Source organism: Sinorhizobium sp. 7-81, from assembly GCF_030124405.1.
Classification (GTDB): domain Bacteria; phylum Pseudomonadota; class Alphaproteobacteria; order Rhizobiales; family Rhizobiaceae; genus Sinorhizobium; species Sinorhizobium psoraleae.
This window is the reverse complement of sequence record NZ_JASKLT010000002.1, coordinates 913,850-971,520: the sequence shown is the minus strand read 5'-3', so window position 1 is coordinate 971,520 and position 57,671 is coordinate 913,850. Positions and strand designations below refer to the sequence as shown.

General features: G+C 61.5%; 48 protein-coding genes (2 of these 48 running past the window's edge). 21 read left to right on the top strand and 27 right to left on the bottom strand.

Annotation, left to right across the window (positions count from 1 at the left end; genetic code table 11):
* The 6 genes from QN224_RS11660 to pbpC all read left to right on the top strand — a co-directional run.
* Positions 1 to 394, top strand: partial view of a PotD/PotF family extracellular solute-binding protein gene (locus QN224_RS11660; protein WP_283976768.1) — the 3' end only. The gene continues 905 nt to the left of window position 1, outside the view; 394 of the gene's 1,299 nt are visible here — the last part of the coding sequence; its start codon lies beyond the left edge, outside the window; its stop codon occupies positions 392 to 394.
* Between the two features lie 192 nt (positions 395 to 586).
* Positions 587 to 1,495, top strand: a complete 909-nt coding sequence (locus QN224_RS11655) for an ABC transporter permease (RefSeq protein WP_283976767.1) — start codon at positions 587 to 589, stop codon at positions 1,493 to 1,495.
* Position 1,496: 1 nt separating this feature from the next.
* Complete coding sequence (locus QN224_RS11650; RefSeq protein ID WP_283976766.1) at positions 1,497 to 2,318, top strand: ABC transporter permease; 822 nt, start codon at positions 1,497 to 1,499, stop codon at positions 2,316 to 2,318.
* Positions 2,319 to 2,323: 5 nt separating this feature from the next.
* A complete protein-coding gene (locus QN224_RS11645) occupies positions 2,324 to 3,067 on the top strand; it encodes an aspartate/glutamate racemase family protein (protein WP_283976765.1) in 744 nt (247 codons plus the stop codon).
* A gap of 148 nt (positions 3,068 to 3,215) precedes the next feature.
* Positions 3,216 to 8,672: an alpha-2-macroglobulin family protein gene (locus QN224_RS11640; RefSeq protein ID WP_283976935.1), complete on the top strand. Its 5,457-nt coding sequence runs from the start codon at positions 3,216 to 3,218 to the stop codon at positions 8,670 to 8,672.
* A gap of 8 nt (positions 8,673 to 8,680) precedes the next feature.
* Entirely contained in the window at positions 8,681 to 10,765 is a 2,085-nt protein-coding gene (gene pbpC / locus QN224_RS11635; RefSeq protein WP_173512321.1) for a penicillin-binding protein 1C, read from the top strand.
* Between the two features lie 151 nt (positions 10,766 to 10,916).
* On the opposite strand, the gene QN224_RS11630 is transcribed toward pbpC, so the two are convergent.
* Positions 10,917 to 11,222, bottom strand: a complete 306-nt coding sequence (locus QN224_RS11630; RefSeq protein WP_269285756.1) for a DUF982 domain-containing protein — start codon at positions 11,220 to 11,222, stop codon at positions 10,917 to 10,919.
* Positions 11,223 to 11,521: 299 nt separating this feature from the next.
* On the opposite strand from QN224_RS11630, the gene QN224_RS11625 reads away from it, so the two are divergent.
* Together QN224_RS11625 and QN224_RS11620 are read left to right on the top strand one after the other, a co-directional pair.
* Positions 11,522 to 12,001 (top strand): Hsp20 family protein, encoded by a 480-nt coding sequence (locus QN224_RS11625; RefSeq protein WP_173512319.1) that lies wholly within the window; start codon positions 11,522 to 11,524, stop codon positions 11,999 to 12,001.
* Positions 12,002 to 12,095: 94 nt separating this feature from the next.
* Positions 12,096 to 12,608 (top strand): Hsp20/alpha crystallin family protein, encoded by a 513-nt coding sequence (locus tag QN224_RS11620; protein ID WP_173512318.1) that lies wholly within the window; start codon positions 12,096 to 12,098, stop codon positions 12,606 to 12,608.
* Positions 12,609 to 12,681: 73 nt separating this feature from the next.
* On the opposite strand, the gene QN224_RS11615 is transcribed toward QN224_RS11620, so the two are convergent.
* The 4 genes from QN224_RS11615 to gcl form a co-directional block, all read right to left on the bottom strand.
* A complete protein-coding gene (locus tag QN224_RS11615; protein WP_283976764.1) occupies positions 12,682 to 13,950 on the bottom strand; it encodes a glycerate kinase in 1,269 nt (422 codons plus the stop codon).
* A gap of 54 nt (positions 13,951 to 14,004) precedes the next feature.
* Positions 14,005 to 14,889: a 2-hydroxy-3-oxopropionate reductase gene (locus QN224_RS11610; protein ID WP_173512316.1), complete on the bottom strand. Its 885-nt coding sequence runs from the start codon at positions 14,887 to 14,889 to the stop codon at positions 14,005 to 14,007.
* Positions 14,890 to 14,894: 5 nt separating this feature from the next.
* The gene (gene hyi / locus QN224_RS11605) at positions 14,895 to 15,704 is read right to left on the bottom strand and encodes a hydroxypyruvate isomerase (RefSeq protein ID WP_173512315.1); all 810 of its coding nucleotides are present in this window, start codon (positions 15,702 to 15,704) and stop codon (positions 14,895 to 14,897) included.
* Positions 15,705 to 15,784: 80 nt separating this feature from the next.
* Complete coding sequence (gene gcl / locus QN224_RS11600) at positions 15,785 to 17,569, bottom strand: glyoxylate carboligase (protein ID WP_283976763.1); 1,785 nt, start codon at positions 17,567 to 17,569, stop codon at positions 15,785 to 15,787.
* 173 nt (positions 17,570 to 17,742) lie between these two features.
* Between gcl and QN224_RS11595 the strand changes: the two genes are divergently transcribed.
* On the top strand, positions 17,743 to 18,564 hold the full coding sequence (locus tag QN224_RS11595) for an IclR family transcriptional regulator (RefSeq protein WP_173512313.1): 822 nt from the start codon (positions 17,743 to 17,745) through the stop codon (positions 18,562 to 18,564).
* Between the two features lie 92 nt (positions 18,565 to 18,656).
* Here QN224_RS11595 and QN224_RS11590 read toward each other — a convergent pair whose 3' ends face one another.
* From QN224_RS11590 to QN224_RS11560, 7 genes are all read right to left on the bottom strand, one after another.
* Positions 18,657 to 19,598 (bottom strand): LysR family transcriptional regulator, encoded by a 942-nt coding sequence (locus tag QN224_RS11590; protein WP_283976762.1) that lies wholly within the window; start codon positions 19,596 to 19,598, stop codon positions 18,657 to 18,659.
* A gap of 108 nt (positions 19,599 to 19,706) precedes the next feature.
* Entirely contained in the window at positions 19,707 to 21,506 is a 1,800-nt protein-coding gene (locus QN224_RS11585; protein ID WP_283976761.1) for a thiamine pyrophosphate-binding protein, read from the bottom strand.
* A 64-nt stretch (positions 21,507 to 21,570) separates the two neighbouring features.
* Positions 21,571 to 22,572 carry a tripartite tricarboxylate transporter substrate binding protein gene (locus tag QN224_RS11580; RefSeq protein WP_283976760.1) on the bottom strand — a complete coding sequence of 334 codons (1,002 nt, stop codon included), beginning with the start codon at positions 22,570 to 22,572 and terminating at the stop codon, positions 21,571 to 21,573.
* A gap of 187 nt (positions 22,573 to 22,759) precedes the next feature.
* Complete coding sequence (locus tag QN224_RS11575) at positions 22,760 to 24,238, bottom strand: aldehyde dehydrogenase family protein (RefSeq protein WP_283976759.1); 1,479 nt, start codon at positions 24,236 to 24,238, stop codon at positions 22,760 to 22,762.
* A gap of 46 nt (positions 24,239 to 24,284) precedes the next feature.
* Positions 24,285 to 25,580 carry an amidohydrolase family protein gene (locus tag QN224_RS11570; protein ID WP_283976758.1) on the bottom strand — a complete coding sequence of 432 codons (1,296 nt, stop codon included), beginning with the start codon at positions 25,578 to 25,580 and terminating at the stop codon, positions 24,285 to 24,287.
* A gap of 47 nt (positions 25,581 to 25,627) precedes the next feature.
* Entirely contained in the window at positions 25,628 to 26,056 is a 429-nt protein-coding gene (locus QN224_RS11565) for a hypothetical protein (RefSeq protein WP_283976757.1), read from the bottom strand.
* Positions 26,057 to 26,105: 49 nt separating this feature from the next.
* Entirely contained in the window at positions 26,106 to 26,471 is a 366-nt protein-coding gene (locus tag QN224_RS11560; RefSeq protein ID WP_283976756.1) for a Rieske 2Fe-2S domain-containing protein, read from the bottom strand.
* A gap of 258 nt (positions 26,472 to 26,729) precedes the next feature.
* Here QN224_RS11560 and QN224_RS11555 point away from each other — a divergent pair, with 258 nt between their 5' ends.
* Positions 26,730 to 26,885 carry an IclR family transcriptional regulator C-terminal domain-containing protein gene (locus tag QN224_RS11555; protein ID WP_283976755.1) on the top strand — a complete coding sequence of 52 codons (156 nt, stop codon included), beginning with the start codon at positions 26,730 to 26,732 and terminating at the stop codon, positions 26,883 to 26,885.
* A 51-nt stretch (positions 26,886 to 26,936) separates the two neighbouring features.
* Here QN224_RS11555 and guaD read toward each other — a convergent pair whose 3' ends face one another.
* Both guaD and QN224_RS11545 read right to left on the bottom strand, forming a co-directional pair.
* Positions 26,937 to 28,286 carry a guanine deaminase gene (gene guaD, locus QN224_RS11550; RefSeq protein ID WP_283976754.1) on the bottom strand — a complete coding sequence of 450 codons (1,350 nt, stop codon included), beginning with the start codon at positions 28,284 to 28,286 and terminating at the stop codon, positions 26,937 to 26,939.
* Complete coding sequence (locus QN224_RS11545) at positions 28,283 to 29,521, bottom strand: urate hydroxylase PuuD (RefSeq protein WP_283976753.1); 1,239 nt, start codon at positions 29,519 to 29,521, stop codon at positions 28,283 to 28,285. The genes guaD and QN224_RS11545 overlap by 4 nt, the downstream gene beginning before the upstream one ends.
* Before the next feature lie 241 nt (positions 29,522 to 29,762).
* Here QN224_RS11545 and QN224_RS11540 point away from each other — a divergent pair, with 241 nt between their 5' ends.
* Positions 29,763 to 30,677, top strand: a complete 915-nt coding sequence (locus QN224_RS11540; protein ID WP_173512310.1) for a LysR family transcriptional regulator — start codon at positions 29,763 to 29,765, stop codon at positions 30,675 to 30,677.
* Between the two features lie 163 nt (positions 30,678 to 30,840).
* On the opposite strand, the gene QN224_RS11535 is transcribed toward QN224_RS11540, so the two are convergent.
* Positions 30,841 to 31,203 carry a hypothetical protein gene (locus QN224_RS11535; RefSeq protein WP_283976752.1) on the bottom strand — a complete coding sequence of 121 codons (363 nt, stop codon included), beginning with the start codon at positions 31,201 to 31,203 and terminating at the stop codon, positions 30,841 to 30,843.
* A 545-nt stretch (positions 31,204 to 31,748) separates the two neighbouring features.
* Here QN224_RS11535 and treY point away from each other — a divergent pair.
* The gene (gene treY, locus QN224_RS11530) at positions 31,749 to 34,373 is read left to right on the top strand and encodes a malto-oligosyltrehalose synthase (protein ID WP_283976751.1); all 2,625 of its coding nucleotides are present in this window, start codon (positions 31,749 to 31,751) and stop codon (positions 34,371 to 34,373) included.
* Positions 34,374 to 34,474: 101 nt separating this feature from the next.
* Here treY and xdhC read toward each other — a convergent pair whose 3' ends face one another.
* From xdhC to uraH, 4 genes are all read right to left on the bottom strand, one after another.
* Positions 34,475 to 35,335: a xanthine dehydrogenase accessory protein XdhC gene (gene xdhC, locus QN224_RS11525; RefSeq protein WP_283976934.1), complete on the bottom strand. Its 861-nt coding sequence runs from the start codon at positions 35,333 to 35,335 to the stop codon at positions 34,475 to 34,477.
* Positions 35,336 to 35,399: 64 nt separating this feature from the next.
* Complete coding sequence (gene xdhB, locus QN224_RS11520; RefSeq protein WP_283976750.1) at positions 35,400 to 37,745, bottom strand: xanthine dehydrogenase molybdopterin binding subunit; 2,346 nt, start codon at positions 37,743 to 37,745, stop codon at positions 35,400 to 35,402.
* A 14-nt stretch (positions 37,746 to 37,759) separates the two neighbouring features.
* Positions 37,760 to 39,241, bottom strand: coding sequence for a xanthine dehydrogenase small subunit (gene xdhA / locus QN224_RS11515; RefSeq protein WP_283976749.1), 1,482 nt, complete (start codon positions 39,239 to 39,241; stop codon positions 37,760 to 37,762).
* A gap of 6 nt (positions 39,242 to 39,247) precedes the next feature.
* Positions 39,248 to 39,619 (bottom strand): hydroxyisourate hydrolase, encoded by a 372-nt coding sequence (gene uraH, locus QN224_RS11510; protein ID WP_283976748.1) that lies wholly within the window; start codon positions 39,617 to 39,619, stop codon positions 39,248 to 39,250.
* 168 nt (positions 39,620 to 39,787) lie between these two features.
* Here uraH and puuE point away from each other — a divergent pair, with 168 nt between their 5' ends.
* On the top strand, positions 39,788 to 41,203 hold the full coding sequence (gene puuE / locus QN224_RS11505) for an allantoinase PuuE (RefSeq protein ID WP_283976747.1): 1,416 nt from the start codon (positions 39,788 to 39,790) through the stop codon (positions 41,201 to 41,203).
* Positions 41,204 to 41,273: 70 nt separating this feature from the next.
* Entirely contained in the window at positions 41,274 to 41,759 is a 486-nt protein-coding gene (locus tag QN224_RS11500; RefSeq protein WP_283976746.1) for an ureidoglycolate lyase, read from the top strand.
* A gap of 72 nt (positions 41,760 to 41,831) precedes the next feature.
* Here the strand turns inward: QN224_RS11500 and QN224_RS11495 are convergent, their stop codons facing one another.
* From QN224_RS11495 to QN224_RS11475, 5 genes are all read right to left on the bottom strand, one after another.
* Positions 41,832 to 43,460 (bottom strand): ABC transporter ATP-binding protein, encoded by a 1,629-nt coding sequence (locus QN224_RS11495; RefSeq protein ID WP_283976745.1) that lies wholly within the window; start codon positions 43,458 to 43,460, stop codon positions 41,832 to 41,834.
* On the bottom strand, positions 43,453 to 44,385 hold the full coding sequence (locus QN224_RS11490) for an ABC transporter permease (RefSeq protein WP_283976744.1): 933 nt from the start codon (positions 44,383 to 44,385) through the stop codon (positions 43,453 to 43,455). Before QN224_RS11490 ends, QN224_RS11495 begins: the two co-directional genes overlap by 8 nt.
* A 5-nt stretch (positions 44,386 to 44,390) precedes the next feature.
* Complete coding sequence (locus QN224_RS11485) at positions 44,391 to 45,305, bottom strand: ABC transporter permease (RefSeq protein WP_283976743.1); 915 nt, start codon at positions 45,303 to 45,305, stop codon at positions 44,391 to 44,393.
* Positions 45,306 to 45,465: 160 nt separating this feature from the next.
* Positions 45,466 to 46,971 (bottom strand): ABC transporter substrate-binding protein, encoded by a 1,506-nt coding sequence (locus QN224_RS11480; RefSeq protein WP_283976742.1) that lies wholly within the window; start codon positions 46,969 to 46,971, stop codon positions 45,466 to 45,468.
* 96 nt (positions 46,972 to 47,067) lie between these two features.
* Positions 47,068 to 47,961, bottom strand: coding sequence for a DMT family transporter (locus QN224_RS11475; protein WP_283976741.1), 894 nt, complete (start codon positions 47,959 to 47,961; stop codon positions 47,068 to 47,070).
* 268 nt (positions 47,962 to 48,229) lie between these two features.
* Here QN224_RS11475 and QN224_RS11470 point away from each other — a divergent pair, with 268 nt between their 5' ends.
* The 4 genes from QN224_RS11470 to QN224_RS11455 are packed head-to-tail and all read left to right on the top strand — an operon-like array spanning position 48,230 to position 52,367.
* Positions 48,230 to 49,375, top strand: a complete 1,146-nt coding sequence (locus tag QN224_RS11470; RefSeq protein ID WP_283976740.1) for an exo-alpha-sialidase — start codon at positions 48,230 to 48,232, stop codon at positions 49,373 to 49,375.
* The gene (gene pdxA, locus QN224_RS11465) at positions 49,372 to 50,328 is read left to right on the top strand and encodes a 4-hydroxythreonine-4-phosphate dehydrogenase PdxA (RefSeq protein WP_283976739.1); all 957 of its coding nucleotides are present in this window, start codon (positions 49,372 to 49,374) and stop codon (positions 50,326 to 50,328) included. The genes QN224_RS11470 and pdxA overlap by 4 nt, the downstream gene beginning before the upstream one ends.
* Entirely contained in the window at positions 50,321 to 51,232 is a 912-nt protein-coding gene (locus QN224_RS11460; RefSeq protein WP_283976738.1) for a dihydrodipicolinate synthase family protein, read from the top strand. Before pdxA ends, QN224_RS11460 begins: the two co-directional genes overlap by 8 nt.
* A 10-nt stretch (positions 51,233 to 51,242) precedes the next feature.
* Entirely contained in the window at positions 51,243 to 52,367 is a 1,125-nt protein-coding gene (locus QN224_RS11455; RefSeq protein ID WP_173512293.1) for an iron-containing alcohol dehydrogenase, read from the top strand.
* Between the two features lie 194 nt (positions 52,368 to 52,561).
* On the opposite strand, the gene QN224_RS11450 is transcribed toward QN224_RS11455, so the two are convergent.
* From QN224_RS11450 to QN224_RS11440, 3 genes are all read right to left on the bottom strand, one after another.
* Positions 52,562 to 53,287, bottom strand: coding sequence for a FadR/GntR family transcriptional regulator (locus tag QN224_RS11450; RefSeq protein WP_173512292.1), 726 nt, complete (start codon positions 53,285 to 53,287; stop codon positions 52,562 to 52,564).
* Complete coding sequence (locus QN224_RS11445; RefSeq protein ID WP_283976737.1) at positions 53,287 to 54,339, bottom strand: four-carbon acid sugar kinase family protein; 1,053 nt, start codon at positions 54,337 to 54,339, stop codon at positions 53,287 to 53,289. Before QN224_RS11445 ends, QN224_RS11450 begins: the two co-directional genes overlap by 1 nt.
* Before the next feature lie 341 nt (positions 54,340 to 54,680).
* Positions 54,681 to 55,973 (bottom strand): NCS2 family permease, encoded by a 1,293-nt coding sequence (locus QN224_RS11440; protein WP_173512291.1) that lies wholly within the window; start codon positions 55,971 to 55,973, stop codon positions 54,681 to 54,683.
* A gap of 432 nt (positions 55,974 to 56,405) precedes the next feature.
* Between QN224_RS11440 and QN224_RS11435 the strand changes: the two genes are divergently transcribed.
* The 3 genes from QN224_RS11435 to QN224_RS11425 form a co-directional block, all read left to right on the top strand.
* Complete coding sequence (locus QN224_RS11435) at positions 56,406 to 56,603, top strand: heavy-metal-associated domain-containing protein (RefSeq protein WP_173512290.1); 198 nt, start codon at positions 56,406 to 56,408, stop codon at positions 56,601 to 56,603.
* Between the two features lie 82 nt (positions 56,604 to 56,685).
* A complete protein-coding gene (locus QN224_RS11430; RefSeq protein ID WP_283976736.1) occupies positions 56,686 to 57,195 on the top strand; it encodes a DUF4396 domain-containing protein in 510 nt (169 codons plus the stop codon).
* A gap of 130 nt (positions 57,196 to 57,325) precedes the next feature.
* Positions 57,326 to 57,671, top strand: partial view of a heavy metal translocating P-type ATPase gene (locus QN224_RS11425; protein WP_283976933.1) — the 5' portion only. 2,162 nt of this gene lie beyond the right edge of the window; the window shows 346 of its 2,508 coding nt (coding positions 1–346); its start codon is at positions 57,326 to 57,328; its stop codon lies beyond the right edge, outside the window.

Below are 57,671 nucleotides of genomic sequence, written 5' to 3'. Positions count from 1 at the left end.
ATACCAGCCGCTGAAAGAGGGCTATCGCGCCTGGGGCGGCGGTCTCGGTCTCGCCGCGCACCTGCAGGGCGCCCAACTTGACGCCGCTTACGAATATATCAACTGGTATCTCTCCGGCTGGGTCGGCGCCTATCTCAATCGCCAGGGCTATTACTCCGCCGCGATGGAAACGGCGAAGGCTCACATGTCAGAGGACGAATGGGGCTTCTGGGTGGAAGGCAAGCCGGCAAAAGGCGACATCCTCTCTCCGGAAGGCAAGATCATGGAGAAGGCCGGCGCCGTCCGTGACGGCGGCTCGTTCGAGGAGCGCATGGGCAAGGTCGCCTGCTGGAACTCCGTGATGGACGAGGATCGTTACATGGTCCGCCGCTGGAACGAGTTCATCGCGGCGTAGGGCGGCTCGCGTTTATCCGCAAGCAAGTTGCCCCTCACCCTAGCCCTCTCCCCGCACGCGGGGAGAGGGGACGAGATCGCCGCTCCCGCGCCTTACTTAGCGACGGCGGAGGTCGCCTCAAGTCTTCCCCGCACGCGGGGCGAGAAGGTGCCGGCAGGCGGATGAGGGCAATGGCAAACAAGAGGACAGACAATGACGGCGATCGCGACTTCAGGAGGGGCCAAAGCGGGCAAGACATCCCGCGGCTTTGCCGTGCCGCAGTGGCTAATCGCCTACCTGCAAGCCACGCCCCTCCTCCTGATCCTCGGCTTCTTCTTCATCCTGCCGATCCTGACCATCTTCGTCGTCAGTTTCTGGGACTACGACTTCGCCGGGCTCTATCCCGATTTCCTGTCGATGAACTATACCGACACGATCGGTTCGTGGGTGACGTGGAAGACCTATCTCAACACGCTGAAATTCACGGCGATGACGTGGGCTCTTACGCTCTTTATCGGCTTTTGGGTCGCCTATTTCCTGGCCTTCCACATCCGCACGATGACGATGCAGATGGTGCTTTTCCTCGTCTGCACCGTGCCGTTCCTCACCTCTAACATCATCCGCATGATCTCCTGGATTCCGGTTCTCGGACGCAACGGCCTCGTCAACTCGACATTGATCGAACTCGGCATCATCCCTGAGCCGATCGAATGGCTGCTCTATTCCGATTTCGCCGTCGTGCTCGCCATGGTGCATCTCAACACGCTGTTCATGGTGACGCCGATCTTCAACACGCTAATGCGCATCGACCGCTCCCTGATCGAGGCCGCGCGCGATTGCGGCGCGACTGGCTGGCAGATCCTCTGGAACGTCATTCTGCCCTTGGCCAAGCCCGGTATGGCGATCGGATCAATTTTTGTCGTGACGCTGGTCATGGCTGATTTTTCGACAGTTCAGGTGATGTCGGGCGGGCAAAGCGCCTCGGTTGCGCTGATGATGAAGAACCAGATGTCCTTGCTTCAGTACCCGGCGGCAGCCGCCAACGCGGTCGTGCTGCTGATCGTCGTGCTTTTGATGGTCGCCGCGATCCTGCGGGTCGTCGATATCCGGAAGGAGCTCTGACATGACCCACGAAAGACGGACTTTGGAATTCTACGTGCTGGCTGCCTTCTTCGCGCTGTTCGTGCTGTTCCTTTACGGACCGCTGTCAGCGGTCCTGATCCTCTCCTTCCAGGGGCCTGACGGCGGCCTCACCTTTCCGTTGAACGGGCTTTCGACGCACTGGTTCTACAACCTCTTCGAAAAGCAGGCTGTCGGCGATTTCGGCGCCTCATTCCGCCGATCCTTCACGCTCGGGCTCATGGTTATGGTCGTCAACGTCGTCGTGGCGCTCCTCGCCGGCCTCGCCTTCCGCCACCGCTTCCGCGGTTCGACGACGCTCTTCTACGTGACGGTCGCGAGCCTCGTCGTGCCCTCGATCATCATTTCGCTGGGCATCGGCGTCGTCTTCCAGCAGTTCGGGCTGAAGCCCGCCTGGTACTCTTCCGGCTTCGGCGCGCATCTAACCTGGACGCTGCCCTTCGGCGTGCTCATCATGTTCGCGGTCTTCAACCGCTTCTCGCCGGCCTATGAGGAGGCTGCCCGCGACCTCGGCGCAACACCGTGGCAGACCTTCCGCCATGTCGTGCTGCCGATGATCGCGCCGAGCCTGATCGGCGTCGGTCTCTTCGGCTTCACCCTCTCCTATGACGAGTTCGCCCGCACGCTGATGACGTCCGGCACCTACAATACGCTGCCGCTCGAAATCTACGGCATGACAACCAACGTGACGACGCCGGTGCTTTACGCCCTCGGCACGGTCACGACACTCTTCTCCTTCACCATCATCCTCGTCGCGCTCGCCATCATCCTCGTGCTCAGGCGCCGGCAGGCAAAGATAAGCTGACATCCATGCGCATCCTGATCGCCAATCCGAACACCACCGTCTCGATGACGGAAAAGGCTGCAGATGCAGCGCGCGCCGTCGCCGGGCACGGGACGGAAATCATCGCGGCAACCTCCAGGAACGGCCCTGCCTCGATCGAGGGGCACTATGATGGCGCCATCGCTGTGCCCGGCCTGCTGATGGAGATCCGTGCGGGGCAAGCCGCCGGTGCCGACGCCGCCGTCATCGCATGTTTCGATGATACCGGCCTTGAGGCCGCGCGCACCCTCGCCGACATTCCGGTGCTGGGACTTTGCGAATCCGCCGTGATGACGGCAGCACTTCTTGCCCAGCGCTTCACCGTCGTCACCACGCTGGAGCGCTCGCGTATTCTCATCGAAAATCTTATCGAGCGCTACGGCATGGGCAGCCGCGCAAAGGTTCGCGCCGCCGATATTCCGGTGCTCGACCTCGAGGACAAAGCGTCCGGAGCCCTCGTCAAGCTTAGGCGCCAGATCGAACTGGCGCTCACGGAGGACGGAGCCGAAGCGATCGTCCTCGGCTGCGCCGGCATGGCCGATCTGGCGCAGGCGCTGCAGCGTGAATACGGGGTTCCGGTTGTCGATGGGGTCTCGGCTGCAGTCAAGCAGGCGGAGGCGCTCGTCTCGCAGGGACTTACGACGAGCAAGCGCGGCTCCTATGCCGCTCCGCTCGCAAAACCCTATACGGGGTCGACGCAGGCCCTCGCGCCAGGACCCGCTTCGCCCTGAGTGCCCCCTCCCTTCAATCGTTCCGGTTGTAGTTCCGTACAAGCGGCGTTTGCAGCTCTCTTGGTCGCATCGCGATTGACAAGCCCCCGGGAAGGTTGACAGAGTGACGCTCAATCGAGACGGGCAGCATTGGGAGGACTTGATGTCTATGCGCGCGTTTGTCGGCCTTTTCACGCTTCTTCTCACGCTCGTTTCCCTCGGCTCGCCCGCCGCGGCGGCTGAAACGGACCGCACAGTCGAGATCACGCAAGACGGCGACTATTTCGGCTTTGATCTTCGCACCGAACAGAACGTCTCGCTTCAGCAGTGCCAGAGCGCCTGTATCGCCGACCGGGCCTGCCGCGCCTTCACCTACAATCCAAAGGTGAAGTGGTGTTTCCTGAAATCCGACTTCAATCAGTTGAACACCTTCAAGGGAGCTATCGCCGGCAAGGTCGTCGAGACAGGCAGCGACGAGCCCGATATCGGCGCGCCGCCGCGTCTCTCCTTCCTCTCGGACCAGCTCATACAGGACGCCCGCGACGTGAAAGCGAATCTCGCGCTGACAGAGGACCAGCAGGGATTTGGCGTCAACGGCCTGATCGAAGCCGCCCGCAGCGAGTTGACGGCTGGCAACATAGAGAACGCGCTGAAGGGCTTTCGTGGCGCGCTGGCGATAACGCCGGATGACGGCGAATTGTGGCTGGAGACGGCGCGCGCCGCCAACCGCATCACAGGCAATACCGAAATCGCCGGCCAGGCAGCGCTTGCCGCCCTTAACGGCTACCAGCTGACCCGCAATGCCCAGAGCCGGGCAGACGCGCTTGCCGTTCTCGCCAAGGCACTCGAAAACACGGAAAACTATCGCGCCGCCCTCAACGCCTATAAGGCGAGCCTCGAACTTGTCGAGGCGAAGACGGTCGAAACCGCTTATCTCGACCTCAAGGCGCGGCAGGGCTTCCGCGTCACCGGCCACACGATCGATGCCGACAGCGCAAGCCCGCGCGCCTGCGTTCAATTCTCCGAGCAGCTCGTCAAGAACGGACCGGATTACGCCTCCTTCGTCACCCTCGACGGCACAGCTCCGAAAGCGGTCGAGGCAAAGGGAAGCGAGATCTGCGTCGAGGGGTTATCGCATGGGCAACGCTATAAGCTGGCGCTGAGGCAGGGCCTGCCCTCCACCGTCGATGAAGTCATCGAAACGCCCGTCAGCCTCGACATCTATGTGAAGGACCGTTCGCCGATGGTGCGCTTCACCGGCGACAGCTTCGTGCTGCCGTCGACCGCACGCCGCGGCATTCCGATCGTCTCGGTCAATACCGAGAGCGCCAACCTCAAGCTCTATCGCATCGGTGATCGCGGCATCTCCTCGCTGCTCACCAGCTCGCAGTTCCTGACGCAGATCGACGGCTATAGCGAAGAGCGCATCAAGGACGAGAGCGGCGAACTCGTCTGGCAGGGCAGCATCGACATCGACACCGAACTCAACAAGGAAGTGGTGACCAGCTTCCCGGTGGACGAGGCGCTGCCGCAACGCAAGCCAGGCGTCTACGTGCTGACGGCGGTCTCCGGAACCGGGCTCAGCCAGGATTGGGACGCGCGCGCCACGCAATGGTTCGTGGTCTCCGACATCGGCATTTCGACCTATGCCGGCACGGACGGGCTTACCGTCTTCGCCCGCTCGCTCGCAAGTGCCAAGCCGCTCGACGGCGTCGAACTGCAACTGATCGCGAAGAACAACGAAGTTCTCGGCACCGCGACGAGTGATGCGGAGGGGAGAGCGACCTTCGCCGCCGGCCTGATGCGCGGCGCGGCGAGCATGACACCCGCAGTCATCACGGCGAAGGAGGCGGATGCGGATTACGTCTTCCTCGACATGACGCGCGCTGGCTTCGATCTTTCCGATCGCGGCGTCACAGGCCGCGCCGCGCCCGGCGCGATCGACCTTTTCGCCTGGACCGAACGCGGTATCTACCGCGTCGGCGAGACGGTGCATGCGGCAGCCCTTGCCCGCGATGTCAACGGCGCGGCGATCGAGAACCTGCCGCTCACCTTCGTCTTCCTGCGCCCGGATGGCGTCGAGGATCGGCGTATGGTGAGCAACGGCGGCAAGCTCGGCGGCCACACGCTCGACCTGCCGATCCCGGAAAACGCCATGCGCGGCACCTGGACGATGCAGATCTTCGCCGATCCGAAAGGGTCCGCGATCGGCGAGAAGCAATTCCTCGTGGACGACTTCGTACCGGACCGCACCGAGTTCGATCTGACGAGCGAGGCGAACGAAATCACGGTCGGCACGCCTGTGCAGGTCGCGGTCGATGGCCGCTTTCTCTACGGCGCACCCGCCGCCGGGCTGACGCTCGAGGGTGAAGTCTCGGTCAAGCCCACGCGCGAGAACGCCGCCTTCAAGGGCTACTTCTTCGGCCTTGCAGACGAGGAGGCGAGCGAAGACACGCGAATGCCGCTCGAGGCGCTGGAGCCGCTGGACGAGAACGGCAAAGCTGTTTTCGACGTCGATCTGACCGAGGTTCCCTCGACGACGCAGTTGCTGAACGCCAATGTCACGGTGCGCATGCGCGAGGCCGGCGGCCGCGCCGTGGAGCGCTCGCTGACGCTGCCGGTCAAGCCCGAAGGACCGATGGTCGGTATCAAGCCGGAGTTTTCCGGAGATCTTGCCGAAAACTCGGTCGGGCGCTTCCACGTGATTGCGGTCGGAGAGGACGGCACGAAAATACCGATGTCCGGCTTGCTCTGGAAGCTGATCAGCGTCGAACGCAATTACCAATGGTATCGGGACGGGAGCGCCTGGAAATACGAGCCGGTCATCTCCACGAAACAGGTGGCGAATGGCACCGTCGACGTGACCGCAGGCGGTGCAGCAATCGCCGTGCCGGTCGGCTGGGGTCGCTACCGCCTCGAGATCGAGACGGCTGCGGTCGACGGACCTGCCTCCAGCGTCGAATTCGATGCCGGCTGGTATGTCGCGGCAACCTCGACTGAAACACCGGACGGGCTGGAAATTGCTCTCGACAAGGAAAAATACGCGATCGGCGAGACCGCGAAACTGAAGGTCTCGCCACGCTTCGCGGGTGAGCTTCTGGTAACCGTCGGAACCGAAGATCTGATCGCGACGAAAACCGCGACCATTGCCGAAACCGGTGGCGAGGTGGAATTGCCGGTCACCGCCGACTGGGGTGCCGGCGCCTATGTCACTGCGACGCTTTATCGTCCCGGTGATGCCCGGGAGAGCCGCATGCCGATGCGAGCGATCGGCATCAAGTGGCTCGCCGTCGATCCGGCGGACCGCAAGCTCGCAGTCACGCTCGACGCGCCCGAGACGACGCAACCGCGCCGGCCTCTTGATATCAATCTCAAGGTGCGAGGGGCAGGCGCGAACGAGGACGCTTACGTCACAATCGCCGCCGTCGATGTCGGCATTCTGAACCTCACGCGCTACGAGGCACCCGATCCCGATGGGTGGTACTTCGGCCAAAGGCAGCTCGGCGTCGAAATCCGCGACCTCTACGGACGCTTGATCGACGGCTCGCTCGGTGCCACCGGTCGGTTGCGTACTGGCGGCGACGGCGGGCAAATGCCGCTGCAGGGCAGCCCGCCGACGGAAAAGCTGGTTGCCTTCTTTTCCGGGCCAGTGAAGCTCGATGCGGACGGTGAGGCGAAGGTCAGCTTCGATATCCCGCAGTTCAACGGAACGGCACGTATCATGGCCGTCACGTGGACAAAATCCGGTGTTGGCCATGCGATCAAGGACGTCGTGATCCGTGACCCGGTCGTGGTGACCGCAAGCCTGCCGAAGTTCCTGGCTCCGGGAGATCGGGCGCAACTGAGGCTCGACATTGCCAACACGGATGCGCCAGCCGGCGACTATCGCTTGCGGGTGACGACCAACGGTCCGGTGACCGTGGAGCAGACAGGCGCGGCCGATACCGTGCGGCTCGATGCCGGCGGCAAGTCCGCGGTGACGCTGCCGCTGAGCGGCCAATATCCCGGCAACGGGGTCGTCACTGTCGAACTTTCGAACGCCTCCGGCCTGTCGATCGAGCAGGCGCTGAACATTCCGATCCGTCCGGCCGCGTTGCCGGTCATCCAGCGGCAGGTCGTCAACATCGCTGCGGGCAGCAGCCTTACCGTGGACGACCAGCTGCTCGCCGACAGCCTATTGCAAGGCGCTTCGGTCAGCCTGAACGTCACACGCTCGGCCGCCTTCGACATCCCGGCGCTGCTGATGACGCTCGACCGCTATCCCTATGGCTGCGCCGAACAGACGACGAGCCGCGCGCTGCCGCTGCTCTATCTCAGCGAACTTGCAAAACAGTCCGGCCTTGCCGACGACGAAGCGGTGAACAAGCGCGTGCAGGATGCGATCTACAGCGTGCTCGCCTACCAATCTTCCTCCGGCAGCTTCGGCCTCTGGAGCCCCGGTTCAGGCGATCTCTGGCTCGACGCCTATGTGAGCGATTTCCTGACACGTGCCCGCGAGCAGAAATATGACGTGCCCGAACAGGCGATGGTGCAGGCACTCGAAAATCTGCAGAACGCGCTGAGCTATGAGACCAACGTCAAGGACCGCGGCAACGAGATCGCCTATGCGCTCTACGTGCTCGCCCGCAATCGCAAGGCGGCGATCAGCGACCTTCGCTATTACGCCGACACGATGCTCGACGATTTCCCGACGCCGCTTGCCAAGGCGCATATCGCCGCAGCGCTGGCGCTCTACGGCGATGCGGCGCGCTCGCAAGACATCTTCGCGGCGTCGCTGAACATGTCGACGGGCTCCGGCCTGGTCAAGGTCAGCCTCGCCCGGGCCGACTACGGGTCGTCGCTGCGCGACGACGCGGCGGTGCTGGCACTCGCCGCGGAAAGCCGGCCCGTGCCCGCGATCATTCCGGAACTCTCGAAGGTTGTCGCGAGAGAATGGCAGGAGGCGAAATATACGAGCACGCAGGAGCAGACCTGGATGCTGCTCGCCGCGCGCGCCATCCAGGGCGGCGACGAGGACATAAGGCTCGACGTCAACGGCGCTGAGCGATCCGGCAGCTATGCCGCACGCATGAGCGGTGACGCCCTCATGCAGCAGCCGGTCGTGATCCGCAACAACGGCACCGACGCGGTCTCCGCCGTGGTCACCACGGTGGCCGCCCCGGCTCAGCCGTTGTCCGCGGGCGGCGAAGGCTTCACGATCGAGCGCACCTACTACACGCTCGACGGCGCCGAGGCCAATGTCAGCGAAGCGCGGCAGAACGAGCGCTATGTCGTCGTGCTCAAGGTCACCGAAAGCAATGACTGGCCATCCCGCGTCCTGATCAACGATCTCTTGCCGGCCGGCTTCGAGATCGACAATCCGAACCTTGTCGACAGCGCCCAGCTTTCGAACTTCGAATGGATCGGCGAGGTGGAGGCTGCCCACACCGAGTTCCGCAGCGATCGCTTCATTGCGGCCTTCGATCGATCCACCGGCGACAACCGGGAAATCACGCTCGCCTATGTCGTACGTGCGGTAACCCCCGGCACCTATGATCATCCGGCGGCAAGCGTGGAGGACATGTACCGGCCGCAATTCTCGGCGCGAACGGCAACCGGGCGCATGGAGGTGCTGGCAGCACAGTAGGACGCGCGATGTCCATCCGGAGAAAACGTCTCGTCGGTGTGCCAGTCGGGCTGTTCATGCTCGCGGGAGCACTCTTGGGACTCGCGTGGGCCGACAAGGCATTTCCCCCGCCGATCGAAGGAGCGATGGATGTCTCGGCCGAGGTTCTCGACAAGGATGGACAATTGCTGCGCGCCTTCGCCACGAAGCATGGCTTATGGCGCCTGAAGACAACCGTGGCAGATGTTGACCCGCGCTTCCTGGAGATGATGATTGCCTATGAGGATCAGCGCTTTCGCGATCATCACGGCGTCGATCCCCTGGCGCTCGGCCGCGCGGCGCTGCAGTTCGTCACCAACGGCCGCATCGTTTCCGGCGCGTCGACACTTTCCATGCAGGTTGCAAGGCTGATCGAGCCGCGTCGGGAGCGCACGGTGACGGCGAAACTCCTGCAGCTCGCTCGCGCCATCCAGATCGAGCGCCGCCTCAACAAGGATCAGATCCTCGACGTCTATCTGACGCGCGCGCCCTATGGCGGCAATCTCGAAGGCGTGCGTGCGGCAAGCCTTGCCTGGTTCGGCAAGGAACCGCGCCGCCTCTCCGTTGCCGAGGCCGCTCTGCTCGTGGCGCTGCCGCAACTGCCGGAGAAGCGCCGTCCGGACCGCAACCTCTCCGCCGCGGAAGCCGCGCGTAAAAGGGTGCTGACCCGCATGGCGGTTGCCAAGGTAATCGGCGAAGGTGAGATAGAACGCGCAGACATGACGGCTGTGCCGAACCGACGCCGTCAGCTTCCGGCTCACGCCGCGCATTTGGCGGAGGCCGCGCTCCGTCAGAAGCCGAAGGTCCTCCGCCACCACACGACGCTGCGTCGCGACATTCAGGACGGTCTCGAGGCTGTCGCCCGCGAGGGGGCGGCAAAGCTCGGGCCCAAGGTCTCCGTCGCCATGGTGATGGCCGATGTCCGCAGCGGAGAGATCGTCGGCGAGGTCGGTTCGGCCGCCTATTTTGATGCGAGCCGCGCCGGCTGGATCGACATGACGCGGGTCACGCGATCGCCGGGCTCGACGCTGAAGCCATTCATCTATGGATTGGCCTTCGAAGAGGGGCTGGTCAGCCAGGAGACGATCATCGAGGACCGGCCGGCGGATTTCTTCGGCTATCGGCCACGCAACTTCGATATGAGCTACCAGGGTGACGTCAGCATTCGGCAAGCGCTGCAACTCTCGCTCAACGTGCCGGCAATCCGTCTGCTTGATGCCGTTGGCCCCACCCGGCTGATGGTGCGCTTTCGCCGGGCCGATGTGCGGCCTGCGCTGCCGCCGAACGAGGCGCCAGGGCTTGCGATCGGCCTCGGCGGTGTCGGCATCACCTTGCGCGACCTCGTTCAGCTTTATGCGGGACTGGCAAATCGCGGCTGGCCGGTGCGCCTCGGCGACGGCGTCGAGGGGAAGGCCGGCCTGATCGATGGGGAACCGCTGCTCTCGACCGTTGCCGCCTGGCATGTCGCCGATATCCTCTCCGACGTGCTGCCGCCCGCCGGCAGCCGCCAGCGCGGCATCGCCTACAAGACCGGCACCAGCTACGGCTATCGCGATGCCTGGTCCGTCGGCTTCGACGGCCGCCACGTGCTTGGCGTCTGGGTCGGCCGGCCCGACAACGGCGCCGTGCCGGGATTGACCGGCTACGGCGCCGCCGCACCGATCCTGTTCGAAGCCTTCGCCAAATCGGGGATTGCCATCACGCCGCTGCCGGATGCCCCGGCCGGCGCCGTGCGACTTGCACAGGCCGACCTGTCGATCAGCCAAAGGCGCTTTTCGATGACCGCAAGCGGCCTGCTTTCGGCATCGGCACGCGAGCCGGCGCCGCAGATCGTCTTTCCGCCGGAAGGCGCGCGGGTGGAACTTGGCGCGATGAGCGGCGAGGCCATGATGCCATTGACGCTCAAGCTGCAGGGGGGCCGCGCCCCCTTCCGCTGGCTTGCCAACGGCCGGCCGTTGCCCGATGTCACCCGACGCCGCACCAGCCAATGGCTTCCGGACGGCGGCGGCTATTCCACCTTGACGGTCATCGATGCGATAGGGCGCGCTGCGAGCGTTCGTGTTTTCGTCGAATAATGCCTGCCAGATCAGTGACCGGCATCAAGCGCGGCACTTTTCGCAAGGCTTCGTACCCGTCCACCGATCATCCGTTCCGATCGGTGGACGGGTGCGTCGGCCCTTGTCATGCAAAGGCGTCATGCAAAGGCCGCCCTCATCATGCACAGGCTCATGCACTCCGGGTCGTTTTGGGTTCAGCCGCTTGCTGACGCGCTGGATGGCCGGTCATCACAATCGGCATTCCCGCTTCAAGGCAGGCAGCCACGAAGGCCTCTCGGGCAACCGCGGCAGGCGTCATCCGGTTAAGCGCGCCGCGGCAGGTGCGCACCGCCCGCTCGTAACGCTGGCCCTTGCGTAGCGGCCACTCGTTTTCGAGGAAGTCCAGAGCTTCATATACGGAGTTGAAGGTATGCGTGATGCCACTTGAAAGACGTACTGTGAGGGGAATTGTCCAGGGAATCTCATTGAGAAGCATTTTTTCCTCCTTTCACACGCCACCAATGGATCGCTTACAAAGATCCCACACAGATATTGGCGCCGATTTCAGAAAATCAAGTCGAATCGACATTGAAATTTCACAAGGTTTTACAATGGCTTGCCTCTAACTTTCCATTCGGCCGTCGATAACGCGGCTGCAGCTCGCGCAGCCCCTTGAAACCGCTGCGGAAGTACCTAAATCGGAGGTGCGAGCCGCCTTTTCCGGGGCTCGCAGTCGAGGAGCACCGCTCTCTTCGGCGCTCCTCATCGTCCATGTTGCTCAAGGAGGATATGGCTATGAGAACAACACTCGACTTTTCTCCCCTCTCCCGGTCCAGCGTGGGGTTTGACCACGTTTTCGACCTGCTCGACGCAGCAAGTCGATTGGCGCCAGCTGACAATTGGCCGCCCTACGACATCATGCGCGTCGGCGATAACCACTATCGCGTCATGATGTCGGTCGCCGGTTTCACGCCCGAAGAAATCTCCATCATGCACGAGCCGCAGTTGCTTGTCGTGCGCGGCGAAAAAGCCGGAGAGGACAAGGCGGAATACCTCTATCGCGGCATAGCCGGCCGCAACTTCGATCGCCGATTCCAATTGGCTGACTATGTGACGGTCACGGGTGCCAATCTCGCCAACGGCCTGTTGGCAATCGATCTCGTCCGTGAGCTGCCCGAGCAGATGAAGCCGCGCCGGATCGAGATTCAGCAGGCCAAGGCCCTGCCCCCGATCGAGGACCACGAGCGGGCCGAAGGTGGCAAGCAGGCCGCATAGCGCGCCGAACGACCGCCCTATGAGGAAGATCGCCGAAACGCCGGCCGACCCCGGTGTTTCGGCTGACGGCGACAAACGAAAAAGGAGCTGACAAATGAACGTACGTGATCTCATTCCATGGGGCCGCGCCCAGGAGCGCGTCCCGACGTCCTATCGCGATGGCGACCGCGATCCGTTCCTGATGCTTCACCGGGAAATGAATCGACTGTTCGATGATGTCTTCCGCAATTTCGATCAGCGCATGCCGCTTTCGTTCTCGAACCACCCGGCCTTCGGCGCGGGTTGGCCCAATGTCGAAGTCACCGACCGCGACAAGGAGATCAGGGTAACGGCGGAATTGCCCGGGCTCGAAGAGAAGGATGTCGATCTGTCCCTCGCCGAGGGCGTCCTGACGCTGCGAGGCGAAAAACGCGCCGAGAGCGAAGACAAGGAAAATCAGTTCTCCGAGCGCTACTACGGCCGCTTTGAACGGCGCATTCCGCTGGGATACGACATCGACGAGGGCCAGGTCAAAGCGACCTTCAAGAACGGCGTACTGAGCGTCACGCTTCCGAAAACGGAGCAGAGCCAGAACAAGTCCAAGCGCATCGCGATCAACGCCGAATAAACCCCGGCAACGACGTGCCGGCGCCTGCGCGTCCTATCGGACGCGCAAAGGCCGGCGGGGTTCGCCCCGTCAGTCACTGCACGAGGATGGCCCGAAAGTCGTTGACATTGGTGCCTGTCGGTCCCGGTTTAAAGATATCGCCGAGCGCATCGAACGCCGTCCAGCTATCGTTGCGTTGAAGCAGAGCCGCCGGGTCCAGCCGTTGTCCGCGAAGCCGGGCAATCGTCGTACTGTCGGCAAAGGCACCGGCATTGTCTTCCGAGCCGTCGATCCCGTCGGTATCGGCGGCAAGCGCCGAAACGCCTTGAACCCCGTCGATGGCGAGTGCCAGCGACAGGAGAAATTCGCTGTTGCGGCCGCCCCTTCCTTGCCCCTTGATCGTTACGGTCGTTTCACCGCCTGAAAGGACCACGACAGGTTTGGAGAACGGCCGGCCGCGCTGAGCCACCTCACGCGCGATCGCCGCATGGACGCGCCCGACCTCACGCGCCTCACCTTCGATCGCGTCGGACAGAATGATTGCCTCGATCCCGGCTTCGCGGGCGCGGGCGGCGGCGGCTTCGAGCGAGACTGTGGCCGAGGCGATCAGGCGCACTTCGTTTCGGGCAAACTTCGGATCGGACGGTTTGGGCGCGTCCGCGGCATCCGTCGCCAGCCACTGCATGACCTTCTCCGGCAATGACAGCCCGTAGCGCTCGATGACGTTCAACGCGTCGTCGCGCGTGCCCTCGTCGGCGATCGTCGGACCGGAGGCAACGAGCGCCGGGTCGTCGCCCGGAATATCCGAGACCACAAGCGAAACGACTTTCGCGGGATAGGCTGCCGCCGCGAGCCTGCCACCCTTGATCGTCGACACATGCTTGCGCACGCAGTTCATCGCGCTGATCGGCGCGCCGGACGCAAGCAAGGCGCGGTTGACGGCGATTTCATCCTGCAGCGAGAGGCCGGACGGTGGCGAAGGCAAAAGCGCGGAGCCGCCGCCGCAGACAAGCGCCACCACCAGGTCTTCCTTCGTCAGACCTTCAACGTCGGCGAGAAGGCGTTTCGAGGCGTGCAGCCCGCTTTCGTCCGGCACGGGATGAGCAGCCTCCAACACCTCGATGCGCTCGCAATGAACGCCGAAGCCATAACGGGTGACGACGGCGCCACCCAGCGGACCATCCCAAAGCTTTTCGAAGGCCCGCGCCATTTGCGCCGCACCCTTCCCTGCCCCGACGACAACGGTTCGTCCCTTCGGCTTTCCCGGCAGATTGGAGGCGATGACGCGGGCGGGATCGGCGGCGGCAACGGCCGACGTGAACAGCATTTCGAGAAAGGTTCGCGGATCGGCGATCGGTGCCACGTTATGTCTCCCTGGAAGTGACGGGCGGCGGCCTCCTCACCGCCGCCCTGCGGATTAGGCAACCTGATGGTTGGCCATCCGCTCGAGCGCCCGGACGAGACCGGAATGGTCGAGCCCGCTGTCGCCGTTGGCGGCGCAATTGTTGAAGAGCTCCTGCGTGGCCGCCGTGTTTGGCAGCGAGATGCCGAGGCTCTTTGCGCCCTGCAGCGCCAGATTGAGATCCTTCTGATGCAGCGAAATGCGGAAGCCCGGATCGAATGTGCGCTTGATCATCCGGTCGCCATGGACCTCGAGAATGCGCGACGAAGCAAAACCGCCCATCAACGCCTCACGCACCCGCGCCGGATCGGCACCGGCCTTGGACGCGAAAACCAGCGCCTCGGAGACCGCCTCGATCGTCAGTGCTACGATGATCTGGTTGGCAACCTTGGTGACTTGGCCGTCGCCGCAATCGCCGACAAGCGTGATGTTCTTGCCCATCAGCTTGAAGAGCGGCAGGGCGCGGTCGAAGGATTCCTGCGTGCCGCCGGCCATGATGCTGAGCGAAGCGTTCTTCGCGCCGACCTCGCCGCCGGAAACCGGCGCGTCGATATATTCGGCGCCTGTTTCACGGACCTTCCTTGCGAATTCCTTCGTTTCGATCGGCGAGATCGAGCTCATGTCGACGACGAGCTTGCCCTTGCCAAGGCCGTAAAAAACGCCGTTCTCACCGAAGAGAACATCCTTCACTTCCGGCGTGTCCGGCAGCATCAGGATGATCGTGTCGACCGTCTCTGCGAGCGCCTTCGGCGTCTCGACGATTTCAAGGCCGTTGTCGACGAGTTCCTTGCGCGGCGGGATGACGAATTTCGACGTGACGATCGTATACCCGGCATCCTGCAGGTGGCGCGCCATCGGCGTGCCCATGATACCCAGTCCAATGAAACCGATAGATGCCATCGTGCTTAGCTCCTGATTTTGATGATGTCTGCGGATTGCTTGCGCTCGGCGCCAAGCCAGCCCAGCCCCTCGGCCGTCGTTGTCAACGGCTTGTATTCGCAACCGATCCAGCCGTCGTAACCCGCCGCTTCCAGCGCATCGAAGACATGGGGGTAGTTGATCTCGCCCGTGCCCGGTTCGTTGCGGCCTGGATTGTCGGCAAGCTGGACGTGAGCGATCCGGTCGGCGAAGCGCCTGTAGGTGCCGATCAGCTCCCCTTGCGTGCGCTGCTGGTGGTAAAGGTCGTACTGGACGAAGAGATTATCGCTGCCGACCTCGTCGATGATCGAGGCCGCCTGCTCGACCGTATTGAGATAGAAGCCCGGAATGTCGAAGCGGTTGATCGGTTCGATCAAGAGGCGGATGCCGTGCTTGCCGAGCTCGGTTGCCGCCAGTCGCAGGTTCGCGACAAGCGTCGTGCGCAGGATCGTATCGGAAACGCCGTCCGGCGCGATCCCCACGAGGCAATTGACCTGTTTGCAATCGAGCGCGGTCGCGTAGTCGATAGCACTTGCAACACCCTTGCGGAATTCGTCGATGCGATCCGGAAGGATAGCGATGCCGCGCTCGCCGCAGGCCCAGTCGCCGGCAGGCAGGTTGTGCAGAACCTGGGTCAGGCCGTTGCGGTCGAGCGCGGCGCGCAGCGCCATTTTCTCGAATTCATAGGGGAAGAGATATTCAACCCCTTCGAAGCCCGCCTTGGCGGCAAGCGAAAAGCGGTCGAGGAACGGCGCCTCGTTGAACAGCATGGTCAGGTTCGCAGCGAATCTCGGCATGCGATTACTCCTCCTGGAAGTTGGAGCGGGACGCGGGCGAAAACCCGCACACACTTCTCCTTGTCCCGCCCTGATGATTTTCAGTCGAGAAGGGCGACGATCGCCGTCGGCACATCCTCACCGCGCGCGGCGAGTTCCTCGAACTCGACGACAGCGTTGATGTCGGCGCCCATGGCGATGTTCGTCACGCGCTCGAGGATGAACTCGATGACAACAGGGACCCGGTGCTCGTCCATCAGCGCGCGCGCCCGATCGAAAGCTTCGGCGAATTCATTGGGGCTGCGGACCCGGATCGCCTTGCAGCCGAGGCCTTCGGCGACCGCGACATGGTCGACGCCGTAGCCTTTCTCCGCATCGCCGTCGGCATTGATGTTGTCGAAGGCGAGGCTCACCTCGAAATCCATGTTGAAGCCGCGCTGCGCCTGGCGGATGAGGCCGAGATAGGAATTGTTCACGACCACATGAAGATAGGGCAGCTTGTGTTGCGCCCCGACGGCCAGCTCCTCGATCAGGAACTGGAAATCATAGTCGCCGGAAAGAGCGACGATCGGCCGGTCGGGATCGGCGGCCCTGACGCCGAGCGCCGCGGGCAGCGTCCAGCCGAGCGGGCCGGCCTGGCCGCAATTGATCCAGTTGCGCGGCTTGTAGACATGCAGGAACTGCGCGCCGGCGATCTGGCTCAAACCGATCGTCGAGACGTAGCAGGTGTCGCGGCCGAAGGCCCTGTTCATTTCCTCGTAGACCCTCTGAGGTTTCAGCGGCGTCTGGTCAAAGTGGGTCTTTCGCAGCATCGTGCGCTTGCGCTCGCGGCACTCTTCCGCCCAATCCGACCAATCGCGCAATTTGCCGGCGGTCTTCCATTCCGTCGCAACGTCGAGGAAAAGCTTGAGCGCGGCACCCGCATCCGAAACGATGCCGAAATCCGGGGCAAAGACGCGGCCGATCTGGGTCGGTTCGATATCGACATGGATGAACTTGCGTCCTTCCGTATAGGTCGGAATGTTGCCGGTGTGGCGGTTGGCCCAGCGATTGCCGACGCCGAGCACGAAATCGGAGGCGAGCAACGTCGCGTTGCCGTAGCGGTGCGAGGTCTGCAGTCCGCACATGCCGGCCATCAGCGGGTGGTCGTCCGGAATGGTTCCCCAGCCCATCAATGTCGGAATGACCGGAATGCCGGTGATCTCGGCGAACTCGACGAGAAGATCCGAGGCGTCGGCATTGATGATGCCGCCACCCGCGACGATCAGCGGCCGCTCCGCCTCGTTCAGCATCGCGATCGCCTTCTCGGCCTGCGCGCGGGTGGCCGATGGCTTATAGGGCTCCAGCGGCGAATAGGTTTCCGGGTCGAACTCGATCTCGGCGAGTTGAACGTCGACCGGCAGGTCGATGAGAACCGGACCCGGTCGGCCGGAGCGCATCAGGTGGAACGCCTTCTGGAACACGAATGGAACCAGGGCCGGTTCCATGACCGTAACCGCCCATTTCGTGACGGGCCCGGCGATCGAAGCGATGTCGACGGCTTGGAAATCCTCCTTGTCGAGGCGGGCGCGCGGCGCCTGACCGGTGATGCAGAGGATCGGGATCGAGTCGGCAGAGGCCGAATAGAGGCCGGTGATCATGTCCGTGCCCGCCGGCCCCGAGGTTCCGATGCAGACGCCGATGTTGCCGTGTCTGGCGCGCGTATAGCCTTCCGCCATATGCGAGGCGCCTTCCACGTGACGGGCGAGAATGTGACGGATCGACCCGCGGGCCTTCAAGGCCGAATAGAACGGGTTGATGGCGGCACCCGGAACACCGAAGGCGCAATCGATCCCTTCTTTCTCCAGAACATAAACCGCCGCGTCGACAGCACGCATCTTGGCCATGGGAACTCCTCCTGTGTGAGATAGGACGATAATCCATTTGCCGATTTCATCAACATAAAAATGGAAATTACTTCCATGATATGGAAATAAACATTTTCAACAAAAAGGAGAAAATCGAAAGCAATCGCGGTAGAGGAAGATGGACCGAAAGCAACTGATTTGGAGAATGGTTCATGGAGGCGACAGGCAAGGGAAAGCGCGGTCGCAAGGCCGGAGAGAATGCCGCGCCTTCCTCCGTGCAAGTGCTGGATCGCAGCCTGGCGCTCCTGGCGATCGTTGCCGAAAACGACGACTCGACGCTGACCTCGCTTTCGGAGCGCACCGGCATGGCGCCCTCGACCGTGCACCGGCTGCTTACCTCGCTTGCCTCCCACGGCATGGTCATGAGCGACAGCGATACGGGTGTCTGGACCATCGGCCTCAAGGCCTTCGAAATCGGCAATGCCTTTCTGCGCTTCCGCAAGCTCGGGACGATCAGCCGCCCGTTCCTGAAGCAGTTGATGGAGGCCAGCGGCGAGACAGCCAATATCGGTATCGAGGAAGGCGGCGATGTCGTTTTCATCTCCCAGGTCGAAAGCCATGCACCGATGCGGGCTTTCTTCCGGCCGGGACGGCGTGGTCCGGTCCACGCTTCGGGCATCGGCAAGGCAATCCTGTCGACGTGGTCCGACAAGGATATCGGCCAGTTGATGTCAGGCCGAACGCTCACGCATTTTACGGAAAAGACACGCGATACGCTGCCCGGCCTGTTGCGGGACATTCAGGAAATACGGCTGCGCGGCTGGTCGATTGACGATGAGGAACATACGCTTGGCATGCGCTGCGTCGCGGCACCGATCTTCAACGAATATGGCGAGACGATCGCCGGCATATCGATCTCCGGCCCCTCGGTCCGGGTAACCGACGAAAAGCTCGCCACCCTTGGACCGATGGTCAGAGAAACGGCCGACGCGTTGACCCGCGCGATGGGTGGAAGGCGGCCGGAAGAACTATAGCGGCCATAAGGCAAAATCCGACGGCTGCGTTTGTTGGCGAGCACCGACCCCCCGGCGGCGCGATTCACATCGCCATCAACTATGCGGGTGCACTATTGGAGCAATCGTGCCCATGGTTTGACCAAGCTCAGATAGACATTCATCAGCTTCTGGAGATGATGAACCACACGCGGATCATCCAAAACCGGTACTTCGCAATGCGGACGAACCATATAGAGCGTACGGGTGAGGGCAGGCTTTATTATGCGGCGGGCGACGAGCGTTCCTTCGCGCACTTCCTTAGCGATCAGCCCATAAGGCATGATCATCGCCGCGTTACCAAATGCGACTGAATCGTCCGAATGAACTTCACGGGCGATGCGAACATCGAGCGACAATCTTCTGGCTTCGCTTTCGACAATATGGCGCAGAACACCGCGTTCGCCACCAATTGCAAGGTCGTATTGCAGAGCCTCTGTAAATTCGATGCTTTCCTCCTGTGCGGCTTGGCTCGAAGCGGTAACGAACAGAAGATCCTCTTCCAGAACGGCCGTTCGTTTCAAGCCAGACCACTCACCTACATTGTTGAGGAATGCGACATCGACTTCTCCCGCTTCCAAAGCATGCAATAGAGCTGGTGGTCGCTCTTCAACAACGCGGATCGTGACATCCGGCATTGTTTGATGCGCATCGGCCAAGAGATCTTGGCCGAGTAGCGTTGACATTGTTCGACCGACGCCGAGCCGCAATTCAATCCGCTTGGCGGCCTTGAGCGCGCGGACTTCGTTGGCTGCCGTTGCGACATCGTCGAGAATATGCTGCGCATGCGTATAGAGAAGTCTGCCCGCCGGCGTTGGAGTAATGCCGCGCGAATGCCGCACAAGCAATTCGATGCCGAGCTCACCTTCAAGCTGCTTGATCTGTGAGCCGAGCGCAGGTTGTGCGACGTTCAACATGTCGGCCGCAGCCGTCATGTTGCCAAGCTCGACAACCTTGCGGAAGTAGGTCAATTGCCGAAAATTTATGCCGTGTTCCTCCCCAAAGTGTGACGACATTGTTTCGTCCGCACTTGAGGGATCAGTTCGCCCCTTTTTTCAAGACTACGGCGCATGCGTATTTTTCACGTATGCGCCTTTCTTGACAAGCGTCAAATGAGCGCGTGCTCAACCGGTGAATTGCGTAATCGTGTCGATCAGCGCGGGAACGCCGCTTTTCACTTTGGCAATGGCACGTTCCAGCGCCGGGCCGATGTCTGCCGGATCCTCGATTGGGCCTTCTGCATACCAGCCGCACCCTCGGGCCAGCGTTGCGAAATCAGGGGCGGGATCAAACAAGTCCATGCCGATATGAGCGCGGCTGACTGGCGTCCCGCGCTGTTCGGCGACGGTCACCTGGTGTTCCCAATCGTTGTAATAGGCGCGGTTGTTGTGCATGACGCAGAGGAACGGCACTTTGTGCTTGGCGGCGAACCAAAGTGCACCGACATCGAAGAGCAGATCGCCGTCCGTCTGGCAATTGACGACGAGGCGCCCAGTGCCGCGATGTGCGAGAGCGATGCCGAGAGAAATTCCGATTTGTGTTCCGGGCCCGAGACCTCTGCCTGCCCAGCGATAATGCTTGTCGAAATCCCAGAGTTTGGGCGCCCAGTCTTCGAACGGGTTCGTTGTCAGGACCCAGTCCTCATGCCTGATCTTCTCCCACACCTCACTGGCAAGGCGCGGCAGTGTAATCGGCCTGGCATTCCAGTTCTCAAGCGCTTCCTCGCGCCATTTCGCGCGCTGGCTATCATGCATCCTGGCCACCGCTCGCGACCGCTTCTCGATACGCCTTGCAAGCCTTCCATCGTCCCTGGAACGTTGTGAAATCAGTGAGGTGAGCGCCGGCATTGCCAGAGCCGGATCGGCAAGCAGCCGCTGCGAACAATCAGGATAACGCTGATAATCGGCTGCCCATTTGGAAATTTCGATATCGGCAAAGCCGATATCGAGCCACTCGCACCCCTTCGGGAATAGTGGTTGCAGCGTACGGTTGATCCGGTCGTTGACATGGGTCGGTCGTTCCCAGTCCCGGCAATCGAGCAAGGTGATAAGATCGGCCTCCTTGAAGACCTCCTTGTTCATACGCATGTCGAGTGGATGCTCGGTCGGGAAGTTCAAACGCCATTGCGTGTCGACGACGGGCGCACCGAGCGCCTCGGCAAGCGCGACGGTATTGGAAAAGCCATTCGGATCGCAGCCTACATATTGCGGCAGCAACACCGGCCACTCGGCTGAAACGAGGCGGTCGGCGGCTTCTTCCAGCGCTTTCGGATCGGGCGCTATGCGGCTCGATACCGTTGCCGAAGCTGGTGACGGCAAGGTAACCGGTGCGGCAAGGGGCGCTTCCTGCAGCGCGGCATCATAGACCATATAGATCGGACCGCGCGGCTCCGTCATCATGATCGAATAGGCGCGGGCAAAACTGTCGACGACACCGTCGATGCCACCTGGCTGGTAATCCCATTTGACGTAATCGCGCACCTGGGTGGCCTGGACATTGGCCGTATGCGCCCAATCGACACGCGGACGGCGCTTTCCTTCGTCCATCGGGCCGGTCGCGCCGATCAAAAAAACCGGCGCACGGTCAGTATAGGCGGTATAGACACCGAGCGTCGCATGAAGCAGACCAACAACGTTGTGGACAATCACAGCAAGCGGCTTACCTGTTGCCTTGGCATAGCCATGCGCGATCTCAACGGCGATTTTCTCATGCTGGCAGACCAGCATTTCCGGCTCATTGCCATTGTGATTGACAAGCGAGTCGTGCAGGCCGCGATAACTGGCGCCTGGATTGAGCGTGATGAAGGGAAAGCCGTATTGCTTGATCAAATCGGCGATCACATCGGACTGCCATCCGAATGGTGCCGAACCTTCGCTCTCCTTCAAGGCGTTGGCCTTTGGGTCGACCTTCTCCTGCATCGTCATGCCTTTCGCTCCTTTGGCAAGAAACGAGCGGCGGAGGACCGCCGCCCAACAGAGGCGTTGCCGTTCAGTCTTTCTTTAGGGCGTGTTTCAAAAATTCGACCATTTCCGGCGATTGAGCGAGTGCCTTCTTGACCAGATTGGCGACCTCATCACCAACGGCCGGGTCGAGCGGCAGGCCGAGTTTGTTGGCTTTGGCGATGAAGTCCGGATCGGATGTTGCTGCGGAATAAGCGTCCCGTAGCGTCTTCACAATGTCGTCAGGAATTCCCTCCGGACCGACGGTAAGGCGCGAGATGTCGCTCTGCGATTCAACGAGTGCAATGGCCTTTTGCGCTTCGCCGTTGTCGACCAACGTTGCCAACTGAGGAACATCGGTATCCGAGCCACCAATCTGCGCCAGGAACTTGCCATGGCCTTCCTTGACAAAGGGTTCGAAGCTTGACCGCGAACTGATCACACCCTGTACTTCGCCTCGCATAATGGCGAGCTGGTCATCATTGCCGCTGTAGCCGCTGATAACATCAATCGGCAGCTTCAATGCGCTAACCAGGATCGTTGTGTTGACCTCCGACGCACTGCCTGTTCCCGAGGTGGAGAACTTCAGCTTCTTGTCAAGATTCTGCAGTTCTTTGAAATCCTTGATATTGGCATCAGCCGCTACGACAACCACACGCGGGTCCGAGGCTGCCTTGCCGATCCACGACATCTTCGTAAGATCGAACCTGACGCCTTCGTTCCCGGAAAGCTGGCTGTAGACGAGCCCCGTGTTGAAGCTACCGATCGTCAATCCGTCCGGGTTCGACGCGGCGATGTAATTTGCGCCAAGCAGATTGCCGGCCCCCGGCATGTTGCGCACGACAAAGGTCGAGCCCGGCAGGTGTTTCTGCATGAATTCGCAGATCAGTCGACCATAGGTGTCGTAACCACCGCCGGGGTCAGTCGCGATGATGTAATTCACCGTTTTACCGTTGAAGTATTCTGGCCCTGATTGCGCCGTGGCAATCGTTGCCCATCCACATGCGAGAAGAGCAGCACCAACTGCGATGCCTCTCGAAAAAATGCTCATTGAACTCCTCCCTTTCGCTCTGCATTGTTGGCGCAAACTTCACCAACGTGGCTGCCCAATCAGCCAATTCCTTAAAACGACAAGCCTCCCCGGCCACGCAAATCCAATCCAACCGCGCGGCACACTCCCGTTTCAGATGATGATGGACACGTCAGCGACTCCGCCGCTCATCACTGGGCGCAACTCCTCATGAAGCCATTTGCGCCCGCGCCCCGGAGAAGTGAATGTTGATATTCTTCTCCTGTGTCGCGGCAAGGAGTTCCTCGAGACACTCCTCGCGGCCTAGACCAGACTGCTTGTAACCGCCGAAGGGCGCCCCGAGCACGTGCCGGCTGGTGCTGTTTACCCAGATATAGCCGGCCTGAACGGCCGCCGCCGTCCGATGCGCCTTTTCAAGATCATTGGTGTAGATCGACGATGTCAGCCCGTATTCGACGCAATTTACGTCTTTCAACATAGCTTGTTCGTCAGACCACCGGATAACCGACTGAACGGGACCGAAGATCTCTTCCATAGCGATGCGCATCGATTGCTTTACGTCGACGAAGACCGTCGGCTCGATAAAACAGCCCTCTGCAAGCTCCGGATCATCGGGTCGTTTACCGCCATAGACTACGCGCGCTCCCTCCGCCTTGCCGGTTTCGATATAGCCAAGAACCTTTTCGTAATGCGCACGGCTAACCAGCGAACCCATGGTCGTCGCAGGGTCGGTTGGCAGGCCGGGCTTGTAACGGCTGATATATTTGCCAATTCGCTCAACAACTTCGTCATGAATGGCATCGTGCAGGAAGAGGCGGCTCATCGAGCCGCAGGATTGGCCGCACCAGGCGTAGTTCATGCCGCTGACGGCTGCTGCCGCAACACGATCTGGATCGGCGTCCGGAAAAGCGATGAGCGCATTCTTGCCTCCAAGCTCCAGCGCCACCTTTTTGAGAGTATCGGCCGCCGAACGCATCACGGCTCGGCCAGTCGGTACGCTGCCGCCGAGAGAGACCGCCGCAATCGATGGATGCGATGACAAAACCTGGCCGAGCTCGCGACCGCCTGTCAGCACATTGAGCGTGCCGGCAGGGAAAAGCGGGCCGATCAATTCAGCTAGGCGGAGCCCTGATAGTGGCGCCTGCTCGGACGGCTTCAGGATGACGGCGTTGCCGGCTGCCAGGGCGGAGGCGATCTTGCTCGCGCAGAACTGGAATGGATGATTGAATGCCGTAATTCTGGCCACGATACCGAGCGGTTCCCGTACTGAGAAATTGACGGCATCCGGCCCAACCGGAATTGAATTCCCCTTCATCTCGGTCACGAGACCTGCGAAGTACTCAAATCTTTGGACAGCCGACGCCGCATCCTTGACCATCGGTGTCATCGGATTGCCGCCATCGACCGCATCGAGCAAAGTCAGTTCCGCCCCGTGGCGGCGAATGACGGCCGCCGCCTCCTTCATGATCTTGCCCCGCTCAAGCGGCAGGACTTTGCGCCATTCTTCAAAACCCGTCTGTGCCGCAGCTATCGCCAGTTCCGCGTCTTCCAAAGTCGCTTCCGGAACCGGGCCGAGGTCCTCGCCGGTTGCCGGGCTGATGCTGTGCTTCACTCCGCCCTTGACGGGAGCGTGCCAGTTACCGCCGTAGAAGAGCGCGCGCTCCGCCGGGAAAACGATATCTCCCATTACTTCCATTCCTCCCACATCAGCCCGACCGATGATCGTTGGTTCCTCAAAGAGCCGGTTGGATCGATGCTGGCGCCCGCGCCGGCGGCGTGGCGGCCGAACCCGTGTAATTTCCATATTTGATCAAGTTCTGCCGTTGCGCCTCATTCCGTGGCTCCAGCTTGAAGAGGCGGGCCGCCGTTCCACCGATGATGTTGTGCTTCGCCTTGTCGCTTAGGAAAGGGAGATCCCAGATGGTCGACGGCAAGTCGAAATCCCAGTGAGGATAATCCGAGGCATACATCAGCTGCGTTTCGGCATTCATCATCCGAAACGTCGTTTCCAGGGCCTGCATATCCTGGATTTCCATCGGCTGCGTGGAATAGAACATATCCCGCATGTAGTCCGATGGTTTCTTCTTCAGAAGCGGACATTCCGAGGGGCGGAGCATGAACTCATGGTCGAGCTTCTGCATGAGGAAGGGAACCCATGCCAGTCCGGATTCAATCCAGATAACCGGCAGCTTGGGGAACCGCTCGCCCATGCCGTTCACAACCCAATTGGTGCAATGCAGAATGCTGAACCAGCTGAAGCCCAGAGCGTGCGCAGAAATAAAACGGTTGCAGCTTTGGAAGGTCGACGAGTTCCAATTCGGCCCCGAATGGAAAGCAAGCGCAAGCCCACGCTCTTCCAGAGCCCGATAGAGCTTCATGTAGGCGTTGTCATAGACGGCCATCTTCTCTCGGACGGAAGTGACCATGAAGCCGCCCACGCCTTTGCGGTCACCAAAGGTCTCCACCATGCGCAGACAGCCTTCCGGATCGCTGAAGGGCAAGCCCAACATCGTGTACATGCGGCCCTGCGATTCCGGCAGGACCTTCTCGGTCACCCAGCGGGCATAGGCCCAGGACAGTTCGAACTCCATCTCCTTCTGGGGATGCAGGCCGATATTCAGCATGCCTGTCGGAAAGAGGCATGAATAGTCGACCCCCATTGCGTCCATCCAGCGGAAGCCGAGCTCGACATCCCGCTTCGGTCCTTTCTCGACAGGCGTCTTCTCTGACGACCGCATGGGATAACGGGTTACTCGCCCACCCATGTCCTGCCAACCGTAGCCGACCGGCGAAATATGGCCGCGTCCTTTCGTGCGGCTGGAAAGCGAGAGCTGTTTGAAGACCTCGTTTTCCATAAAGGGGATGATCTCGGAGAGATTCTCGTTCTCGTAATGATGCGCATCACAATCTACGATCAGCACATCTTCATATCTGCGGTCACGCGCTTGCTTGGCGGCATGATCGAGAAGCCTGGTCGTGTTGAGGTCTTCGATTGGGACGCGGCGGCCGCGATCGGATATAAGGTCCATGGTAGCTTTGCTTTCACTGAGAGTGTCTGGCTGGGGCAAGCTGCGGGTTATCGCGAACTCCAGCTCTGCCAAAGAGCCAGCTCGAAAACCTGCAGATCGACGGCTTTGAGCAGCGCACCGCACAGAACCATTGCATCGGTTGCCGTCACCGTTGTCTGCTCGCTCAGCACATCGAAATGGTTGCCTCGTTCGTCATTTGCCGCATAGAGCCGACAAAGCGCGCTCATAAGCGCCTGCTGTGCGCGAACATCGATCCGGCCTGGATCATCGTCGGAAACTGCCTGCTCGATCTCGCCCGCAACTGCCAGCATGGAAGCAGACAACTGATGGAGTGGCTGAGATTCAGGCGATGGTTGCGCCGGAATCCGGCGTAGAATCTCGACCTGTGGCGCTGTTCCAGCCTCACCCTGCTTTTTGCGCTCCACGATCCGCGCCGCTTCGGTTCCAGATTCGATGCCTTTGAAAACAGCCTTCACGAAGGCTACCTTTTCCGTCGCATCAGGCTCACGGGCCGAGACCATGCGTTCAGACGACGACATAGATATCCTCCCCCTTCTGCAGGACTTCATATTTGCGCAAGCGGACTCTGCGATCGGCAATGTGCTGGCCGGTGCGCATGTCGTATTCATAGCCATGCCAGGGGCAGGCGAAGCTCATGTCCTTCTCGGAAAAGAAGAGACCCATTGATGTCTTGTCAGGTCGTAGGCGCTCCTCGACCCGCGCGATGACCAGCCCTTCGCAAGCCGGTCCACCCTGGTGAACGCAGTAATTGCTATAGGCGAAGAATTCGCCCTCGTGCCTGAACACGCCGATTTCATCATCGCCGATCCGGATGATCCGCCGTTCACCGTCCTTGAATTCGAACGACTTACAGACGTATTGCTCGCCCAAAATTGACCTCCCTTGACCTCGTGCCTGAGAGCATCGTTCAAAGGCCGACATCCTTGGCTCTGCTGCGATGCTCTGTTGTTCGTAGCATTCGATGGCGCCGCCGTTGCGTCCAGAACATTCGCCTTAGCACAGCGATAGCTTTTTCTTTGGTCTGGCTACGATTTTGAATTTATAGAGCAATTCCTGCTAACCGGGGTGGGCGCACGTCTTTCGATGCCATAGGGAGCTTAAAGCGACGACAAACGGCACCCGATTGCAATGGTGACAATCAGGGGCGTCGCGGCACCGGTCTTCAAAAAATATGGAGTTACGATCGTCGGCATATCGATCTCGGGCCGCTCGGTCCGAGTAACCGACGAAAGGCTCGCCGTCCTCGGGCCGATGGTCAGAGAAAGGCGGCCGGAAGAACTGTAGCCGGCCGGAACATGGGGTCCCGGCCGGCACGGTCGTTTTGACCGTTCGGGATTAGGCCGTTTCAACTGTCCTTGCCGAAAGCGCGGTCACGGGCGTGCTTCGCGCGGTGCGCTTCATCGGTCTGCCCGCGACATAGACTTCCGCCACCGAGCGGTCGTCGCCCATCGTCTGCAGGATGAAAAGCTCCTCGAGCAATGACGATGCCACCTGCATACGCAGTTCCATCGCCGGCTTCGCGCGGCTGTCGAGAACGACTATATCGGCGTCCGCGCCGACATGAAGCGAACCGATCGAATGTTCGAGTTCGAGCGCGCGGGCGTTACCCAGGGTCATCATGTAGAACGAGTTGAGCGGAGAAAGCCGCTGGCCCTGGAGGTGCAGCACTTTGTAGGCCTCGTCCATGGTCTCCAGCATCGAGAAGCTCGTTCCGGCGCCGACATCGGTCGCGACCGAATGGCGGGCGCCGAGTCGGTCGAAGCGATCGCGGTCAAACAGTCCGCTGCCGAGGAAGAGATTGGACGTCGGGCAGAACACGCCGACCGCTCCGGTCTCTGCCAGCACCGATATTTCGCGATCGCTCAAATAGATGCAATGACCGAGCAGCGTCCGGCGACCGAGAAGATCATAGCGCGCATAGATATCCGTGTAGTCCTTCGCCTCTGGATAGAGCGAAGTCGCGAAGGCGATCTCGTCCTTGTTTTCTGAAAGGTGGGTCTGGACGTAGCAGTCTGGATGTTCCGCCACGAGCGCCCGGCTCATTTCCATCTGTTCGGGCGTCGAGGTGATGGCGAAACGCGGGCTGATCGCGTAATGCGCGCGACCGCGGCGGTGCCATTTGCCGATCAGATGCTTCGTCTCGTCATAGCCCTTTTGCGGTGTGTCGCGCAGTGCGTCCGGTGCGTTGCGGTCCATCATCACCTTGCCGCCGACCATCAGCATGTTACGCGCCTCGGCTGCCGCGAAGAAGGCGTCGACGCTCTCCGGATGCACGGAGCAATAGGCGACCGCCGTCGTGGTGCCGTTGGCGAGCAATTCGTCCATGAAACGGCCAGCGACGAACGCGGCGTGCTCAGGCGCTTTGAACTTCTGCTCTTCGACGAAGATATAGGTGTTCAGCCACTCCAGAAGCTGCGCGCCATAGGAGGCGATCGCCTGCGTCTGCGGAAAGTGCAGATGCGTATCGATGAGACCGGGCAGCACGAGATTGGGACGATGATCGGCGACCTTCACCCCCTCGAGGGCCTGCTTCGCGACATCAGCATGAGCACCGACACCTGCTACCTTGCCGTTCCGGACCAGCACGGCGCCGTCCTCGAAAAAACGATAGGAGGCGTTGTCGTCGATACCCTCGGGTTCCTTGACGAAGGTCAACACCCGGCCGCGGATCAGCAACTCATTCATTGAATCTTTCCTTCCTTCACTGCCGTCTCGTACCAGGAGACCAGCAGGCGGCGTTCCTCATCGGTAACGCCGGTGACATTGGCAGGCGGCATGGCGTGCGAACGCCCGGCTTGAAGATAGATCTCGCGGGCATGCGCGACGATGTCGCCGTCGTTCTCGAGGACGACGCCCTTCGGCGGCACGATCAGCCCCTCCCAGCCAGGCTCCTTGGCATGGCACATTGAACAGCGGCCGAGCACGGTATCGCGCACCTTTTCGAAGTCAGCCGACGCGACCACGGTCTCTTCGGCTGTCGAGGCCCTGGCCTCACCACCCTCCGAAAGAACCTTGGGCACCGTTGAAAGCCACATGATGACGATAAAGAGCAGCGCGGTGACAAGCCATGTCCAGCTCGGGCTGCCCTTGCGGGCGTGCCGGGTGTTGAACCAGTGGCGGATCGTGACCCCCATGAGGAAGACGAGCGAGGCGATGATCCAGTTGTACTGAGTGCCGAAGGCCAGCGGATAGTGGTTCGACAGCATCAGGAACAGGACGGGCAGCGTTAGATAGTTGTTGTGGGTCGAGCGCTGCTTTGCCTGCTTGCCGAGCTTCGGGTCAGGCGTCCGCCCGGCGATCAGGTCGGCAACGACCTTCTTCTGGTTAGGAATGATGATGAAGAACACGTTTGCCGACATGATAGTCGCCGTGAAGGCGCCGAGATGCAGGTAGGCGGCGCGGCCGGTGAAGAGCTGGGTGTAGCCCCAGGCGACGGCAACGAGCACGAAATAGAGCAGTACCATCAGCCGAGTGTTGTCGTTGCCGAGCGGCGAGCGGCAGACCGTGTCATAGGCGAGCCAGCCGAAGGCAAGCGAGGCGAGCGAAATGGCGATCGCTGCCGGCTTTGAAACGTCGAGCACGTTCGGATCGATCAGGTAGAGGTCGGCGCCGGCGTAATAGAGGAGCGCCAGCATGCCGAAGCCGGAAAGCCAGGTGACGTAGGACTCCCATTTGAACCAGATCAGATGCTCGGGCATGTTTTCCGGCGCAACCAGGTATTTCTGGATGTGATAGAAGCCGCCGCCGTGAACCTGCCATTCCTCGCCATAGGCGCCGACCGGCAGATCCTCCCGCTGCCTCAGGCCCAGATCAAGCGCAACGAAATAAAAGGACGAACCGATCCAGGCGATGCCGGTGATGACATGCAGCCATCTCACGGCAAATGTCAGCCAGTCCCAGGCAATGGCAAATTCATACATGCAGCTCTCCCATTTTTCTGGGCGGCATTATGTGTCATTGCTTGGGCAGGGGAGAACGCCGCGCGACCACCAACTCTTTCAAAAAAAACTATAAAATCGAAGGAGCGCGGATGCTTTACTGCATGGCTCGTCAATTCGGAGTCGATTTGGGAATAAAACTATGCAGAAATTCAAAGTGTTAAAACGACCTTTAGTGCGCTGAAACGCACCGGTCGGCATTGGAGGAGCATAGGCGGGAGGCATGTCTTATCTCGATAATGTGCGCGTTTTCGTGCGTGTCGTAGAACTCGGAACGCTGTCGGCGGCAGGACGCGACCAGCGCGTGACGCCTGCGGTTGCCAGCAACCGCATCAAGGAGTTGGAGCGGCATATGGGCGTTCGCCTTTTCAACCGCACGACCCGCAAGCTGACACCCACCGAGCACGGCCGTGTCTTCTACGACGGCGCCGTCAAAATTCTCGAAGCGGTGAACGAAGCCGAAAGCGCGATCGCCGATCTTTCGCGCAATCCCAAGGGTGCGCTTCGGATTACGGCGCCGCTCGGGATCGGCCGCCGGCTGATTGCCTCCGGCATTCCGGAGTTCCACGACAAGTACCCGGATATCGAGGTGCGCCTTCGCCTCTCGGACCACAACGTCGACATCTTAAGCGAAGGAGTGGACGTGGCGTTCAAGCTCGGCATCCTCGAGGATTCGAACCTGCGCATGCGCGGGATCATGAATTGCGACCGGGTGATCTGCGGTGCGCCTGCCTATTTTGCGCAGCGCGGCATACCTGCAACGCCCGATGACCTCATCACCGAGCATCACGATTGTCTGCTGCTACGCTATCCCGGTTCAAAGGAATATTATTGGACGTTGCAGACCGCCGACGGTGTGCGCAAGCTCGAGGTAACCGGCCCCTATGATTCAGACGACGGCGACGTGCTGACCCAATGGGCGCTCGATGGCCACGGCATCATCAACAAACCGCTGTTCGAGGTGAAGCAGTTCATCAACGAGGGCTCGCTCATCCCCGTCCTGCAGGATACGCCGCCCCTGGGGGCGCAGCTTGCCGCGATCTATCCCCACAAACGCTTCCAGGACCCGAAGGTCCGGCTGATGATCGACTTCATGGCCGAGCGCTGTCAGAGACTGATCGGCAAGATGCTCGCCTGAGGTGCCTAACCGCATCTCGCCCGCTTCAGCCACGGTCAAAGCATGTCAGGAAGGCCGGAGCGGGTATAATTCGCTTCGTACTCGTCCGCTTCCCGTTCGCTTCCAAAACGCAAGGAGGGCGGCTCTCCTGCAAGGCGGCGGCCGCCCTCACATATTCTACATGTTAACGATTAGCATCGGTCTTGCCGGAATTGCCGGGAACGCCGTCACCGCCGCCGTTACCGTATCCGTTGTTGCCATGCGGGCCGTGGCCGCCGCCGCCGCCACCATCACCGTCGCCGTCGCCGTCCCCATCGCCGTCGCCGTCGCCGTCCCCATCGCCGTCACCATCCCCGTCGCCGCCGCCATCGCCATCGCCATCGCCGCCGCCATCGCCATCGCCATCGCCGCCGCCGTCACCGTCACCGTAGCCACCACCGTCATCCGCGTAATCGGCGATCGCGATTCCCGTAGCAAATGGGATCGATAATGTTGCCACCAATGCCAGAGCCGTCGAAAGAGTAAGAATGCGTCTCAGCCTGTTCATTGCACCCTCCTTGTTTTCACGATCTTCTCCAACCGTCAGATTAGCGGGCTCCCATCCACCGCAGGCGCGACAGAATAAAAGCAAGCGTTTGCCCAGAAAGTGCCTGCATTGCGAGCCGATCGAGCTTGACTTGCACCTAGTCTCAAAGCTTCCGTTATGTCTTTGACGTGCCTCGCCCTAGATACAAGCACACTGGCAAAGCTATCACAAAGTATTGAACGAAACGGCAATATGGAAAAATCCGCAGCGAACAATTTAACACCAAGTGAAACAAAGAAATACTTCCCCGAATGGGCTAGTTTATCCTCATGCGAACCGCCGTGAATCTAACAATTTCGGCTTAGCCAAGCGCCTCCGCGTGGGGAGTCCGGCAGCGGATCGTCGGCGCCGGAGCAGTTCCAAGAAAAGCAGACTTCCAGACCAAGCTTCGCATCCGGGCGAGGGGTGGCTGTCACAGGTCGTGGAAATGCTGTTCCTGTCGCATGGCCGCGGAACAAAGGGCGATGAGTAGTGTTGGATCTTTCCAGGATTAAATCAGCCCCGCCATGCAACCGCTCAAAGCAACCTATCGCCTGCAATTTCGAAACGGGATGGATTTCGCGAAGGCCGTGGAACTGGTCCCACATCTCGTCCGGCTCGGCATATCCCATCTTTACGCCTCGCCGATATTTTCGGCGGTGCGTGGCTCGACGCATGGCTACGATGTTGTCGATTTTAACGAGATCGACACCGCTCTCGGCGGTCGAGAGGGATTTTTGCGGCTGGTCAGCCAACTCAGAGCCGAAGGACTCGGGATCATTCTCGACATCGTTCCGAACCATATGGCCGCCAGTCTCGAGAATACGTGGTGGCACAGTGTCATCGAATCGGGCCGCTCCAGCGCATATGCCGGTTATTTCGACATCGACTGGCGGGAGCCTCTCACCTTGCCTTTCCTGGGACAGTCTTTTGAGGAAGAGCTGGCCGCCGGCAATGTCCGGCTCGCACTCGATCGCAACCGCAATTGTCTGGCGCTGAAATATTATGATGCGCTCTATCCCCTCAACCCCGCTACCTATCCGCTAATTCTCAAGGATGCGAACCCGGCTCTCGAAGGGATTGCCGCAGTTGCCGGAGCGGCGGAGCCCAAGGGCACCGCGGATCTTCATTCCGAAGTCTCGTCGATGTTGGAGACGCCACAGGTTGCCGCGGAGCTGGACGAACTTCTCGAACGGCTCTCCGCCGACAAGCCGTATTTGCTGCAGCTGCATCAGATACAGCACTGGCGGCTCACAAGCTGGAAATCCGCGCGACACCAGCTGAGCTATCGCCGGTTCTTTGAGATAGCCGGCCTAATCGGCATGCGAGTCGAACATCCGTCGGTTTTTGCGGACACTCATCGGCTGGCGCTGGATCTGGTCAGGCATGGCCTCGTTGACGGATTACGGGTCGATCACATCGACGGTCTTGCTGATCCCGAAGCCTACCTTCATCGCTTGCGCCAACACGTCGGCAACAGCACCTACCTCGTCGTCGAGAAAATATTGGAGGAGAATGAAACGCTGCCGCAGGAATGGCCGGTTGAGGGGAGCACGGGCTACGAGTTCATCTCAGGACTGGCGGAACTCCTGACCAACGAGCACCCCTCTTCCGGGCTTTTGAGCTGGACGCGAAGGTCGGCGGTGAAAAAGGCGGTCCTTGAATGCAAGCTGCAAGTGTTGGGCCATAATTTCAGCGCCGAGGTCATGCGGCTCGCGAGACTTGCCGCCCGCCTCGGGAACAATGACGATTCACCGCACGACACCGACGGCTGCGCCGAAGCCATTCGCCAGTTGATGGCAGCGCTGCACGTCTACCGGACCTATGTCAGCGACCGCGGAGCAACCGAGCGCGACAATCGAATCCTCGACGAAATTGAATTGAAAGCGGTGGCCGCCGCCCCAACGGCCGAGACCGAAATCGCCATTGCCATGGCCGCACTGAAGGGCGGCCTGGCGAACCGAGAATTGCAATCCGAGTTTCGTACGCGTTTTCAGCAACTAAGTGGCGCCGTCATGGCCAAGGCGGTCGAGGATACCTTCTTCTACAGAAGGACAGATTATCTCGCTGCGAATGAAGTGGGAGCCGCTCCGTCTTGGAGGCCGGGCGGCGTCGACCGCTTTCATGAGATGATGCGAGATCGCGCACGCGAAATGCCGAACGGCCTCTCGGCAACGTCCACACACGACACCAAACTTGGCGAGGACGCACGCGCCCGTCTCTATACGATCAGCGAGGCACCGGATGCCTGGGCCATCTCGGTTGCACACTGGCACGATATGAATGCGGAACGGATCCGCCATCTCCAAAGCGGCGACGCGCCGGAAACCTCCGTAGAGCAGTTCCTCTACCAGAGCTTGCTTGGTATCTGGCCAATCGAGCCTCTTCTCAACGAGCAGGAACTTTCGGCTCTGCGTGGCCGCATCGGCGGCTTTGCCGTAAAGGCGCTCCGGGAAGCAAAACTGAGGACGACCTGGGAGTGCCCCGACGAGGACTACGAGAGGGCGGTGACGGCGTTTCTCTCTGACCTCCTCGATTTGCGGAACCGAACATTTCTCGAGAGCTTCGGGAATACGGCCACGCCTTTCATTCGGGCCGGCTTGATAAACAGCCTCTCGCAAACCCTGGTGAAGCTGACCGCACCGGGAATTCCGGATATTTATCAAGGCAGCGAGCGTCTCAACCTCAGCCTCGTCGACCCCGATAATCGCCGGCCATTTTCACCGCGGCCCTCACCCTCGACTCTCCCGCGGACGCCGACTACGAGCGATTTTGAAGACTGCAAGCAATTGCTGATCGGAACATGCCTGAACTATCGCCGAAACAGAGGCGCGGACCTGTTGACGAAAGGCGGGTATCTGCCCTTGCATCTGCGAGGCCCCGGCTCCCGCCATGCTACTGCGTTCATGCGGCACACCGAGAACGACTTTGCGATCACGGTGGTCCCGCGACTTGTCTTCCGCCATACCGATGGGCACAGGCTGTCCATCCTTCCCGGCCTATGGCAGGACACCTATCTGGCATGGCCCGATGGCCGCGAGCCCACGCTATTGCGGAACCTTTTCACCGGGGACATCGTCGAGCCTCAGCGCCACGTTCCGATCGCAGACGTCCTCCGCGACTTCGCCGTCACGTTCCTCGTTCCGGAGTGATTGGAGCGGACGAGAGCAATCAAGGTTAAGTGTGTAACGGTTTTTTGCCCGGAATTCGTAGGAGCAGACGGCCACGGGTCGCGGGTTCCAACGGAAGCGCCTCACGCGCCGATCGGTCTTCCCTGTCTGCTTGACGGGATCTCTTCCTGCCTCTGATTGCCCTTCAACGCCGCAGTGATGATTTCGGCGGCCGCGAGCGCTGCAATCACCGCCGGTCGTTTGTCCTTCACCGAGGCGCCACCGATCGGGCAGACAAGCTTCTCCACGAGTTCGGGACGTTCTATTTCCCGCGAAAGCCAGCTCTTGAACGTGGCGCGCTTGGTTTTCGAGCCGATCATGCCGACGTAGCAGGCGTCCTTCCGACCGAGCGCTTCGGCGGCGATCAGGAAATCCAGCGCGTGGTCATGGGTAAGGATGACGAAGGCGCTTCCCGGCGGGGCATCGCGCACGACCGCCTCCGGCATCGCCGTGAGGCAGGTCTCGATGCTGGGAACATCGACGGCTGAAAGCTCATGCTCGCGGGTATCGACGAGGATGGTTCGCAGCGGCACCAGTGAAAGCGCAATGGCGAGGGCGTCGCCGACATGCCCGGCGCCGAAGACATAGACATGCGGCCGGCGGGCGATTTCGCGGTCGCTGCGCTCTATCAGTACCGCGCGGGTTTGCCTGTCGACCGGTTTGAACGCGAGCGCGACGCGACCGCCACAACATTGGCCGATCTCGGGGCCGAGCGGGATCGTCAACTCGCAATCCGCGCTCGCTCCCTGGAGAAGCTTCCGCGCGTGTTCGATCGCCATATATTCCAGCTGGCCGCCGCCGATCGTGCCGAAGATGTGATTCTTCGAGACGAGCATCCAGGCATCCGTGTCGCGAGGGGTCGAGCCGGCCGCGACGGCTACCTCGACGAGAATTGAGGCCGCTTCTCGATTTAGGAAAGCCCGGATATCCTCTCTGCTTGGCAGCATGTTCGTGATTCCTGTTTCCGCGCATGGTCCGACACCGGTCGGCCATGCGCCGCATCAAATGCTAGCGCGTCGTCTCCGTGGCAATGCTCCCGCGCAGCCGCTCAATTGCCATCAGCACGCGCTCGGGCGTCGCCGGAGCGTCGATACGCGGCGGAATACGATATCCCGCAACGCTTGCCGCTGCCATGGATATAGCTTCGAGAACGGAAATGCCCAACATGAAGGGCGGTTCCCCGACCGCCTTGGAGCGGCGGATCGTCTCCTCCCGGTTGACCGACCATTCCGCCAGACGCACATTGAAGACACGCGGCCGGTCGGAGGCGAGCGGGATCTTGTAGGTCGATGGCGCATGGGTGCGCAGCCGGCCCTTTGCATCCCACCAGAGTTCTTCCGTCGTCAGCCAGCCCATGCCCTGCACGAAAGCGCCTTCGACCTGACCGAGATCGAGCGCCGGATTGAGCGACTTGCCGACGTCGTGAATGATGTCCGTGCGGTCGACTTGGTATTCCCCGGTCAGCGTGTCGACGCTGACTTCCGAACAGGAGGCACCGTAGGCGTAGTAATAGAACGGACGGCCGCGGCCTTCGGAGCGGTTCCAGTGGATCTTCGGCGTCTTGTAGAAGCCGGCGGCGGAAAGCTGAACGCGCGCCGTGTACGCCGTCTTAATGAATTCCGGGAAGGAGATGCGTTCGTTGCCGATCCTGACCACATTCGGCTCGAGGGCGACATCCGCTTCGCTGACCCCGAAACGTTCCGCCGCAAAGCTGACAAGTCTCGCCTTGATCTGCTGGGCCGCATTGGCGGCCGCCATGCCGTTCAGATCCGAACCGGACGAGGCAGCCGTCGCCGACGTGTTCGGCACTTTGCCGGTGGAGGTCGCGGTTACCTTGATCCGGTCAAGATCGACCTGAAACTCGTCGGCCACGACCTGGGCGACCTTGGTGTAAAGTCCCTGCCCCATCTCGGTGCCGCCATGGTTCAGGTGGATCGAGCCGTCGGTATAGACATGGACCAGAGCGCCGGCCTGATTGTATTCCGTCTTCGTAAAGGAGATGCCGAACTTCACCGGCGTCAGCGCGATGCCGCGCTTGATCACGCGGTTCTCGCGGTTGAAGGCGAGGACCGCCTCGCGCCGGGCGGCGTAGTCCGCCGAGGTCTCGAGTTCCTCGATGATCCGCCCGATGATGTTATCTTCGACGGTCTGGTGATAGGGCGTCACATTGCGCCCCTCGCCACCGTAGAAATTGAGCTTGCGGATCTCAAGCGGATCCTTGCCGAGCGTGTAGGCGATATCCTCGATCATCCGCTCGCCGCCGACCATGCCCTGCGGCCCGCCGAAGCCGCGAAAGGCGGTATTCGACACCGTATTGGTCTTCATCGGCCGCGAACGCAGCCGAACGTTCGGATAGAAATAGCAGTTATCGGCATGGAAGAGCGCGCGGTCGGTCACCGGACCGGAGAGATCGGCCGAAAAACCGCAGCGTGCCGCAAAGACCGCGTCCACCGCCTCGATCCGGCCGTCATTGTCGAAACCGATCCTGTAGTCGACATGAAAATCGTGGCGCTTGCCGGTTGCCGTCATGTCGTCGTCGCGGTCGGGGCGGATCTTGACGGCACGGCGGTACTTGCGCGCCGCCATGGCTGCAACCGCCGCGAAGAGGTTCGCCTGCGTCTCCTTGCCGCCGAAGCCGCCGCCCATGCGCCGGACATTGACGGTCACCGCGTTGGAGGGAACGTCCAATACCTGAGCGACCATATGCTGCGTCTCGCTCGGATGCTGGGTCGAGGCGTAGACGGTCACCTCGTCATCTTCACCGGGGATGGCGAAGGAAATGTGGCCCTCCAGGTAGAAGTGATCCTGGCCGCCGATCCGCATCTCGCCTTGGACGATATTCTTCGCCTTGGCAAATCCGGCATCGATGTCGCCACGCTCAAGCTTGAGCGGATCAATCACCAGCGGATAGTTCGCCGCCGCGGCCTCCTTCACGTCGGTGACATGCGGCAGGTCTCGATAGTCGACCTTGACCTTCGCAGCCGCCCGCCGCGCGGCCTCGCGTGACGTCGCGATCACGGCGAAGATCGGCTGCCCATGAAACTCGACCTTGCCGGTCGCAAAAACCGGATCGTCATGCTTATGCGCGGGGCTGATGTCGTTTTCGCCGGGAATATCGTCCGCCGTCAGAATGCCGATGACGCCGGCGCTGGCGCTGACATCCGCGAAGTCGATCGACAGGATCTCAGCATGCGCCCGGGCGGACAGGCCGAGATAGGCGTGCAATGTCCCGGCGGGTTCGGGAATGTCGTCGATATATTCCGCCGTGCCCGAGACATGCTTGTGCCCGGACTCGTGCTTTTCCTTCTCGTGAACGCCTCCGCGGATGCGGTCGATGGGCTGCATCACATTCATGGCTCAAACCTCCCCTAGACCGCGACGGCGACAGCGCGATCGAGCCGGACGCGTCCGGCTTCCTGCGTTTCCAGGTAAAAGCGGCGGAGCAGGTTCTTCGCCACAAGCATGCGGTATTCCGCAGAGGCGCGCCAATCGGTCAGAGGCGTGAAGTCCTCGACAAAGGCGGCCACCGCGGCCTCAATCGTCGCTTCGCTCCAGTCCGCGCCTTTCAATCTCGCCTCCACGTTAAAGGCGCGCTTCGGCGTACCCGCCATGCCCCCGAAGGCGACCGTCACGTCGGCGACCTTTCCCCGCCCATCGAGCGCCACACGAAAGGCACCGCAGACGGCGGAAATGTCTTCGTCGAGCCGCTTGGTGACCTTGTAGACCGCGAAGCGCGCCGCCTCGTCGAGGAGCGGGATGCGTATCAACTCCACGAATTCGCCGGGTTCGCGATCCTGCCTTCCGTATTCGATGAAGAGAGCCTCGAGCGGCAGGGTCCGACGCCGTGCCCCCTTGCGCAGCGTCACCGATGCGCCAAGCGCGATCAGCGCCGGCGGCGTGTCGCCGATCGGCGAACCATTGGCGACGTTGCCGCCGATCGTGCCCATGTTGCGCACCTGACGGCCGCCGATCCGATCCCATAGCTCCCGCAATTGCGGGAAGTGCTCCACGATCACCGGATAGGCTTCGGTGTAGCTGACTCCGGCCCCGAGCGTGATGCCGTCGCCGTCGACGGAGATCCGGCGCAGGTCATCGAGGTGGGAGATGTGCACGACCGGCGCGATGTCGCGCATGAACTTCGTCACCCAGAGACCGACATCGGTCGAGCCGGCAACGATCGTTGCCTTCGGATTGGATTCGAATACCGCGGCAAAATCGTCCACCGAAGCGGGCAACACGAAACGTTCGGCCTCCTCGCCGATCACGACACGACGGCCATCCTGAAGAGCGGCAAGCTGCCTGCCGATATTTTCGCGCTCGACGACGAGCGGATCCTTTCCGACCTCGCCGATCGACGAAATAGCCTTCGCCGCACGGATGATCGCGGCATAGCCGGTGCAGCGACAGAGATTGCCCTGCAGAGCTTTCTCGATCTCCTGAACGCTCGGCTTTGGATTTTCCATCCAGAGGCCGTAGAGCGACATCACGAAGCCCGGCGTGCAGAAGCCGCACTGTGATGCATGCGTGTCGACCATTGCCTGTTGCACCGGGTGAAGCGGACCGCTCGACTGAGCCAGCGCATCGACGGTGACGACATGGCGGCCATCGAGCGAACCGACAAAGCGAATGCAGGCGTTGATGGATTCGTATTTCAGTTGACCGCCGAGGAGCCGGCCGACGAGCACGGTGCAGGCTCCGCAGTCGCCCTCGGCGCAGCCTTCCTTGGTTCCGCGCAAGTTTCGATCGATGCGCAGGAAATCGAGCAGGGTCTGGACGGGTGAAACATCGGCAAGCTCGACAAGCCGGTCATTGAGCAGGAAACGGATGGTTTTGCGGATTTCAATTGTCATGGCCGGTCAGCTCCCGCGGTAGGTCGAGTAGCCATAGGGCGAAAGCAGGAGCGGCACGTGATAGTGCGCCGCCTGGTCGGCGATCCCGAAGCGGATCGGTATAACGTCGAGAAAGGGATTGGCGCCACGTTCTGCGGCCGGGCTGAGATATTCGCCAGCGTGGAAACGCAGCTCGTAAGTGCCGCTTTCCAGGCGCTCGCCGGCAAGGAGCGGCTGGTCACAGCGGCCATCGTCGTTGGTCCTCGTGGAGACGAGATGCTCCGCCCGCTCGCCATCGAACCGATAGAGTTCGATGCGCAGGTTGCTGGCCGGCTTGCCGCTTGCCGTGTCCAGCACGTGGGTCGTCAGGCGGCCAGCGTTTCCACCTTGAGATTGCATGCGTTCGCTCCTCCCGAAGTCAGCTTTCCATTGCACAGTATCCAGAGGGGAGATGCGCTTGGGTAGCGGCCTCAGCCTTCGAGACTTTCAAATTTTTTGGGGGGAATGAGAACGCGGCTTTCTCGCTACCAATTGGGACCAGAGACAATGTCTGGAGGAGCTGTTTTCATGAGATATCCCCGCGATCTTCACGGTTATGGCCCAAATCCCCATGCCGCCTGGCCGGACGGAGCGCGGATCGCCGTCCAGTTCGTGATCAATTACGAGGAGGGCGGCGAAAACTGCGTGCTGCATGGCGATGCGGCATCGGAGGCCTTCCTTTCGGAAATCGTCGGCGCCCAGGCCTGGCCGGGCCAGCGCCACTGGAACATGGAGTCGATCTACGAATATGGCGCACGCGCCGGCTTCTGGCGCCTGCACCGCCTGTTCACCGGCATGGACGTACCGGTCACGGTCTATGGCGTGGCAACGGCGCTCAAACGCTCACCCGCCCAGGTCGCGGCGATGCAGGAGGCCGGTTGGGAGATCGCCTCGCACGGCCTGAAATGGATCGAGCACAAGGATTTCAGCATCGATAAGGAGCGGGCCGAAATCGCCGAGGCGATCCGTCTCCACACGATCGTCACCGGCGAGCCGCCGCGCGGCTGGTACACCGGCCGCTGCTCGGAAAACACCCTTGATCTGGTGACCGAGGCCGGCGGCTTCGACTATGTCTCCGATTCCTATGCCGACGACCTCCCCTACTGGCACGAGTACAACGGCAAGCAACAGCTCGTCATACCTTACACGCTCGACGCCAACGACATGCGCTTTGCGACAGCACAGGGCTTCAACAGCGGCGACCAGTTCTTCGGCTATCTGAAGGATAGCTTCGACGTTCTCTACGCAGAGGGTGCCGCCGGCTCGCCGAAGATGATGAGCATCGGCCTCCACTGCCGCCTCGCGGGCCGGCCGGGGCGTACCGCAGCACTCGCCCGTTTCCTCGACTATGTGAAGGGGCATGAGAAGGTTTGGTTTGCCCGCCGCATCGACATTGCCCGCCACTGGGCGAAGACCTTCCCCTTCGAGGCCGATAATGGCCGCCCCTCCCGGCTTTCCGAAGAGGTGTTCATTGCTCGCTTCGGTAGCGTCTTCGAACATTCTAAGTGGATCGCCAAACGGGCCTTCGCTGGCGAACTTTCGCCTGCCAACGACACGGCGATCGGTCTCCACGCGGCTCTCGTCCACGCCTTTCGCAGCGCCACGGAAGAGGAGCGTCTGGCGGTTCTCAATGCCCACCCGGATCTTGCCGGCAAGGTCGCAGAGGCCAAGCGCCTGACCGAGAGCTCGACCAACGAACAGGCCTCGGCCGGTCTCGACGCGCTAACAGACAGCGAGAGCGAGCGCTTTACGACGCTCAACAGCGCCTATGTCGAAAAGTTCGGCTTTCCATTCATCATGGCGGTCAAGGGACGCCGCAAGGACGAGATCTTGACCGCCTTCAAAAGCCGCCTCGGCAACGACCGCGAAACCGAGTTCAACACGGCGTGCCGCCAGGTGGAAAGGATTGCACTGCTCCGCCTCCAGGACATGCTGCCAAACTGAAGGAATGCGATGACGACAAGGCGGCGTCAGCCGTTTGCACGTCTTTGGGCGGAATCGTGGAACCTGCCAGATGAAGGAAATCGCCATCCAGCCGTTGACCCGCGAGGCTTTTGCGCCTTTCGGTGACGTCATCGAGACGGAAAACGCTCACAGTTTTCCGATCAATGGGGGAAAGTGCATGCGTTACCACGACCTCGCCAGGATCGAAACCACGGGCGAAAAAGCACGGCCGATGATCAGCATCGTGCGCGGCGAGCCTTACGCCCTGCCCCTGACATTGACCATGATGGAGCGGCACCCGCTTGGGAGCCAGGCCTTCATCCCGCTCGGAAACAACCCGTTCCTGGTCGTGGTTTCCGAGGAGACGGCCGGCGGTCCCGGCGAGCCGCGCGCCTTCCTGGCGGCACCGGGCCAAGGGGTCAACATAGCCCGTAACGTCTGGCACGGCATCCTGACGCCGCTGGAGGCCGTTTCCAATTTCGCGGTGATCGATCGCGGCGGAGAAGGCGTCAATCTGGAGGAACATTTTTTCGATGAACCGTTCTTCCTGCGATAGCGCGCCGCGCCGATGCCGAGGACGAGCGTGGGCCGATCTCGGCCTCGCCCGCATTCGTCGGGCGTCCCGCGCTCAGCCCGTTTCGAGGCCGGCACGAACCTTGGGCATGCGACGCGCTGCTTGAACGCGCGGGTCCGGATCGAGGCCGGCGTCCAGCAGGCGCCGCGTATAGTCGCGCTGCGGGCTACCGAAGATCTGCCTGACGGTGCCGACTTCGACGCATTCGCCCGACTGCATCACCATCACATGATCAGCGAAATCGCGCACCACCGGCAGGTCGTGGGCGATGAAGATGAAAGCGATGCCCAGTTCGCGCCGGAGCTTGTCGAGGAGCGCGATCACTTGTGCCTGGATCGACACGTCAAGTGCGGAGACTGCCTCGTCGCAAACGATGAGTTCGGGCCGAAGCGCCAGCGCGCGGGCGATCGCGATCCTCTGGCGCTGGCCGCCGGAGAACTGGTGCGGATAGCGCTCGGCATGGGCGGGCGAAAGGCCGACCTGCGTCAGCAATTCCTCCACCCGCGCACGCCATTGCGGCTTCGGCAGGATCTCGGGATGGATGACCCAGGCCTCCGATATCAGCTGGTAGACCGTCATGCGCGGATTGAGGGACTGCGTCGGATCCTGAAACACCATCTGCATCTGGCGCCGGAGCTGGTAGAGCTCCTTGGCCGGCATTTTCAGGAGGTCCCGGCCCTTCCAATAGGCGTGGCCGGAGTCCGCCTCGTCAAGCCGCAGGAGCGTGCGCGCCAGGGTCGACTTTCCCGATCCGCTCTCGCCGACGACGGCTATCGTCTCTCCCGGCTGCAAGGTGAAGGATATGCCCTTCAATGCCTTGAAGGAGCCATAGGACTTGCAGAGGTCTTCGACCTTCAAAAGCGGCTCACCGGTGGCATTCGGTTCATGCATCTCGCCCCGACCGGGAGCAGCCGAAATCAGCTTGCGCGTGTAGGGATGCCTGGGATTGTGATAGACCTCGTCCGGCGTCCCGGTCTCCACGATCTCGCCGGCGTTCATCACGACCACCCGGTCAGCTATGTCGGCCACGACGCCGAGATCGTGGGTGATCAACAGCAGTCCGAGGCCTGTTTCCTCCTGCAATTCGCCGAGGAGGGCAAGCACCTCGGCCTGTACCGTTACATCGAGCGCAGTCGTCGGCTCGTCAGCAATCACAATGTCGGGTTTGAGCGCAAGCGCCATGGCGATCATCAAACGCTGGCGCTGGCCGCCGGAAAACTGATGCGGATATTTGCGCATCGCCGTTTCCGGCGCGGGAATGCCGACACGCTTCAGAAGATCGAGCGCGCGTGCGCGTGCTGCGTCGGGCGCGATCCCATGAATGCGCATCACCTCGATGATCTGCCAGCCGACCGTGAAAACCGGGTTCAGATGGCTGAGCGGGTCTTGGAAGATCATTGCGATCCGCTTGCCGTTGATCGCGCGCCGCTCATCGTCGGACATGGCGAGCAAGTTTTTTCCAGCGAAGATGACCTCTCCGCTGGTGATCTCGCCAGGCGGCATGTCGATCAGGTTCATGATCGCGGAGGCGGAGACGGACTTGCCCGAACCGCTTTCACCGAGAATCGCAAGTGTTTCGCCGCGGTCCAGATGCCAGCTTATGTTGCGCACCGCATGCACCGTGCCGCCGGCCGTGTGGAACTGAACGGACAGGTTTCGAACTTCAAGCAGATGCTCAGCCATTCTTGCGGCCTCCGATTTCGAGTCTCCAGCGCTGCGCCGGATCGAGGGCGACGCGCATCCAGTTCGACAGCAGGTTGAGCGACAGCGTTGTCAGAATGATCGCCAGGCCCGGCCAGAACGCCAACCACCAGGCGTTGGTGAGGTACTGCTTGCCTTGTGCGACCATCAGGCCCCAGGTCACTTCGGGCGGCTGAATGCCGATGCCGAGGAAGGAAAGCGAGGACTCGGCCAGCATGACGACGGCGAAGTCGAGCGTCGCAATGGTCACGAGCGTCGGGACGACCATGGGCAGGATATGGCGGAAGACGATCCGCAAGGACGACGCCCCCATGACCTTTGCCGCCTGTACGAACATGCGCTGGCGAATCTCGAGCACCTCGGCGCGCGTCGTGCGCAGATAGACCGGGATGCGCGTCACGGCGAGAACGATCACGATGTTGCCGACAGATGGCGCCAGCATGTAGAGCACGATCACTGCGAGAAGCAGCGATGGGAAGGACATGATCACGTCGGCAAGCCGCATGATCACGTTCGACACCCGGTCGGAAGAATAGCCGGCAACGAGGCCAAGCAATGCACCGGCGACGCCGGAGCAGACGACAGCGCCAGCGGCGATCATCAAGGTGTTTTGCGCGGCAACGACGATACGGGCGAGCAACGGCCGGCCGAGTGCGTCGGCTCCAAGCAGAAAGAGCCAGCCCCTATCGAGCGAAAACGGCGCCAGATTGCGGGCGCGCAGGTTTTGCGCCACCGCCGCTTCGCCGAGCAGCATCGGCCCGAAGATGGCGCACAGAACCGCAAGGATGAGGAAGACCGTTGCAAAGAACGCAAACTTGTCGCGCCACAACATGCCTATGAGTACATGCGCCTTGCCGCGCTGCTTGGCCGGGATCTGCGTGGATGGCAAAATACTGGACATGGTCATGGCCTTCAGGTCCTGAGGCGCGGATCAAGCAATGCGTAGGCAATGTCGATCAGCATGTTCATGACGAAGATCGCAAGCGCGGTGACCATGATCGCCGCAAGGATCACGTTGAAGTCGCGTTGCAAGATGGAATCGATCATCAGCTTGCCGACGCCGGGGAAACCGAAGATCGTCTCGACAACGACGGCGCCGTTAAGCATCGCAGCCGCCTGGTCGCCGATGACCGTGATTACCGGCAGCATGGCGTTACGCAGCGTATGGACGAAAATGATCGAACGGTTCCCGACGCCCTTGGCGCGCGCGGTTTTCACATAGGCGGATCCGAAAGCTGTCAGCATCGAGCCGCGCACCACCTGAAGGATCAAGCCGAACGGCCTGATGAAGAGCACCGCCACCGGCAAAATCCAGTGCCAGAGCGTGCCGGTGCCCGACGTCGGAACCCAGCCGAGCGTGATGGAGACGAGGCCGATGCCGACGGTCGCGATCCAGAAATCCGGGGCCGATGCGCCGATCAGCGAGACCAGTGAGACGAAACGATCGAACAGGCCGCCGGGGCGGAAAGCCGCGATCGAGCCGATGGTGATGGCGAGCACCGTCACCAGCGCGATGGTGATCAGCGCCAGTTGCAGCGTCCAGGTGAAGGACTCCAGAACCACGTCGATCGCTGGACGCGCCTTGCGGATCGAGTCGCCGAAGTCGAGGTGCAGGATGTCCCAGACATAACGTCCGAATTGCTGAATGAGCGGATCGTTCAAGCCATGCAGTTCGCGGAACTTGTCGAGCATTTCCTGGGTCGCATCGATCGGCAGGAACAGGGCTGCCGGATCGCCCGTCAACCGCGACAGGAAGAACACCATCACCACGAGCGCGACGAGCGAGAAGAAACTCGAAACGATGCGCCTCATCATCTTTTTTCCCATCGGTCCTACTCCCGATTGTCTCTGCATGTTCCTCAGATCGGAGCCGATTTGAGGAACATGCAGTAATCAAAGCGCTACAGCGACCCTTTATGCGCCTGAACACGCACGGCGCTGTAGGAAAGGCGGAGTTGTCGCCGCCCTTCCCAATTTCAGGATCCGCTTACTTGAAGCGGATTTCCGACAGTTGCAGCTGAGAATTGGTTGCGATCGTCGGGGTGAAGTCGATGCGCGGATTGACCCGTGCAAAGCCCACCATATGGAACAGCAGCACATCGGCAACCACCTCGTCATGAAGATAGGCGATGAGCTTCTTCCAGCCGGCGGCGCGTGCCTCGCCGGTTGCCGCGGTCGCTTCGGCGATCATCTTGTCGACATCCGGATTCGCGATGCCCGATTGACGGCCGTTGCTGTCGTACTTGAAGTACATCGAGAAAACCGGATCGCCACGCGCATTGTCGTGCTGTGCGGCGACAAGCTGCGGTCCGCGGTTTTCCGGATAGGGCTTCGAATACTGCTTTTCGAATTCCGCGACTTCGTACATCTGCAGTTTCGTCTTGAAGCCGACCTCTTCAAACATCTGCTGGGCAGCTTCGAGCACTTCCACAACGTTCGGGAAGTTGTTCGTACGACCGACGATGGTGATGGGCGTTTCGACAGGAACGCCATCGGCCTTCGCCTCGGCAAGCAGTTTCTTGGCGCCTTCCGGGTCAAAGGGCGCGACCTTCACGTCGGGATTCCAGCCGAGTGTCGTCGGCGGCACGATTGCCGTCGCCTTGATCGCCCCCTTTGGCAGCAGCGTGCCGATGAAGGCATCGCGATCGAGCGCCATGTTGAGCGCCTGGCGCACACGCTTGTCGTTGAGCGGCGGTATCGAGTGGTCGAGCCGCATATAGAAGGTTTCGGAGTTGGGATAGCTGAAATCCAGCTCGGCGTCATTGGCGTCGAGTTCGGAGATCAGCGGCGCAATGTCGGCCTCGCCGGCAGCGACCATGGCCGCCCGCACGGAGGGATCGGCGCGGAACACATAGGTAGCCTTCGTCACCTCCGGCGCGCTGCCCCAATAGTCGTCGCGGCGCGTAAGCGTGATGCTCTGACCCGCCTTCCATTCCGTGAGCTTGTAGGGACCCGTGCCGATCGGCTCGCGCGTGAATTCGATCGGGGTTTCGGCAGGCACGATCGTCACCAGCGTCATCAGGAGCGGCAAGATGGGCTGGGCCGGCGTCGCGGTGATATCGACCGTGTTGTCGTCGACGACCTTGGTCTCAAGCTTGGTATCGCCGAAGTAGCGCGGGCTTTCGCACGAGATCTTGTCGCTCATCGCCCGTTCGATCGAGTGCTTGACGTCACCGGCGTCAAAGGCGGAACCGTCGGAGAACTTCGCACCCTTGCGCAGATGGAAGCGCCAGGTGCCAGGACTTGCCTCCTCCCAGCTCTCGGCCAGGCGCGGCATCAAGCCCTTTTTATTGCGAACGTCGAGTTCCGTCAGCGTCTCGGAGACATTCTGCAGTATGATGCGCCCGATGTTCGAGCGCGTCGCCATGCAAGGCTCCACAAGGTCGACCTCTTCGTCGAGGACGACCGTGATGTCCTTTGCTTCCTGCGCCCAGGCCGACGCCACCGCCGACGCGGTCATCATCAAGCCCAACAACAGTCTCTTGCCCTTCATCTACTCCTCCCTAGTGAGGCAGCGCTTTCAATGTTCCGTGTCCGGCCGCGCTGCGAAGCCGTTGCTATCGGTTGCCGCCGCCGGCGGCAGGCTGTCTCAGTCTTCCGCCAACCGTCGCTTCAGACGCCCTCCTCCCACGACGATCATCGTCGCAGCGAAAATGATCGCGGCACCAAACCAGGTGGACAGCCCAGCGATCTCGCCGAACAGGATCCAAGCCATGACCGCAACAAACGGCAGCCGCAGAAAATCCATCGGCGCAATCTGCGATGCATCCGCGATGCTGAACGCCTTGGTCATCAGCGCCATGTTGGCGGCTCCCATCGCGCCCTGCAGTGCGAGCAAGGCAAACTCGCGAAGGTCGGGCGTCGTCCAGTAGAGAGCCGCAGGCACAGCCGCCAACGGTACGGTTACGATCAGGTTCCAGACGACCAGCGTTTCGGTCGAATCCAGGTCCGACATGCGCTTCAGCATGAGCTGTACGAGCGCCTGCAGCGCGGCGCCGGCGAGCGCCAGAAGCAAGGCCGGGGCCATGCCGCCCTGCGCTGCGGGGTCGATGATGATCAACGCGCCCGCGAAGCCTGCCACGAGCGCGAAAACGAGGCCCGGCGTCAACTTTTCGCCGAGCCAAAGCCAAGCGCCAAGCATCAGAAAGATCGGCGTCGTGAACATGATCGCCATCGCGTCGGCCAGTGGAGCGGCGGCGAAGGCCATAAAAAAACAAACGAGCGCGGCAAGCTTCAGCGCCGCGCGCGTAACATGCTGAAGCCGATAGCCGGACTTGAGAACGCGAGGGCGCGCCAGGATCAACGGGACGATTGTTGCCAGGCCGAAGAGGCTGCGAAAGAAGCCGATGACGAACGCATGCACCTCACCCGCAAGCAGACGGACAACCGCCGCATCCGCGGCAGCAAGCGCAGCGGCCACTGCGACGCAACAAAGCGCCTTGGCCGTCGAACGCTCACTCTGATGATTGACGATTGCCGCCATGCTCTCCCGTGACGCTCCTCTCGCTCACTTGAAACCAGACTGGATCAACGTCACTAATTTGTCAACTCACGCATCGCTATTTCCGCAGCAGTATTTTTTTCAAGTACTTATGTTCTTGATATTACGTGATGTTTTTGCTCTTCTGTGCGAACAATCACTTCTGATTTGCCCATATTCAACTTGACAACATCTGATTCTTTTTGAATTCTTTTTGCACATCGACAGGAAAGGGAGGAGAGAATTGACGCCCGAAGAGATCGGAAGACGCATGGACGGGCACCTCGTCCCCGCAGGCACGGACCGTCAGGAAGCCTTTCTGCCGTCGCCCAAGATTCATAATCACGCGTCGTTCCTGGCATTCCTGCCGGATGGCTCGCTTGCCTGCACCTGGTTTGCCGGGACACTCGAGGGCAAATCGGACATCTCCATTCACCTCTCGGTCCTTGCGCCCGGAAGTGGCACCTGGTCGGATACAGTCCAGGTCACCGATGATCCGGATCGTTCCGAACAAAATCCGATGATCTTCGTTCGCCCCGACGGGGGCGTCAGCCTGTTTCACACGGCGCAGCCATCGGGAAACCAGGACGAAAGCCGTGTGCGCGAAAGATCCCTGACCCTTGAGAACGGAACGCTCTTTTCCGGGCCGGCCCGAGACCTTGGGCTCGCAGCCGGGACGTTCATCCGGTCGACAATCGTCCGACGTGACGATGGCGCGTGGATGCTGCCTCTATTTTTGTGCAACCCTCGCCCTGGCGCGCGCTGGACCGGCACGCACGACACCGCGGCCGTGGCGGTCAGCAGCGACGAAGGTGCGAGCTGGACGGTGACAGAAGTTCCGCAGTCCTACGGCTGCGTCCACATGACGATCGTGCCGCTCGACGGCAATGAAATGGTCGCGTTCTTCCGCCGCCGCCAGGCGGACTTCGTCTACCGTTCGACGAGCCTTGACGACGGGCGGAGCTGGACGGCGCCGGAAGCGACGGACGTGCCCAACAACAATTCCTCGATCGCCGCTGTCCGTCTCGCCGACGGACGCGTGGCGCTGCTGTGCAATCCGGTCTCAGCAGCAACATCGAGCGATCGGCGCGATTCGCTCTATGATGAACTTGGCGAGGACGATCATCGCCCGAACGCCGAGGGCGGAATAACGCCGATCTGGGGCGTCCCCCGGGCGCCGCTGACGCTTTGCGTTTCGACGGACGGCGGCAGGACGTTTCCGCTTCGGCGGGTGGTCGAAGATGGGCCGGGCACCTGCCTTTCGAACAATTCGCTCGACGGGCGGAATCACGAGCTTTCCTATCCGGCGCTTCTCGAGGACGGAGAAGGCAACCTCCACATCGCGTTTACCTTCCATCGACGCGCGATCAAATACGTCCGCCTCGCCAGGAGCTGGATCGACGGAGACCCGAAATGAGCAATATCGTTGGCATAACCATGGGCGACCCGGCAGGCGTCGGACCGGAGATCATCGTCAAGTCTCTTGCCGAGATGAGTGCCGCCGATCGGGCCGCAACACGGGTGTTCGGGAACCTGGCGCAGCTCGAGGCAGCAAAGGCAGTTCTCGGCATCGAACTCGACCTCCGCGACATCATCGAGGACGTTCCGGTCGAAGGGGCACCGCTACCCTGGGGGAGACTCAGCGCGGTCTCCGGCGACGCGTCCTTTCGTTTCATCGACCTTGCCGTCAAGTCTGCGATGGCCGGGAAGATCGGCTGCATCGTCACGGCGCCGATCAACAAGGAAGCGCTGAACTCGGCCGGGCACCACTACGACGGTCATACCGGCATGCTGACGGCGCTGACCGGCGCGAAATCCGCCTTCATGCTGCTGGCGTCGGAGCGGCTGAAGGTCATCCACGTCTCGACGCATGTTTCGCTGAAGGACGCGATTGGGCGCGCCAAGCCCGAGCGCATTCTGGCGACGATCAGGGCGGGGAACGAGCATCTCAAACGCATCGGCTACGAGAAACCCAGGATCGCCGTAGCCGGCATCAACCCCCATTGCGGAGAAAACGGCCTCTTCGGAACGGAGGACGATGAACACATCACGCCGGCCGTGGCCGAAGCGCGCGCGGAAGGCATCGACGTGCAGGGCCCGATTTCGGCGGACACGGTTTTCCACCGCGCCTACCAGGGCGGTTTCGATCTCGTCATCGCGCAATATCACGACCAGGGGCACATCCCGATCAAGCTGGTCGCCTTCGACACGGCGGTCAACGTGTCGGTGGGCCTGCCGATCGATCGGACTTCGGTCGATCACGGGACGGCCTTCGACATCGCCGGCAAGGGCAAAGCCAAGCATGTCAACATGAACGCCGCTATTGCCTACGCGCGCAAGCTTATCGCTGGGAAGAACGCAAATGTCTGATTTCGAAATTGGCGGCGTGTTCTGCGCCGCAACCACAGCCGTAACGACCGATGGCAGGCCGGATTTCCGCCTGTTCATCGACCATTGCCGAAAGCTGTTGGACGAAGGCTGCCACGGCATCGCCCTCTTGGGCACCACCGGAGAAGCCAATTCCTTCGGATTGAAGGACCGTATGGAAATTCTCGACCGGGCCATTGCCGGCGGCATCCGTCCGGAACAGCTCCTGCCGGGAACGGCCCAATCGGCCGTCGCCGACACGATCGAACTCACCCGCCACGCCATTAGGGCTGGTGTGCGCGGCGTCGTGATGCTGCCGCCCTTCTACTACAAGGGCGTCAGCGCCGAGGGCATTTATCGCGCCTATGCCCGCATCATCGAAAGCGTCGGCGACGACCGGCTGAGGATAGTGCTCTATCACATTCCCCAGGTTTCCGGCGTGGCGATCCCGCATGAGGTCGTCGGCCGTCTTCGCGAAGATTTCCCGGGAATCGTCGTCGGCATCAAGGACAGTTCGGGCGATCTCGAAAACATGAAGGCCATTGTCAAGACCTTCCCGGACTTCGGCGTGCTCGCAGGGGCCGACCCGTTGCTGCTGCCGTTGCTCGAGGCGGGTGGCGCCGGCTGCATCACCGCAAGCTCGAACCTCGTTGCCGCCGAGCTGCGCCTCGTCTTCGACAACTGGAACGTCGCCGGCAAGGAGACGGAGGTGAAAGCCGCCCAGGAGAAGATCGTCGCCTGGCGCGAACTGACCAATGCCTATGTCCAGCTCCCGACCGTCAAGGCGCTAGTTGCGCGCCGCCGGGGCGACAATGGCTGGCTGCGCGTCAATCCGCCCCTCGTGGAGCTGACGGACGCCGAACGCGACGCGGTCTGGGCCCGCATGACGAAGCTGGAACAGGCCTGAGGAGCCGATCATGGACGGAATGGCGAGACCGATTACGCTCCACCAACCGAAGCGCCTCGAGATCGGCGCCGGTGCCTCGGCAAGGCTCGGTGCCTTGGCCGAGAGCACCAAGCGCGTCCTGATCGTCGCGTCGGTACACACGATCGGCTTTGCGGAAAGGCTCGGCCTCGGCAACAAGGCATCGATCTTTTCCGATGTTCCGGCCGAACCGGACGACAGGGCGCTCGCCTCCGCCCTGGAGGCTGCTCGCGCGCTCAGGCCGGACCTCGTTGTCGGTCTCGGCGGCGGCTCGGTGCTGGACGTTGCGAAACTGGTCGCGGCCCTCTGGGACGGCTCACAATCGCTCGACGACGTCGTCGGACCGAACAAGGTCGAAGGCCGCCGGACCCGGTTGGCGCAGGTGCCGACCACGGCCGGCACGGGATCCGAAGCCGGTATCCGGGCGCTGATCACCGACAGCGCGACCCATGCCAAGAAAGCGGTCGAAAGCCCGCACCTGCTCGCGGATATCGCCATCCTCGATCCGGAATTGACCTGGTCCGTCCCGCCGGCGGTGACTGCGGCGACAGGCATCGACGCCATGGCGCACTGCGTCGAAGCCTTCACGAATATCCGCGCGCATGATCTCATCGACGGCTATGCCCGCATGGGGATCCGGCTCGTCGGCAAGTATCTCGCGCGTGCGGTGGCGAACGGACGCGACACGGAAGCGCGCGCCGGCATGATGCTCGCATCCTACTACGGCGGCATTTGCTTGGGCCCCGTGAATACGGCTGCCGGCCACGCCCTCGCCTACCCGCTCGGCACGCGGCTTGGACTGCCGCACGGACTGGCAAACGCCATCATCTTCCCGCATGTGCTCGCCTACAACGCTCCGGTGCGCAAGGAAAAGACCGCGGAAGTCCTCGATGCGCTCGGACTTCCCGCGCTCGACGATCACGCGCAGGTCCTCAAGGCTGCCTACCGCTTTTGCGAGGAGCTCGGCGTGGAAATGCGTCTGTCGGCTCACGGCGCCGATCCGGACGCTCTGGAGATTTGGGCAGGCGAGGCTCACGCCATTCGCCGGTTGATGGACAACAATCCGCGCGAGATGTCTGTGCGTGACGTGCTGGACATCTATAGGGCCACGTTCTGACGAGCCGCGGGTCACACGTTCACCTGAGATCCGTGATGACGGGTCACCGGTCGGCACTGGACTGCCGGCGATAGACGCCGGCCGAAACCATGCTTTGCCGACCCGATCTGCGAGTATCCGTGCGCGGGCCGGACATCGACACTCAGTGGGTCGTGAAAACGAGTTGAGTGCACGTCACGGACAGGCATGGAAGGTCAGCCGCCCTGCGTGTACTCCGGACGCCGGCCCTCGAAAAGCCGATCGCGAGAACCGCGGATATGCTGGCGCATGAGCTCGCGTGCCTGGTTCGGTTTTCGGTCACGAATGGCCTCGTAGATCGCCGCATGCTCGTCGTAGACATGACGCAAGCCAGTCACAGAGTTTTTCAGCGACAGGCCGTGGAACTGCATGCCGATGGCGATGTGATCCTTGAGCGCTTCCATCGCCGTCGAGAAGTAGCTGTTTCCGGACGCTTGGGCGATTGCCAGATGGAACATGAAATCGGCGTCCTCCCGATGGCGCTGCCGATTGGTCGCGTCCTGCAAGGTCTCGAGTGCAAGCCTGATCACCCGGATCTGCGTTTCGCTGTGCCGCTCGGCAGCAAGCGCCGCGGCCTCGGGTTCCATCGTCATGCGGAACTCGTAACAGTTCTGTAGGTCGGCGATGTTTTCGAGCGGTCCGAAGCCAAGCGGCTGCCGCAAACCCTGAATTCGAACGAAACTGCCGGCCCCCTGCCGCGAGTAGACAAGGCCCTGATCGCGAAGTCTTTTCAGGGCATCGCGAACGACCGGGCGGGAGACCTGGAACTCCGCCGCCAGCTCATGTTCGGTCGGCAGGCGCTCGTCGCTCTGATAGGCACCCGATTTGATCGCGTGCTGCAGCCGTTCGAAGACGACCTCGCTCAGGCTCTTGCGGTGCGAAAGCTGCTCTCCGGCGCGCATCAGGCCAACACCTCTTTCCTCGTCATGGCGCGGACGACCTTGGAAAGCGTGTCGGAATCGCCAAAGCCGCCGGATTTGGTAATGTAGAATCGGCCGTCATGCTCGGCAACCGGAAGGCCCGGAAGCACTTCCCCGACCAGGCGGAGAACACGAATGTTCTCGCGTTCGAAATAGGCCTCCGCCGTCGCACCGCCGCAGAGCAGCATCGTCCGGCATCCGTCGACAAACGCGGCCGCGGATCGCGCGAGCGCTGCAGCCACATCCGACGCCCTGGCCGGCGGCATGCCCTCCACCGCCTGTATCAAAGTCACGTCCTTTGCGTGCTCGGAACCGCGACGGACCTGTTCCACCTGTCCCGCAGGCGCCGCCAGATAGAGGAGATCGGGTACGGCACGCCGCAGTTCCTCGACCTGCGCCACGGTGATCGGATCCCGGGAGCCTATGGCCATAAGCAGTTGCCCCTCCCGCGCGGCAAAGGGCTCCGCACGCGGCCTGCCCGTCCTGCTCGCCAAGGCGTTGGCGAGCGAAAGCGCGCCGACGAGAAGATCGCCGGGGCCAATCCCATCGACTGCAACGCTCATCTCCTCGACCGTCCCGGTGTCCGGCACGACGGCGCGACCGGCGACGACACCCAGGCGGTCGGCAACGGAAATCGGTTGATCGACCCCGAAACCGCGGATCTGGCCATCGCTGACGACCCGGCCGAATTCCGGGATCGCCGGCAAGACGACCGCCCTTGCAAAATCCAGAACGGAAAGCTCCGCCTCGACGTTGCCCTTCAGGCGCGAATCGACCTTCTTGAAGATCCGCATGCCCGGTGCCATCGCCCGCTGCGCGAGCAGAACGCGTCGCGCGGCCTCTGCCGCGTCGATTTCGCGGCTACGCGTCGTAACCGCGATCACGTCGGAGCCGCGCTCGATCGCCTCGCCAAGCGCGCTCTGGTCTGCGACGACATCGACCGAGAAGCCATGAACAGCGAAGGGCGCCGCCGTATCCAGCGCGCCGGTCAGGTCATCGGCAATGATCAAAAGCCTGTTCTGCATTGCATCCATGCGGCATCCAATTTTTACAAATTCCCAAGCGAACGATGCAGAATCGCGCTCATTTTTCCTTTTCAAATCATGGCAGAACCTGTGACGAAGGCAACATATTTTTACAAGTATAGGACAAGTGGAAACTCCAATTTCCGAGCTTCGAGCGTCGGGCATCGATAGGAGCGAGAGGCGAAGCCGACTCTAGATATGCTCCTGACAACATCAGTAGAGGCCATCTCGGCCGGACCAATCAATCAACAAAAGGAAAGGCCGAACCTGCTGAACGCAGGTCCGGCCGACTTCGTTGTCGGAACAAGGAAACAAATGCGGACCGGAAACCTCCGCCCCGTGTCAACCGTTCAGCCGCCGAAGAATGCGAAGCGAACGACGAACAGGGCCGCAACGATCTGCGTTGCCGGGTGGATGACGTTCCATTTGCCGGTGAACACCTTGAGCACGACGTAGCTTACGAAGCCGAAGGCAAGGCCATTGGCGATCGAATAGGTGAAGGGCATGGCGATCGCGGTCAGCGCCGCCGGTGCTGCCTCGGTGAGATCGTCCCACTCGATTTCGGTGAGCTCGCGCATCATCAGGCCAGCAACATAGAGCAGCGCCGGCGCCGTTGCGTAAGACGGAACCGCCGCGGCGAGCGGCGAGATGAACAGCGCGGCGAGGAACAGCACGGAAATGACCAGCGCCGTAAGACCGGTACGGCCGCCGGCCTGGACGCCGGAAGCGCTCTCCACATAGGCCGTGGTGCTGCTCGTGCCGATCAGCGAGCCGGCGATGATTGCCGAACTGTCGGCAAGCAGGGCACGGCCGAGCCGGCTGGGCTTGCCTTCCTCGACCAGCTTCGCGCGCTTGGCGACGCCGATCAGCGTGCCGGTCGCGTCGAACACTTCGACGAGCACGAAGACGAGAATGACATGGACCAGCCCGCCATGCAGCGCACCCATGATGTCGAGTTGCATGAAGGTGGGGGCGATGCTCGGCGGCGCCGAAACGATGCCCTTGAACTCGCTGACGCCAAGCAGCATCGACAGGACCGTGACGACGAGAATACCGATCAGGATCGCGCCGCGGATCTTTAGCGAATCCAGTACGGCGATGACGAAGAAGCCGAGGATCGCGAGCAAGGGCCCGGTCTGCTTGAGATCGCCGAGCCCGACGAGCGTCGCCGGGTTGTCTACGACGATACCGGCGTTCTTGAGCGCGATGATGCCGAGGAACAGACCGATACCGGTCGCAATGGCGCTGCGCAACGAATGAGGAATGCCGGCAATCAGCCAGCTTCGCACGCCCGTGACCGTCAGCAGCAGGAAGATGAGACCGGAGATGAACACGGCGCCGAGCGCCTGCTGCCAGGTGAAGCCAAGGGCGGCGACGACGGTGAAGGCAAAGAAGGCGTTGAGCCCCATGCCCGGCGCCATGCCGATCGGCCAATTGGCGACGAGAGCCATGACTGCCGAGCCGAGCGCGGCGGCAAGACAGGTCGCGACGAAGATCGCATCGCGATCCATGCCGGTCGTCGACAGAATGTCGGGGTTGACGAAAATGATGTACGACATCGTCAGGAATGTCGTGAGGCCGGCAACCAGCTCGGTGCGGGCGGTCGTCCCATGCTCTTTCAGTTTGAAAAGTCGTTCAAACATTTTTCCTCCCTTGGCAGACGCCATCACGACGCAGCCGAACGACAGCGGCCAGGCAGATGCTCCTCCAACGTCCCGACCATTTGTATTTTTAACCGACCCGGAATTCAAAACGTCAGGCGGCCATTTCGGCCCTTCGGCCCGCACCGGATGAGCGCAGCGAATGCCTCATGCAGAGCGAAATGATTGTGCGTCGTCGCGCGAAGGATCGCTAGCCACCCATTTCGACGGCACGGGCGAAAGACTTTCAAATTTTTCAGCGCAGTGAGGACCACGCCGCTTTCTCATGTTGGCGCGGATCGCTCCCCGGCGGGCGGCACAAAAGCGGCATTATGGTCCGCTGAAAAGCCGCGGAAAATTTCTTGCGATGAGGCCTTGACCTTCCAACGATGGGAAGCTCCATCTTCATCCCATAGCGAAACAAAGGAGACAAGCATGCAACGCTACAAGATCGACGACATGAGCTGCGGCCACTGTGTCAGCACGGTGGAAAAGGCGATCCGGGGGATCGATCCGGCGGCCAAGGTCAACGCGGATCTCGGCACGAGGGAAGTGAGCGTCGAAACCACCGCTGACAGCAGCGCCATCGTACAGGCGTTGAAGACGGCCGGTTACGACAGCCTGCGGCTGTAAAGCTGGATGCGGTCGGCGCAACGCCCCGCCATAGCCGGAGCGCCGACCCTCTATCCCATCGACGAAGAATCGGAGCTTGAACATGCAACAGCACCGGCACGCCCATTATCACAGCCACGGCGGCGGTTCCGCTACCGTGTCTGCCGTAGCGACATCGCTGAACCGATTGGCTTTTTCCGCCACCGTGCACTGTCTGACCGGCTGTGCCATCGGCGAGGCGTTGGGCATGGTGATCGGCACGGCGCTTGGATGGGGCAATATGGAAACCATCCTGTTGGCCGTCGTGCTGGCGTTCATCTTCGGCTATGGGCTGACGATGTTCCCGCTGTTGCGGGCTGGCATGCCATTCGCCGCCGCGCTCAAACTGGCGCTCGCTTCGGACACGGCGTCGATCGCAATTATGGAACTTGTCGACAACGCAATGATGCTGGTGATTCCAGGCGCAATGGACGCTGGTCTCTCTCCGCCACACTTCTGGATCAGCCTCGCCGTATCGCTCGTTATCGCCGGCGCCGCCGCCTTTCCTGTCAACCGCTGGCTGATCGCCCGCGGCAGGGGGCACGCCGTCATCCACGCCCAACACAAGCATTGAAATCACGACGCACTTTCGGACGGCTGAAAAGCGAGCGGACGGGCAAGGCGAGCTTGACCTTACCATCGCCAGAAGCCCCGTCCTGGTTCGCAATCACATTTGCAAGGAGCACGACATGGGATCGGTGACGATGATCCAAACAAGAAATGCCGAACCGATTGCCGGGTCTGCAAGAACCGCCAGCATTCCGGTGGAAGGCATGACCTGCGCCTCCTGCGTCGCGAGAGTGGAAAAGGCCATTCGCGCGGTGCCGGGCGTCATGTCGGCTTCGGTCAATCTGGCGACGGAGCGGGCCGACGTGCGCTTCGATGCAACGGCGAAACCCTCCGAAATCGTCAAGGCGATCGAGAATTCGGGTTATGGCACCTCCGAAGAACTCCTCGAACTCGGCATTGAAGGCATGACATGCGCATCCTGCGTTGCGCGCATCGAAAAAGCGCTGAAGGCTGTGCCGGGAACCATCGAGGCGAGCGTCA

Bases quoted from the DNA above. Each gene is read 5' to 3' on its own strand.
- QN224_RS11435 (WP_173512290.1), top strand. From the start codon at position 56,406: ATGCAACGCTACAAGATCGACGACATGAGCTGCGGCCACTGTGTCAGC.
- QN224_RS11430 (WP_283976736.1), top strand. From the start codon at position 56,686: ATGCAACAGCACCGGCACGCCCATTATCACAGCCACGGCGGCGGTTCC.
- xdhA (WP_283976749.1), bottom strand. From the start codon at position 39,241: ATGACAATTGAAATCCGCAAAACCATCCGTTTCCTGCTCAATGACCGG.
- QN224_RS11555 (WP_283976755.1), top strand. From the start codon at position 26,730: ATGGTGACAATCAGGGGCGTCGCGGCACCGGTCTTCAAAAAATATGGA.
- QN224_RS11535 (WP_283976752.1), bottom strand. From the start codon at position 31,203: ATGAACAGGCTGAGACGCATTCTTACTCTTTCGACGGCTCTGGCATTG.
- QN224_RS11625 (WP_173512319.1), top strand. From the start codon at position 11,522: ATGAGAACAACACTCGACTTTTCTCCCCTCTCCCGGTCCAGCGTGGGG.
- QN224_RS11490 (WP_283976744.1), bottom strand. From the start codon at position 44,385: ATGACCATGTCCAGTATTTTGCCATCCACGCAGATCCCGGCCAAGCAG.
- QN224_RS11640 (WP_283976935.1), top strand. From the start codon at position 3,216: ATGCGCGCGTTTGTCGGCCTTTTCACGCTTCTTCTCACGCTCGTTTCC.
- treY (WP_283976751.1), top strand. From the start codon at position 31,749: ATGCAACCGCTCAAAGCAACCTATCGCCTGCAATTTCGAAACGGGATG.
- QN224_RS11495 (WP_283976745.1), bottom strand. From the start codon at position 43,460: ATGGCTGAGCATCTGCTTGAAGTTCGAAACCTGTCCGTTCAGTTCCAC.
- QN224_RS11455 (WP_173512293.1), top strand. From the start codon at position 51,243: ATGGACGGAATGGCGAGACCGATTACGCTCCACCAACCGAAGCGCCTC.
- QN224_RS11580 (WP_283976760.1), bottom strand. From the start codon at position 22,572: ATGAGCATTTTTTCGAGAGGCATCGCAGTTGGTGCTGCTCTTCTCGCA.
- QN224_RS11585 (WP_283976761.1), bottom strand. From the start codon at position 21,506: ATGACGATGCAGGAGAAGGTCGACCCAAAGGCCAACGCCTTGAAGGAG.
- pdxA (WP_283976739.1), top strand. From the start codon at position 49,372: ATGAGCAATATCGTTGGCATAACCATGGGCGACCCGGCAGGCGTCGGA.
- QN224_RS11630 (WP_269285756.1), bottom strand. From the start codon at position 11,222: ATGCTTCTCAATGAGATTCCCTGGACAATTCCCCTCACAGTACGTCTT.
- QN224_RS11480 (WP_283976742.1), bottom strand. From the start codon at position 46,971: ATGAAGGGCAAGAGACTGTTGTTGGGCTTGATGATGACCGCGTCGGCG.
- QN224_RS11655 (WP_283976767.1), top strand. From the start codon at position 587: ATGACGGCGATCGCGACTTCAGGAGGGGCCAAAGCGGGCAAGACATCC.
- QN224_RS11610 (WP_173512316.1), bottom strand. From the start codon at position 14,889: ATGGCATCTATCGGTTTCATTGGACTGGGTATCATGGGCACGCCGATG.
- QN224_RS11460 (WP_283976738.1), top strand. From the start codon at position 50,321: ATGTCTGATTTCGAAATTGGCGGCGTGTTCTGCGCCGCAACCACAGCC.
- QN224_RS11475 (WP_283976741.1), bottom strand. From the start codon at position 47,961: ATGGCGGCAATCGTCAATCATCAGAGTGAGCGTTCGACGGCCAAGGCG.
- xdhB (WP_283976750.1), bottom strand. From the start codon at position 37,745: ATGAATGTGATGCAGCCCATCGACCGCATCCGCGGAGGCGTTCACGAG.
- QN224_RS11650 (WP_283976766.1), top strand. From the start codon at position 1,497: ATGACCCACGAAAGACGGACTTTGGAATTCTACGTGCTGGCTGCCTTC.
- QN224_RS11590 (WP_283976762.1), bottom strand. From the start codon at position 19,598: ATGTCGTCACACTTTGGGGAGGAACACGGCATAAATTTTCGGCAATTG.
- QN224_RS11450 (WP_173512292.1), bottom strand. From the start codon at position 53,287: ATGCGCGCCGGAGAGCAGCTTTCGCACCGCAAGAGCCTGAGCGAGGTC.
- guaD (WP_283976754.1), bottom strand. From the start codon at position 28,286: ATGAATGAGTTGCTGATCCGCGGCCGGGTGTTGACCTTCGTCAAGGAA.
- QN224_RS11445 (WP_283976737.1), bottom strand. From the start codon at position 54,339: ATGGATGCAATGCAGAACAGGCTTTTGATCATTGCCGATGACCTGACC.
- QN224_RS11545 (WP_283976753.1), bottom strand. From the start codon at position 29,521: ATGTATGAATTTGCCATTGCCTGGGACTGGCTGACATTTGCCGTGAGA.
- QN224_RS11570 (WP_283976758.1), bottom strand. From the start codon at position 25,580: ATGGACCTTATATCCGATCGCGGCCGCCGCGTCCCAATCGAAGACCTC.
- QN224_RS11440 (WP_173512291.1), bottom strand. From the start codon at position 55,973: ATGTTTGAACGACTTTTCAAACTGAAAGAGCATGGGACGACCGCCCGC.
- uraH (WP_283976748.1), bottom strand. From the start codon at position 39,619: ATGCAATCTCAAGGTGGAAACGCTGGCCGCCTGACGACCCACGTGCTG.
- QN224_RS11645 (WP_283976765.1), top strand. From the start codon at position 2,324: ATGCGCATCCTGATCGCCAATCCGAACACCACCGTCTCGATGACGGAA.
- gcl (WP_283976763.1), bottom strand. From the start codon at position 17,569: ATGGCCAAGATGCGTGCTGTCGACGCGGCGGTTTATGTTCTGGAGAAA.
- QN224_RS11485 (WP_283976743.1), bottom strand. From the start codon at position 45,305: ATGGGAAAAAAGATGATGAGGCGCATCGTTTCGAGTTTCTTCTCGCTC.
- pbpC (WP_173512321.1), top strand. From the start codon at position 8,681: ATGTCCATCCGGAGAAAACGTCTCGTCGGTGTGCCAGTCGGGCTGTTC.
- QN224_RS11470 (WP_283976740.1), top strand. From the start codon at position 48,230: ATGGACGGGCACCTCGTCCCCGCAGGCACGGACCGTCAGGAAGCCTTT.
- QN224_RS11575 (WP_283976759.1), bottom strand. From the start codon at position 24,238: ATGGGAGATATCGTTTTCCCGGCGGAGCGCGCGCTCTTCTACGGCGGT.
- QN224_RS11500 (WP_283976746.1), top strand. From the start codon at position 41,274: ATGAAGGAAATCGCCATCCAGCCGTTGACCCGCGAGGCTTTTGCGCCT.
- QN224_RS11595 (WP_173512313.1), top strand. From the start codon at position 17,743: ATGGAGGCGACAGGCAAGGGAAAGCGCGGTCGCAAGGCCGGAGAGAAT.
- puuE (WP_283976747.1), top strand. From the start codon at position 39,788: ATGAGATATCCCCGCGATCTTCACGGTTATGGCCCAAATCCCCATGCC.
- QN224_RS11540 (WP_173512310.1), top strand. From the start codon at position 29,763: ATGTCTTATCTCGATAATGTGCGCGTTTTCGTGCGTGTCGTAGAACTC.
- hyi (WP_173512315.1), bottom strand. From the start codon at position 15,704: ATGCCGAGATTCGCTGCGAACCTGACCATGCTGTTCAACGAGGCGCCG.
- QN224_RS11620 (WP_173512318.1), top strand. From the start codon at position 12,096: ATGAACGTACGTGATCTCATTCCATGGGGCCGCGCCCAGGAGCGCGTC.